The sequence below is a fragment of the Streptomyces sp. NPDC048566 genome (assembly GCF_043199735.1).
In the GTDB taxonomy this organism is placed as follows: Bacteria; Actinomycetota; Actinomycetes; order Streptomycetales; family Streptomycetaceae; genus Streptomyces.
The window spans coordinates 439,842-495,130 of the sequence record NZ_JBICWL010000002.1 but is presented as its reverse complement, the minus strand read 5'-3'; the positions used below and the strand labels follow the sequence as shown (position 1 = coordinate 495,130).

The window sequence follows — 55,289 nt, the reverse complement described above, 5'->3', positions numbered from 1 at the left end:
GGCCTTGTCGGACAGGCCGACCAGGTCCAGCAGTTCGAGCGCCTTGGCGGACCGCTGCCGGCCCGAGACGCCGAGGATCTCCAGCGGAAGCTCGACGTTGTCCTGCACCGTCCGCGAGGAGAGCAGGTTGAAGTGCTGGAAGACCATGCCGATCCGGCTGCGGGCCCGGCGCAGTTCGCGGCCCGCGCGGGGGCCGCGTCCGGCGAGGGCGGTGAGGTCGCGGCCGGCGACGGTGACCGTGCCGGCGGTGGGGCGCTCCAGGAGGTTGACGCAGCGGATGAGGGAGGACTTGCCGGCGCCGGACTGGCCGATGACGCCGAACACCTCGCCTTCGCGGACATGCAGATCGACGCCGTCGAGGGCGGTCACTTCACGGCCGCGGGAGCGGTAGACCTTGGTCAGGCCCGTTGTCGTGATCACTGGGTGTTTCCGTCACTGTCGAGTGCGGGCGTGCGGGTACGCCGGGGCACGGGTGCATGCGGGAGGGAACGCGGCACGGTTCCCGCGCCGGCGGACCGCCGGGGGGGGGAGGGTGTGTGCGTGGGGCAGCGCGGTCGCGTAGCGGGTACGGACACAGGGGGCTGCGATCCCGCTTCGGGGCGCGGGATCAGATGGTGGTGCGGGGGCCCTCTAGAAGGCGCACATTCGACACATACAGCGAGCACCGGGCGTCATGGTCGCCTCGGTCGCCAGGATGCGGCTGCTCGTCGTGGTCATGAAAGGAAGTAAAGCAGACGTGGGGAGGGGTCCCGTCCGCCGTGTCCGCTATGCGGACACTGTGGGGTGCCGTCGGGTCGGGGCGCGGCGCCCGGCACCGGCCGCGTCCGGCCGGTGCGGACGGGGCGGAGAGGGCGGCGGCCCGGGTGCCGGCGTCCGCGTGCGGGCCCGGTGCGGTGTGGTCAACGCCACGCCCGCCCCCGCCCGGCCGGCCGGGCGGGGGCGGGCACGCCGGGCCGTTTGGACCGTAATAGGGTCGCGGCATGCTTGATGCCCTGACGGTCGCGACGGCCGTCGCCGCGCTCGCGCTCGCCGCCTGGTGCGGCTGGGCCGCCTACCGCGACCAGCCGACGAAGGACTGGCACTTCATCGGTATGGCCGTGGTGTCCCTGCTGGCCGCGGTCCAACTGGTGGTCGGCGTGGTCCAACTGGCGCGCGGCGAGAAGCCGGACCAGGGCACGACGATCTTCGTGGCGTATCTGCTCGGCGCCTTCGCGTGCGTGCCCGCCGTGGGATTCATGTCGCTGGCGGAGCGCACCCGGTGGGGTTCGGTGACGGTGGCGGCGGGCGGCGTCGTCCTGGCCGTGCTCGAAGTACGGCTCCACGACATCTGGGGAGGCTGAGATGACGGCCACGGAGGAGAACGCGAGCATGCCTCACGACGAGCGGAACGGATCGGACGGGCCTGCCCCCGCGGCGCCGCAGGAGCCGGCCTCCGGCGGACGCACCCGGCTCATCCGCGGGCCGGGCATGCTGCTGGTCTGGCTGTACGGCGTGATGGTGGTGGGCGCTCTCTCGCGCTCGGCCGTGCAGATCTCCACGGAGTTCGGCAAGGCGCCGCTCGCCTACTCGCTCTCCGCGGTCGCCGGCGTCGTCTACGGCTTCATCACGTACTCGCTCGTGCGCGGCGGGGAGAAGGCGCGCCGGGCGGCGCTGGTGTGCTGCGCCGCCGAACTCGCCGGGGTGCTGGTGGTGGGGACCTGGACCCTGGTGGAGCCGTCCGCCTTCCCCGACGCCACCGTGTGGTCCGACTACGGTATGGGCTACCTCTTCATCCCGGTCCTGCTGCCGCTGTCGGCGATGTACTGGCTGCGCAGGGCGCGCGCCACGGCCGGCTGAGGCGGCCCACCGCCGGGTCCGGGTCGGGCCGCGGGGGTGCGGCTCCCACCCGGGGGCGGGAGCCGTCCGGTGTCCTCAGGCGCTGGTGGCGTACGCCGCGCTGTCGGCTCCCTTGGCGAGGGTCACCAGCGTCAGCCGGTCGTCGACCTGCTCCCGGGAGACGGGCGCGTAGCCGTGCCGGCGGTACAGGCGCAGGTTGTGCTCGCTGCGGTGGCCGGTGAACAGCTGGAAGGACGTGGCGGCACCGTCGGCGGCCAGGCGGGCCTCGATCGCGGCGAGCAGCCGTCCGCCGAGGCCGTGCCGGCGCAGGCGCGGGTGCACGATGAGCTTGCCGATCCGCGCCGTCCCGGCGGCGTCGACGCTGCCGCGCACGGAGGCCACCACCTCCTCGCCGAGCCGGGCCACCAGGACCGTGCCGTCCGCGAGTTCGGCCTTCAGGGAGTCGAGCGACTGGGTGAGCGGCTCCATGCCGTAGTCGCCGTACAGCTCGGCCTCGGACTGATAGCAGAGGTACTGCAGCTTCAGGATCTGTTCCGCGTCCTGCTCGGTCGCCGCCGAGATGGTCACGCTCATGCCCATGTGTGCATGCCTCCCGCTCACCTGTTCATCCGGTTGTCCCCCACTCCTATCCCCGTCCTCTCCGGGCCGCAACCTCCGCGGCGAGCAATCGCCGCAGACATCCCAGGCATCGGGAACGTTCCGGGCCGAGACTGCCCTGTGAGATACCCAACTCGCCCGCGATCTCCCGGTACGTGAGGTCTTCCGGGGCGAGCAGCGCGGCCATCAGCCCCCGGCAGCGGCGCGGAAGCCGGCGCACGGCCTCGTGCAGCCGACGGCGCCGCTCGGCGCTCATCGCCTGCTGCTCGGGGCCGGGGCACCGCTCGTCCGCGGGCTCGACCGCGTACGGCTGCTCGATGTGCGCGGCGCGACGGCTGCGGCGGGCCTCGGAACGCACCGTGCGGCGCAGCCAGCCCGGCGGGTCGGCGGGCGGACCGGTGGTGTCCAGGCGCTCCAGGAGGCGCAGCCAGACGGCCTGTTCGAGGTCGCTCTGCTCGGTGCCGGAGGCGTGGGCCTCGGCCGAAGCCTCGGCGGCGAGCAGCGGCCGGAGCGCGGAAACCATCTCGTGGATCATGTGCGGCACGACGCGGCCGCCCCGGCGCGAGGTTGCCGGGACGGCCGGTTGTCACCCCATCCGGGGTGCGGGGCGCGCCGGTTGACGGTCCGGGCGGCGGTTCAGCGGGCGAGGAAGTCGGCGCGGGCGAGCAGGGCGGTGTCGGCGTTGTCGGAGAAGACGCCGTCGATGCCGGTGGCGAAGTAGGTCCGGAAGGCGCCGAAGGCGTCCCCGTAGCCCGTGGGGTCGGTGCCCTTGCGGAAGTCCGCCGGCAGGAAGGGGTTCTCGTTGCGCAGGGTGTACGGGTGCAGGATCAGGCCCGCGTGGTGCGCGTCGGCGACGAGCGTGGTCGGCTCGGTCAGCCTGCCGTCCGCGTCCTTGGGGATGATCAGGTCGAGCGTGGGGCCGATGCCCTGGGCGAACGAGGCGATCCAGCGCAGTCCCGCGGGCGTGATCAGGTCGGCCACGGTGCGCGGGTCGCCCGTGGAGACGAAGTCCCACGGGCGGGTGCCCGCACCCGAGAGCAGCACGGCGAGCGGGTTGCCGACCAGCTTGTCCAGCCGCTGGATGCTGCTCGGCTCGAAGGACTGGAGGATGACCGGCGAGTCCTTGCGGTCCTTGCCGTGCTTGCGCAGCAGCCGGGCCACGCGCTCCTCCAGGCCGAGGCCGAGCGCCCGGAAGTAGGTGGGGTGCTTGGTCTCGGGATAGATCCAGACCTGCTTGCCGCGCTTGCGCGTCTGCTCGTCCTGCCAGCGGAGCACCTCCTCGAAGGTGGGGATCTCCCAGCGCCGGTCGTAGAGGGTGTTGTGCGGGCGGTTGGCGGGGATGCGTTCGACGGCCCGCAGGGTCTTCAGCTCCGCGAGCGTGAAGTCCTCGGTGAACCAGCCGGTGGTGGAGACGCCGTCGAGCACCTTGGTGGTCCTGCGGCCGGCGAACTCGGGGTGCGCGGCGACGTCGGTGGTCCCCCCGATCTCCGGCTCGTGGCGGCAGACGAGATGGCCGTCCCGGGTCGGGACGAGGTCGCCGGCCTCGATGACGTCGGCGCCGAGGTCGAGGGCGAGCTGGTAGGAGCCGAAGGTGTGCTCCGGACGGTACCCGCTGGCGCCCCGGTGGCCGATGATCGTCGGCTTCGGCAGGCTCCGGTACCCGCCGCCGTGCCGGTCGCCGGCCCGCGCCGTGCCCGGCAGTCCGAGGACGGCCCCGCCCGCGCCGAGCACCGCGGCCCCGAGCAGCGCCCGCCGCGCCGTCGCCCGCTCCCCGCCCTGCGCCTCCGGGCCGTTCGCCTCCTGCGTTGCCATGCGTGGTCCTCCCGCCGTAGGTGCCCTGCCTGTCGCAGCGGGTCGATCGTAGGTGCCCCCGTGTGACGGGAGGGAGACCTGCGGCGGAACAGTCGGTGCTCCGGCGGGTCGCCGGACGCGGACGCTGACGGTTCGTCGGCTTCGGGACTCCGGGCGGGGGTACCCGGACGGTGGAGGCGAGCGGGCGGCGGACCGTGGCGGGGTCACCCGTTCGCCGGTGCGGCGCGCGATGTCCGTCACATCGTTTCGCCCCGATGTCGGCGGCCCGCGGGCACGCCACCGCAGGTGAACGTGCGTCACCAGTGCGTATCGGCCCGGTGAACCCGATGTGCAATCACCCGGGAACCGCGAGTATCGTCCTCACCTGCACAGACTCCATACCGATCCCTTGACACCGGAGGGCAGCCCGTTGTCCCGCTTCGCGCTCATCAAGGCAGCGCTCGGACCGATCATGCGCCTGATGTTCCGTCCTCGGGTGGAGGGCGTGGAGCACATTCCGGGCGACGGTCCGGTGATCCTGGCCGGCAACCACCTCACGTTCATCGACTCGATGATCCTCCCCCTGGTCTGCGACCGGCAGGTGCTGTTCATCGGCAAGGACGAGTACGTCACCGGCAAGGGCTTCAAGGGCCGGCTCATGGCGTGGTTCTTCACCGGCGTCGGCATGATCCCGGTGGACCGGGACGGCGCCAACGGCGGTGTCGCCGCGCTGATGACCGGCCGCCGCATCCTGGAGGAGGGCAGGGTCTTCGGCATCTACCCCGAGGGCACCCGCTCCCCCGACGGCCGCCTCTACCGCGGCCGTACCGGCATCGCCCGGCTGACCCTGATGACCGGGGCCCCGGTCGTCCCCTTCGCGATGATCGGCACGGACAAGCTCCAGCCGGGCGGCGCGGGCATCCCGCGGCCGGGCAGGGTCACCGTCCGCTTCGGTCCCGCGATGGAGTTCTCCCGCTACGAGGGCATGGACCGCGACCGCTACGTGCTGCGCGCCGTGACCGACTCGGTGATGACCGAGGTCATGCGGCTGTCCGGCCAGGAGTACGTGGACATGTACGCCACCAAGGCGAAGGCGGCCTAGCCGGGCGACCGGCCCGCCCGCACGCCGCGGACACGGGGTGGGCCCGACCGGTGGGAGCCGGCCGGGCCCACCCCGTTACCGTGTCGCCGGCGTGCGGGGGACGCGGTCCCGGAGCGACCGCGGACCGGCCGGCCGCCGCGCCGGGTGCGCCCTCCGCGCATCCGCCGCCGGGCAGCGCCGGGCGGGCCGGCCGTCCCGTCACGTCTCCAGCCGCTGTCCGCGCAGCAGGAACCAGGCCGCCACCGCGGTGGCGAGCAGGACGACGGCTCCCGCGCCGGACGCGAGCGCCAGCCCGTCCACGAAGGACTGGCGGGCCGCGCCGAGCATCGCCTCGGCGGTCGGGGCGGGCAGGTTCCCCGCCGCCTCGACCGCCCCGCCCAGGGATTCGCGCGCCGCCGCGGGGGTGCCCGCCGGGCCGGTGAAGCCGGCGTAGACGCCGGTCACGACGGAGCCGAGGAGCGCGATGCCGAGGGCCGCGCCGAGTTCGTACGCCGTCTCGGAGACGGCGGACGCGGCGCCCGCCTGGTCCTTGGGGACCGCGGACAGGATGACGTCGGCGGTCACCGTGAAGGAGAAGCCGGCGCCGACACCGACGACGAGCAGCGCGGCGCCGAGCACCGGGTACCCCGTCGTGGTGCCGAGCAGGGTGAGCGTGCCGAGCGCGAGGCCCACCGCGGCGAGACCGCCGGAGACCACGGCGCGGACGGAGAACCGGCGGGCGTACCGGCCGGCCACCAGACCGGCGGCCACGGCGCCCGCGGCGGCGGGGATCTCCGCCAGCCCGGCCTCGAACGGTCCCCGCCCCTGCACGAGTTGCAGGTACTGGGAGAGGAAGAACACCAGGCCGGACAGGCCGAGGACGGTGAACAGGTCGGCGAGCACGGCGCCGGAGAAGCCCCGGTTGCGGAAGAGGCGGACGTCCAGCAGCGGTGCGGGAAGCGTCAGCTGGCGCCGGACGAACCAGACGAGCGCGGACACGCCGAGCAGACCGGTGGCGAGGCCCGTGCCGCTCGGGCCGTGCGCGGCGGCCTCCTTGACCGCGTACACCACACCGATCACGCCGACCAGGGACAGCGTCACGCTGAGCAGGTCCCAGGGCCCGTGCCCGGCACTCCTCGACTCGGGCAGCAGCCGCACGCCGACGAGCACCAGGACCACCATCACCGGCAGGTTGATGAGGAAGACCGATCCCCACCAGAAGTGTTCGAGCAGGAAGCCGCCGACCACGGGGCCGACGGCGGTGCCGGCGGAGGCCGTCGCGCCCCAGATGCCGATGGCGAGGCTGCGCTCGCGCGGGTCGTGGAAGATGTTGCGGATCAGGGCGAGCGTCGCGGGCATCAGCGTCGCGCCCGCGACGCCGAGCAGCGCCCGGGCCACGATCATCATCTCCGGTGTCGTGGCGTAGGCGTTGAGCACGGATATCAGGCCGAACGCCGTGGCCCCGAGGAGCAGCAGCTTCTTGCGGCCGATGCGGTCGCCGAGGCTGCCCATGGAGACGAGCAGACCGGCGATGACGAAGGAGTAGACGTCCCCGATCCACAGCAGCTGCGTGCCCGAGGGCTTCAGGTCCTCACTGATGTACGGGGTCGCGAGGCCGAGGACGGTCGCGTCGACGGCCACCAGCAGCACGGCGAGGACGAGGACGCAGAGCGCGAGCCAGCGGCCCGGGCGCTTCTCCGTCTCCGCCGCGACGGCCGGCCGCAGGGTGCTGGTCATGGTTCCTCTCTCCGGAGCGCGCCGCCGAGCAGCAGCTCGACGATCATGTGGTGGAAGTCGTTGGCGGCGATGCGGCCCTCCGCGACGGCCCAGGAGGCGGAGGCCATCAGGCCGTACAGGGCCTCGGTGAGCCAGGGCGGGCTGAGGTCGATGCGGAACTCGCCGCTCTGCTGGCCGCGCCGGAACAGCGCGGCCATCCGGGCGTCCAGCCGGGCCCAGCCCTCGTGCTGCCCCTCGCCCTCGAACAGCTGGTTCTCGGTGTAGAGGAACGCGAGCAGGCCGGCGGCCGGCTCCAGTTCCCGCACCAGGCGGCGCACCGCGTCCCGGGCGGTGCCCTCGTCCAGCCGGGCCGCGTCCAGCGCCGCCTCGCACTCCTCGATGCCGAGCGCCTCCAGCGCTCTGACGAGCGCGTCACGCCCCGCGAACTGACGGTGCAGCGTGGCCCTGCTGATCCCGGCGGCCTTGGCGACCTCGTCCATGGTCGCGGTGGATTTGCGGGTCAGCAGGGCGGCCGCGCTGCGCAGCACCTGGTCACGATCGACAGCCATGAGACAACGGTACACCATATGAGACATTGATGTCTCATATGGTTCCGAGATGTATCAGAAGTGGCGGCTCCGGGACTCCTCGTGGCCGCACGGGAACACACCGGTACCCCGGGCGGGGCCCGCCCGGGGTACCGGTGTCCCGCGCCGGGCAGGGTGGGCCGCGGGGAGCGCGCCTCGGCCCGGCCGGCAGCCGGGGAGGCCGACACACCTCCGCCGGCCGGGGCCGTCCGCCCCGCCGGCCGGACACGCGCTCGGGGGCCCGGGGACGGCAGGGCCGCGCCCGGGTCGGGGTCGCTCCCGGGGCCGCCCTGGGTCCGCCGCCGGCCGGCCCGGTTCCGGCGGCCCGGGGGTCAGTGCCAGGGGAGCTGTCCGCGGCGCTCCCAGTAGGCAGCGGGCTCCTCCGCGACGGTGCCGAGCCGGTCGAGCTGCCCCTCGTCGAGGTCGACGACGGCGGCGTGCAGGTTCGAGGCGAGCTGGTTCACGGTGGCGGCGCCCGAGAGCACCACGCCCGCCCAGGGCTGCCGCAGGGCCAGCGCGAGGGCCACCGCGTCGCAGCCCAGGCCCGTCTCCGCGGCGACGGTCCGCAGCGCCTCGGGGGCGTGCGGCTCCGCGAGCCGGCCGTTCGCCATGCCCTCCTTGACGATCACCGTCAGGCCCGCGTCGTGGGCCTCGGCCAGCGCGGGCGCCGCCGAGGTCTCCAGGACGTTGTAGGTGGACTGGACGGTGCGGAAGAGCGGTTCGCCGTCGACGGTCACGGCGAGCGCGGCGCGGATCGCGTCGCCCTGGGCAGGTCCGCTGGTGGAGAAGCCGACGGACAGCCCCTCGGAGGCCGCCTCGGCGAGCGCGGCGTGCAGTTCCTTGTCGGTGAGGGCCGGGCTGTCCGGGGTCACCGAGTGGATCTGGTAGAGGTCGAGACGGTCGCCGAGCAGGCCGGCGGTCTCGGCGCGCTGGCGCCGGTAGGTGGCGAGTCCGTGGTCCTTGACCTCGTGGGCCTCGGCGTCGGTGCGCCACTGCGCGGTGTACGTGTAGCCCCACTTGCTGCCGACGACGACGTCGTCGGCGTCGGGCCGGCCGCGCAGCCAGTCGGCGAGGAACTCCTCGGACCTCCCGTAGGAGCGGGCGACGTCGATGTAGCGCACGCCCTGGGCGTACGCGGCGTCGAGGAGTTCGCGGGTGCGCTCGCGCAGGTCCTCGACGCTGCGGCCGGCCGGGAGGTCCTCCTCCCGGCCGAGGTTGATGTAGCCGGGCCGGCCGACGGCGGCGAGCCCCAGACCGATGCGGGCGGTGGGCGTCGTGGCTGCGGCGAGGCGTGCGAAGGGCATCGCGGCTCCGTTTCGGTCGGCTCCTCTGGGCTCCCGACCAACGTAACCCGCCGGACCCGCCGCCGTACGGCACCCGCCCCCGGGCACGCGACCGGCCGCCGTACGGCCTGCCCTCCCCTACGGCGGCCGGTCCGCGCCTCTCAGCCGGCGGCGGGCCGCCGCCCGCGCCCGGCGCCGGCCCAGTCCCGCTGGGTTGCCAGGTCCGCCTTGACCTCGGCGAGCTGGACGGCGACCGCGGCGGGCGCCGTGCCGCCGCGGCCGTCGCGGGAGGCGAGGGCGCCGGGCACGTCGAGGACGGAGCGCACCCGCGGCGTCAGGTGCGGGGAGATCGCGGCGAACTGCTCGTCCGTCAGCTCGTCGAGCTCCTTGCCCTCCGCCTCGGCGACCTTCACGCACGCGCCGGCGACCTCGTGCGCCACACGGAACGGCACGCCCTCGCGGACCAGCCACTCGGCGATGTCGGTGGCGAGCGAGAAGCCGGCCGGTGCCAGCTCCTCCATGCGCTCGCGGTGCACGGTCAGCGTGGCCATCATGCCGGTGAAGGCGGGCAGCAGGACCTCCAGCTGGTCGCAGGAGTCGAAGACCGGCTCCTTGTCCTCCTGGAGGTCGCGGTTGTAGGCGAGGGGCAGCGCCTTGAGCGTCGCCATCAGCCCCGTCAGGTTGCCGATCAGGCGCCCCGACTTGCCGCGCGCCAGCTCCGCGATGTCCGGGTTCTTCTTCTGCGGCATGATCGAGGAGCCGGTGGAGAACGCGTCGTGCAGGGTGACGAAGGAGAACTCCTTCGTGTTCCAGAGGATGACCTCCTCGGCGATCCGCGAGAGGTTCACCCCGATCATCGCGGTGACGAAGGCGAACTCCGCGGCGAAGTCGCGGGAGGCCGTGCCGTCGATGGAGTTGGCGGAGCTGCCGCGCTCGAAGCCCAGGTCCTCGGCCACGGCCTGCGGGTCGAGGCCGAGCGAGGAGCCGGCCAGGGCGCCCGATCCGTAGGGCGAGACGGCGGTCCGCTCGTCCCACTGGCGCAGCCGCTCCGCGTCCCGGGAGAGCGACTGGACGTGCGCGAGGACGTGGTGGGCGAAGAGCACCGGCTGGGCGTGCTGGAGGTGGGTCCGGCCGGGCATCGCCACGTCCCCGTGCGCTTCGGCGAGGCCGACGAGCGCTTCCTGGAGGTCGGCGACGAGCCCGCCGATGATCCGGGCGTGGTCGCGCAGGTACATCCGGAACAGCGTGGCGACCTGGTCGTTGCGCGAACGGCCCGCCCGCAGCTTTCCGCCGAGGTCGGCGCCGAGGCGCTCCAGCAGGCCGCGCTCCAGGGCGGTGTGCACGTCCTCGTCGGCGACGGTGCCGACGAAGGAGCCGTCGGCGACGTCCGCCTCCAGCCGGTCGAGGCCCGCGGTCATCCGGGTCAGCTCGTCCTCGGTGAGCAGGCCCGCCCGGTGCAGCACGCGCGCGTGGGCACGCGATCCGGCGATGTCGTACGGCGCGAGGCGCCAGTCGAAGTGGACCGAGGCGGACAGCTTGGCCAGGGCCTCGGCGGGACCGTCGGCGAACCGTCCGCCCCAGAGCCGGACGTCACCGCTGTTGCTGCTCACTTGCGTTGCTCCTCGAAAGGTGTGGATGTGCCACCGCCTCCCCACGCGTGCGTGGGGAGGCGGTGGCCAGGCTAGTGCTCGGGAGACCGGGCGGCGGACACGACACGGCCCGCGCCAAGTCTCCTACCGGTTACGCCAGATCCCGCTTGGCGGCGATCTTCGACGACAGGCTGTAGATGTCGATGAAGCCCTTGGCCGCGGCCTGGTCGAACGTGTCGCCCGTGTCGTACGTCGCGAGTTCGAAGTCGTAGAGGGAGGTGTCGGAGCGCCGGCCGGTGACGACGGCGCGCCCGCCGTGCAGGGTCATCCGGATGTCGCCGTTGACGTGCTGGTTGGCCTCCGCGATGAAGCCGTCCAGGGCGCGCTTGAGCGGGGAGAACCACTGGCCGTCGTAGACCAGTTCGCCCCAGCGCTGCTCGACCTGCCGCTTGTACCGGGCCAGTTCGCGCTCGACGGTGACGTTCTCCAGCTCCTGGTGGGCGGTGATCAGCGCGATCGCACCCGGAGCCTCGTACACCTCGCGGGACTTGATGCCCACGAGCCGGTCCTCGACCATGTCGATCCGGCCGATGCCCTGGGCGCCGGCGCGCTCGTTGAGCTGCTGGATGGCCTGGAGGACGGTGACGGGCTTGCCGTCGACGGCGACCGGCACGCCTTCCCTGAAGCTGATGACGACCTCGTCGGCCTCGCGCTGCTCGGCCGGGTTGGAGGTGTACTCGTAGATGTCCTCGATCGGGGCGTTCCAGATGTCCTCCAGGAAGCCCGTCTCGACCGCGCGCCCGAAGACGTTCTGGTCGATGGAGTACGGGGACTTCTTGGTGGTGGCGATCGGGAGCTGCTTGTCCTCGCAGAAGGCGATCGCCTTGTCCCGGGTCATCGCGTAGTCCCGGACCGGGGCGATGCACCGGAGGTCGGGGGCGAGGGCGACGATGCCGGCCTCGAACCGCACCTGGTCGTTGCCCTTGCCGGTGCAGCCGTGGGCGACGGTGGTGGCGCCGTGCTTCTGGGCGGCGGCGACGAGGTGCTTGACGATGGTCGGCCGGGAGAGGGCCGAGACCAGCGGGTAGCGGTCCATGTAGAGGGCGTTGGCCTTGATCGCCGGGAGGCAGTACTCGTCGGCGAACTCGTCCTTGGCGTCCGCGACCTCGGCCTCGACGGCGCCGCACGCGAGGGCGCGCTTGCGGATGACGTCCAGGTCCTCGCCGCCCTGGCCGACATCGACCGCGACGGCGATGACCTCGGCGCCCGTCTCCTCGGCGATCCAGCCGATGGCGACGGAGGTGTCCAGACCGCCTGAGTAGGCGAGTACGACGCGCTCGGTCACGGGATTCTCCTCAACAGTGCATTCGCTGACATGCATGAGTATGCAGCACTCTGCATGATTCGTCAACGTGGCGCTCCGCCGCCCTTCCGCGACATGCGAACTCCTGAGACAGGCGAACGGTTTTCCGCGATGCTCCCGGACCATGGGAAAGACTCACGAACGCATCGACGGCCGCCTCCGCACGTTCATCGAGGCCCAGCCCGTCTTCTTCACCGCCACCGCGCCGCTGTCCGGCGACGGCACGGTCAACCTCTCCCCCAAGGGCCTCTCCGGCTCGTTCGCCGTGCTCGACGAGCGGACCGTCGCCTACCTGGACTTCGCCGGGAGCAACGCCGAGACCATCGCGCATCTGCGGGAGAACGGCCGGATCACCCTGATGTGGTGCGCCTTCCAGGGGCCGCCCGGCATCGTGCGGGTGCACGGCCGGGGCGAGCCCGTCTTCCGCGACGACCCCCGGTTCGCCGGGCTCCTCGGCCGCTTCCCCGGCATCGACCCCACCGCGCACGGTCTGCGCGCCGTGGTCGTCGTCACCGCCGAGCTGATACGCGACTCCTGCGGCTACGCCGTGCCCTTCATGGCCTACGAGGAGGACCGCGACCTGCACGCCCAGCGCTTCGCCCGTGAGGACGACGCCTCCCTCGACGCGTATTTCACCAGGAAGGAGCACATCGCGACGAGCCTGGACGGCCTGCCCGGACTGCCGCTGCCCCTGCCCCCCAGTACGGTCTGAGCCATGCGCCCCGCAGCCGTCGCCCTCGCGTCCGCGTCCCTGCTCGCCCTGGCCCCGGGCGGGCCGCCGGCGCGGGAACTGCCCGAGGCGATGGCCGACACCGGCGGGGGCGGCCAGCTGATCACCGCGCAGGCGCCGCACGCGAGCGCCACGTCCGGCACCCTCACCTGGTGGGACCGGCGCGGCGGGCGCTGGGTGCGGGCGGGTTCGGCACCCGCCCGGTTCGGGGCGAGGGGACTCGTCGAGGGCGGCGCGCGCCGCCAGGGCACGGACACGACGCCCACCGGCCTGTACGACCTGCCCTACGCGTTCGGCACCGGCGCCGCGCCCGCCGGGACCGCGATGCCCTACCGGCCCGTGCACCAGGACTCCTGGTGGTGCCAGGACAACGACTCCCGGTCCTACAACCGCTGGACCGAACCGCGTCCCGCCGACTGCCGGGCCGCCGAGTCCGAGCACCTGATCACCTACCGGACGCAGTACGCGCACGCCTTCGTGATCGGCTTCAACTACGCGCGGCCGGTGCGGGGGCGCGGTGCCGGGATCTTCCTGCACGTCGACGGGAAAGGGCCGACGGCCGGCTGCGTGTCCGTGCCGGCGGAGGCGATGCGCCGCCTGCTTACCTGGGCCGACCCGGCCCGCGCGCCGCACATCGCCATCGGGACCGAGGACGGGGCGACGGCGCTGACCCGGTACTGATCCCCCGCCGCCGCGTCAGACGGTCGGGACGCGGACGGTGAAGGTGGTCGAGCCGGGACGGCTGTCCAGGGCCACCGTGCCGCCGTGCGCCTCCACCACGGCGGCCACGATCGACAGCCCGAGCCCGGCGCCGCCGCCCGCGCCGTCCGTACGCCGGCGGTCGGCGCGGGTGAAGCGCTCGAAGACGCCGGGCAGCACGTCCTCGGCGACCCCGGGGCCGTCGTCGTGCACCGTCAGCACGGCCGCCGGGCCGACGGCCTCCAGACAGACCGTCACCCGGGTGCCGTCGGGCGTGTGGGCCCGGGCGTTGGCCAGCAGGTTCGCCAGAACCTGCTGGAGCCGGTGGGCGTCGCCCGACACCGTCACCGGCTCCTCCGGCAGCTCCAGCACCCACCGGTGGCCGGGGCCGACCGCGCGGGCGTCGGCGACCGCGTCCAGCACCAGGTGGGTGAGGTCGACGGGCAGCCGCTCCAGCGGCCGGCCGGCGTCCAGCCGGGCCAGCAGGAGCAGTTCGTCCACCATCTCGCCCATCCGCGCCGACTCGGCCGCGATCCGCTCCAGGGCCCGGTGCACGGCGGCGGGCACCGGCCCGGGATGCAGCAGCGCCAGCTCGGCGTGGCCGCGCACGGTGGCGACCGGGGTGCGCAGTTCGTGGCTGGCGTCGGCAGCGAAGGAGCGCAGCCGCTCCTCGCTCGCGTGCCGCTTGGTCAGCGCGTCCCCGACGTGGCCGAGCATCCGGTCGAAGGCCGCGTCCACCCGGCCCACCTCGCTGCGCGGGTCGGACGCCGGTTCCCGTTCCGGCAGGGCCACCTCGCCGCTGGCCAGCGGGAGTTCGCTGACCCGGGTGGCCGTCGCGGCGACCCGGTTCAGCGGACGCAGCGACCAGCGCACCCACAGGGCGCCGGCCACGCCGGTGACGACGAGGGCCACCCCGAAGACCAGGGCGGCGACCAGGACCAGCCGGTGGACGGCGGCCTCCACCGGTTCGGTGGGCAGGCCGGTGATCAGGACGTCGCCGTCCCGGCCGCGCACCGCCAGCACGCGGTAGTCGCCGAGCGACGACAGCTCGACGGTGTGCCCCGCGCCGTCCGCGGGAACGGCGAGCAGGGACGCCTCGTCGGACGCGGTCAGCTCCACGCTGCGCACCGCCGGGGTGCTGTCCGCCGTCACCACCGCCGCGTTGGTGACGTCCCCACCGGCCGCCCGCGCGCCGAAGGTGCCCGTGCTCTGCCGGCGGCTGTCGCCGTTCTCGTCGCCGTCGTGGTCGGAGGGCCGGGCCGAGCCGTGCTCCAGACTCGCCGCGAAGCGCGGCCCCGCGTCCTGGAGCTGCTGGTCGAGGCGGCCGGTCAGAAAGCCGTTCAGCTCGTAGACGGCCGCCACCCCGACGGCCGCGCAGCTCACGGCGAGCAGCACCACGAGCCCGGCGGTGAGGCGGGCGCGCATGCTCCGCGGGCGCGGCAGGGCGCGCAGCGCCGCCGCGGCCCGGCCTCCCGCCCTCGCGGCGGTCGTCCGCCACGAGCGGCTCATCGGCCGCCCGCCGGCTTGATCACGTATCCGGCTCCGCGCACCGTGTGGATCATGGGCTCGCGGCCCGCGTCGACCTTCTTGCGCAGATAGGAGATGTACAGCTCCACCACATGGGCCCGGCCGCCGAAGTCGTAGGACCAGACGCGGTCGAGGATCTGCGCCTTGCTGAGCACCCGGCGCGGGTTGCGCATCAGGAAGCGCAGCAGCTCGAACTCGGTCGGCGACAGCTCCACCAGGTCGCCGCCGCGGGTCACCTCGCGGGCCTCCTCGTCCATCGCGAGGTCCCCGACCACCAGGCGCGGTCCCTCGTCGGCCCGGCGGGCCATCCCGGCGCGGCGCAGCAGTCCGCGCAGCCGGGCGACGACCTCCTCCAGGCTGAACGGCTTGGTGACGTAGTCGTCGCCGCCCGCCGTGATGCCGGTGATGCGGTCCTCCACCGCGTCGCGCGCGGTGAGGAACAGGACGCACACGTCCGGCAGGACGGTCCGCAGGTCGCGCAGCACCGCGAAGCCGTCGGTGTCCGGCAGCATGACGTCGAGCACCACGGCGTCGGGGAGCAGGGCACGCGCCTCGGCCGCGGCGGAGGCGCCGTCGCCGGCGGTGCCGACCCGCCAGCCCTCGTAGCGCAGCACGCCGGAGAGGACCTCGGCCAGGTCCGGGTCGTCGTCGACGACCAGAACCCGGACCGGGGTGCCGTCGGGGCGGGTCAGCGAGGGCGGCCTGCCGGCGCCGCGCACGGGGGCCGCGGCGGGGTCCTCGGCCGCCTCGGCGGTGGCCGGGCGGGCCTCGTCGCCGGGACCGGGAAGGGAAGTGTTCATGTCGCCCCCCAGCATCGCTCCTGCCGCCCGCTCCCGCCGCGCTCCACCACCTCTGAGTTTCCTCTGAGTCGCCCGCGGCCGGCTCCCCCGCGCCCCGTCCCCGCGAGCCCCACCGCTCTCAGTTCCCTGTGAGTCCGTGGCGAACGGGCTTGTTCAGAGCCTTCTCAGAGGTTCCGGACGCATCGTTGCCCTCCGGACCACCGGACGAAGGACGGACTATGGCCACGGTGTACGAACGGGCGGCGGACCCGCGCCCGACGCGAGGGCACGGGCGCCGCCGCCGGCGCTCGCCGGCGGCTGCGCTGCTCACCCTGCTCTGGGCCGGGGCGGCAGCCGTCCTCGCCCTGTGGTGGACCGACACCGGGTCGGTGGTGGGCCGGGCGGGCTGGCTGACGGACGCCGGGCGGATCACCGGGCTGCTGTGCGGATACGCCTGCGCGGTCCTGGTGGCGCTGATGGCCCGGGTGCCGCTGCTGGAGCGGCGCGTCGGCTCCGACCGGGTGTCCCGCTGGCACGCCATGGCCGGCCGGTACACGATCTGCCTGCTCGTCGCGCACGTCACCCTGATCCTCCTGGGCTACGCCGCCCAGGACGGGGCGGGCCTGGTGCACGAGGCGGTCAGCGTGGTGACCGACTACCCGGACATGCTGAAGGCGACGGCCGGAACGGTGATCCTCTTCGCCGTCGGGATCACCTCGGCGCGGGCCGCCCGCCGCCGGATCAGCCACGAGTTCTGGTACTACGTGCACCTCCTCACCTACGCGGCGGTGTTCCTCGCCTTCTTCCACCAGATCTCCCTCGGCTCGGACTTCGTGGGCAACCCGGTGGCCCGCGGGGCCTGGTACGCGCTCTACCTCGGCACGGCCGCGCTGGTCCTGTGGTTCCGCGTGCTGGTCCCGGTCCGGCTCAACCTGCGCCACCGGCTGCGGGTGGAGTCCGTGCAGCAGGAGGCGCCCGGCGTCTTCTCCGTGGTCGTGCGCGGGGAGGACCTGGCGGAGCTGGAGGCGCGGGCCGGCCAGTTCTTCCGCTGGCGCTTCCTGGCCGACGGCCTGCGCTGGACCTCGACCCCGTACTCGCTGTCGGCCCCGCCCCGCGGCGACCGCATGCGGATCACCGTGAAGGCGCTCGGCGGCCACAGCGCGGCGGTCGCGCTGCTGCGGCCCGGTACCCGGGTGTGGGCGGAGGGCCCCTACGGCGCGCTGACCGCCGACCGCGGCACCGCCCCGAAGTCCCTGCTGATCGCCGGCGGCGTCGGCATCACCCCGTTGCGCGCGCTGTTCGAGGAACTGCCCGGCCGGCTCACCCTGCTCTACCGGGCGCGCACCGCCGGGGACCTGGCCCTGGGGGCGGAGCTGGAGGCCATCGCGCGGTGGCGCGGAGCACGCGTGCTGTACGCGGTCAACAACGCCGACGGCACCCGGCCGCGGCTGGACGCCGCCTCCCTGCGCGGGGCGGTGCCGGACGTCGCCGAGCACGACGTCTACCTGTGCGGGCCGCCCGAGCTGTCCCGGGACCTGTACCGCGAACTGCGCGCCGCGGGCGTCCCCGACCGCCGTATCCACCACGAGTCGTTCGAGCTGTGAGGCCCCCGTGCACGCACTGAAGAAGAACCGCCCGCTGCGCCGGATCACCCTGGCGGCGGCCACCACGGTCACCGGTGTCGTCCTGCTGCTCTCGCTGAAGCCGCACACCCCGCCCACCGTGGACCGGGCGTCCTCGACGGTGAGCGGGACGCCGTCCCCGGGCAGCTCCTCGCCGGGCGGGTCCGGGGACTCCTCGGGCTCGTCCGGGAGCACCAAGGCGTCGGGCACCTTCACCGGGGACAGCGTGCAGACCCGCTGGGGCCCGGTCCAGGTCCGGATCACCCTGGAGAGCGGCCGGATCACCGACGTGACCGCCGTCGTGTACCCCTCGGAGAACCCCCGCGACCAGGAGATCAACAGCTACGCGATCCCCCAGCTCAGGCGGGAGGCGCTGGCCGCGCAGAGCGCGCAGATCGACTCCGTCTCCGGAGCCACGTACACCAGCGACGGCTACCGGCAGTCGCTCCAGTCGGCACTCGATTCCGCAGGTGGCTGAACACGCGGCCGCCGGGGACCGTATCTCTGGGCCAGGGGGCCGCTCCCCTCGCCCCGTCCCCACGGACGAACACGGAGGAACCGTGTCCACGATCGCCGGTGGCCGCGCCGCGCGGCGCCAGACCATGCGCCGCATCCGCCCACGCCGCTCGCCCGCCGTCCCGCTGCTGATCGCCGTCTGGGCGGGCGCCGCCGGGGTCCTGTGGCTGTGGTGGGTGAACACGCCGGCCGTCACCGGCGGCGACGGCCGCATCCTCAACGCGGGCCGGATCACCGGACTGCTCGCCGGGTACCTGATGGCGCTCGTCGTCCTCCAGATGGCCCGTGTGCCCGCGCTGGAGCGCCGGGTGGGATCCGACCGGGTGGCGCGCTGGCACGCGATGACCGGGCGCTACACGATCAGCCTGGTCCTCGCGCACCTCTTCCTGACCATGTGGGGCTACGCCCTGCAGTCCGGCGCCGGACTCGGCGGGATCGTGCGCCAGACGATCGACTCGGTGGACCAGCTGCCCGACATGGGCAAGGCCGCGATCGGCACCGGCCTGCTGGTGCTCATCGCCGTGGTCTCCATCGGCCCGGTGCGCCGGTTCATCCCCTACGACACCTGGTACCACGTCCACCTGCTGACGTACGCCGCGGTCTTCCTGACGTTCTGGCACCAGCTCTCCACCGGCAACGACTTCGCGGTCGAACCCGTCGCCCGCACCGTCTGGTACGGGCTGTACGGGTCGGTGACCGCCCTGCTGCTCTGGTACCGCGTGCTGTCCCCCATCCGGCTCAACCTGAAGCACCGGATGCGCGTCGAGGCGGTCGTGGAGGAGACGCCCGGCATCGTGTCGGTGCTGATCAGCGGGCGCAAACTGCACCGGATGGGCGCCGAGGCCGGGCACTTCTTCCGCTGGCGGTTCCTGGCACCGGGCATGCGGTTCAGCTCCCACCCGTACTCGCTCTCCGCCGCCCCCCGCCCCACCATGCTGCGCATCACCGTCAAGGCGATCGGCGACCACAGCGCCGGGCTGCGCGACCTGGAGCCGGGCACCCGGGTGTGGGCCGAGGGCCCCTACGGCGCGCTGACCGCCCAGCGGCGCAGCCGCGGCAAGGTCCTGCTGGTGGCGGGCGGCGTCGGCATCACGCCGATGCGGGCCCTGTTCGAGACGCTCCCCGGGGCGTCCGGCGACATCACGCTCCTCTACCGCGCCAACAGCACCCAGGACCTGGCCCTGTGGGACGAGCTGGCCTCGATCGCCGAGGAGCGCGGGGCCCGGCTGATGTACGCGGTCAACAGTCCCGACGGCGAACGCCCGGACATCTCGGCGGACAGCCTGACCCGCAAACTGCCCGACATCGAGCGCCACGACGTCTTCCTGTGCGGGCCACCCGGCTTCGCGCGGCAGGTGTACGACGCACTGCGCGGCGCGGGAGTCCCCGCCCGGCGCATCCATCACGAGTCGTTCGAGATGTGAGCGACGGGAGTCAGGAGCGATGAAGAAGAGTCACCCCATCCGGCGCGCCGTGCTCGCCACCGCCGCCACCGTCTCCGGGATCGTGCTGCTGCTGTCGCTCAAACCGGCGGGCGACCCGGCCGCCGCGTCCGCTCAGGGCGCCGTCTCGCCGCAGCGGACGGCGGCCGGACAGGAGTCGCCGCAGGGCGGCGCCCGGCAGACCGGCACCCGCACCGTCACCGGCGACGCGGTGAGGACCGAGTACGGGCCGGTGCAGGTCCGGGTGTCGCTGAGCGGCGGCAGGATCGTCGGCGCCGAGGCGGTCCAGGCCCCGCGGGGCGGGACCAGCGACACGAAGACGGCGCTCGCGGTACCGCGGCTGAACAAGGCGGCGGTCGCCGCGCAGAGCGCCGACATCGACTCCGTCTCGGGAGCCACCTACACCTCGGCCGGCTACCGGAAGTCGCTCCAGTCGGCGCTGGACGAGGCGAAGGCGCCCGGCGGGGCGGGCTCCCCCGCGGCCTCCGCGCCGGCCGCGGCCTCCGCCTCGCCGAAGGAACCGGCCGGCACGGCGCCCGCCCCCCGCGTCGTGACCGGCAGCGTCGCCCGGACCCAGTACGGTCCGGTCCAGGTCCGCGTGGTGCTGGACGGGACCAGGATCACCAAGGCGGAGGCGGTGCAGGCGCCGAGCGGCGGGCGCAGCAGCCAGATCACCGGTGACGCCGTGCCGCGGCTGAACCGGGAGGCCGTGGCGGCGGGCGGCGCGGACATCGACTCCGTCTCCGGTGCGACGTACACCTCCGAGGGGTACCGCACCTCCCTCCAGTCGGCGCTGGACAAGGCCGGTGGCTGAGCCCGCGCAGGAGGCGCCGCCGGCCGTGCGGCACGCCGAGGAGGTCATGGGCACGGTGTTCTCCTTCGACGTGCGCGGCGGCGATCCGGCGGCGGTCCGGGCGGCGCTGGCCGAGGCGGTCGCCCAACTGCACCGCGCCGACGAGCTGTTCAGCACCTACCGGGACGACAGCCAGATCTCCCGGCTGGTGCGCGGGGAGGTCACGGTCGAGAGTTGCGCTCCGGAGGTCGCGGAGGTGCTCGGCCTCGGCGCCGAGGCGGAGCGGATCAGCGACGGCTGGTTCAGCACCCGGTACGAGGGCGTGCTGGACCCGACGGGGATCGTCAAGGGCTGGGCCACCGAGCGCGCCGCCCGGCGGCTCGGCGAGGCCGGGGCGATCGGGGTGAGCGTGAACGGGGGCGGCGACGTCCAGCTCCGCGGTGTCCCGGGACCGCACCGCCCCTGGCGGGTCGGGGTGTCGGACCCGCTGCGCCCCGGTTCGCTCGCCGCGGTCGTCTCCGCCGCCGGGGCCGACGAGCTGGCCGTGGCGACCTCGGGCACCGCCGAGCGCGGCGCCCACATCGTCGACCCGCGCACCGGCCGGTCGGCGGTCACCGACCTGGTGGCCGTGACGGTCGTCGGCCCCCGGCTGACCTGGGTGGACGCGTGGGCCACCGCGGCCTTCGCGATGGGGTCGCGGGCGGGGCTGGACTGGCTGGAGTCCCTGCCGGACGTGGAGGGCCTGCTCATCACGGCAGGCGACGAGGTGCGGTGCACCGGCGGGTTGGCGCACCGCCTGGGCTGAGGGGTGCCCGCCCCGGCCGGGGCGGGCACGGACCGCCGCGCGCGGGGCCGCGAGGAGCCCCGGGCGCCCGGCGGCCCGCCGGGCGCCCGCGCGGCGGGCGGTCTCAGTGGGCGTTCTGGGCGAGCCTCAGCAGGTGGTCGGCGAGCGCCTGGCCGCCCGTCGGACCCCGGCTGATCAGCAGCAGGGTGTCGTCCCCGGCGATCGTGCCGAGGATGTCGTGCAACTCCGCCTGGTCGATCGCCGAGGCGAGGAACTGCGCGGCCCCGGGCGGGGTGCGCAGGACGACCAGGTTCGCCGACGCCTCGGCGGAGATGAGCAGTTCCGCCGAGAGGCGCCGCATCCGCTCCTCCTTCGCCGACTCGCCCAGCGGCGCCCGGGGAGTGCGGAAGCCGCCCTCGCTCGGTACCGCGTAGATGAGGTCGCCGTCGTTGTTGCGGATCTTCACCGCGTTCAGCTCGTCGAGGTCGCGGGAGAGCGTCGCCTGGGTGACGGTCAGCCCGTCGTCGGCGAGGAGCTTCGCCAACTGGCTCTGCGAGCGCACCGGTTGCCGGTTGAGGATGTCCACGATCCGGCGGTGGCGTGCGGTGCGGGTCTGCGGCACGGCAGGCCCTGCGGGCTCGTGGTCCTGCGCCTGGCTCATCGTCGTCGTCCCATTTCCCGGGATCATCCGTCCCCGTTGGCTGCGTCGAGGATGCCGGGGAGCGCCCCGAGGAACGCGTCCACGTCGTCATCGCCGAGGTTCAGCGGGGGCATGAGCCGTACGACATCGGGGGCGGGCGCGTTCACCAGGAAACCGGCGTCCTGAGCCGCCTGCTGCACCTGGGGCGCGAGCGGCTCGGTGAGCACGATACCCAGGAGCAGCCCGGCACCCCGGACATGGTCCACGAGAGGGTGGCGGACCCCGCCCGCGGCGCCCTCGATCCCGTCGCGGAGTTTCTCGCCCGCGCGCTTGACGTTCTCCAGCAGGCCCTCGGCGGCGATCGTGTCCAGAACGGCGAGTCCGGCGGCGCACACGACGGGGTTGCCGCCGAAGGTGGTGCCGTGGTGGCCGGGCTTCAGCAGGGTGGCGGCGCGGCCGAAGGCGACGGTGGCGCCGAGCGGCAGCCCGCCGCCGAGGCCCTTGGCGAGCGTGACGACGTCGGGCAGCACGCCCTCGTGGGCCTGGTAGGCGAACCAGTGCCCGGTACGGCCGATCCCGGTCTGCACCTCGTCCAGGACGAGCAGGGCGCCGTTGGCCGCCGTGATGGCGCGGGCCGCCTTCAGGTAGCCGGGCGGCGGCACGACCACGCCGTTCTCGCCCTGGAGGGGTTCGATGATCACCAGGGCGGTGTCCGGGGTGACCGCCTCGGCGAGGGCCTGGGCGTCGCCGTACGGGACATGGCTGACGTCGCCGGGCAGCGGCAGGAAGGGCTCCCGCTTGCCGGGCTGGCCGGTGAGGGCGAGGGCGCCCATCGTGCGGCCGTGGAAGCCGCCGGTGGTGGCGACCATGTGGGTCCGGCCGGTCAGCCGGCCGATCTTGAAGGCGCCCTCGTTGGCCTCGGCGCCCGAGTTGCAGAAGTACACCCTGCCGTCGCGGCCGAAGAGCTGGAGCAGCCGTTCGGCGAGGGCGACGGGCGGTTCGGCGACGAACAGGTTCGAGACGTGGCCGAGGGCGCCGATCTGCCGGCTGACCGCCTCGACGACGGCGGGGTGGGCGTGGCCGAGGGCGTTGACGGCGATACCGCCGACGAAGTCGAGGTAGCGCGTGCCGTCGGCGTCCCAGAGCCGGGTGCCGGCTCCGCGCACGAGCGGCAGGCGCGGGGTGCCGTAGTTGTCCATCAGCGAGCCCTGCCACCGTTCGGTGAGCTCTGCGTTCGTGGCGCTGCCGGTCATACGGCGTCCCCCGCTTCCTCGTCGTCCGGCACGACCATCGTGCCGATCCCCTCGTCGGTGAAGATCTCCAGCAGGATCGAGTGCTGGACCCGGCCGTCGATGACCCGGGCGGTGGTCACGCCGCCTCGTACGGCGTGCAGACAGCCCTCCATCTTCGGCACCATGCCGCTCGCCAGCTCGGGGAGGAGTTTCTCCAGCTGGGAGGCGGTGAGGCGGCTGATCACCTCGTCGCTGTTCGGCCAGTCCTCGTAGAGGCCCTCGACGTCCGTGAGGACCATGAGGGTCTCGGCGCCCAGTGCAGCAGCGAGTGCCGCAGCCGCCGTATCAGCATTGACGTTGTAGACATGTCCGTCGTCCTGGCTCCTGGCGATCGAGGAGACGACCGGGATGCGGCCGTCGGCGAGCAGCGCCTCGACGGCGCCCGTGTCGATCGCGGTGATCTCGCCGACCCGCCCGATGTCGACCGGCTGTCCGTCGATCGTGGGCCGGTGCCGGGTGGCGGTGATGGTGTGCGCGTCCTCGCCGGTGAGGCCGACCGCGAGCGCTCCGTGCTCGTTGAGGAGGCCGACCAGCTCGCGCTGGACCTGCCCGGCGAGCACCATGCGCACGACGTCCATGGCTTCCTCGGTGGTGACGCGGAGGCCGGCCTTGAACTCGCTGACGATGCCGTGCCGGTCGAGCGCGGCGCTGATCTGCGGTCCGCCGCCGTGCACGACGACGGGCTTGAGGCCCGCGTGGTGCAGGAAGACGATGTCCTGCGCGAAGGCCGCCTTGAGGTCGCCGTCGACCATGGCGTTGCCGCCGAACTTCACGACGACGGTCTTGCCGCGGTGCCGGGTCAGCCAGGGCAGCGCCTCGATGAGGATCTGCGCCTTGGGCAGGGCGGTGTGCTTGCGGGTCACATGGCTCATGAGGAGTACGCGCTGTTCTCGTGGACGTAGTCGGCGGTGAGGTCGTTGGTCCAGACGGTGGCCGTGGCGTCGCCGGCGGCGAGGTCGGCGACGATGTGGACCTCGCGGTAGCGCATGTCGACGCGTTCGCGGTCCTCGCCGGCGGCGCCGTTCTTGCACACCCACACGCCGTTGACGGCGACACCCAGCCGGTCGGGTTCGAAGACCGCCGCGGTGGTGCCGATCGCGGACAGCACGCGGCCCCAGTTCGGGTCCTCGCCGTGGACGGCGCACTTGAGGAGGTTGCTGCGGGCGATGGAGCGGCCCACCTCGACGGCGTCGTCCTCGGTCGCGGCGCCCACCACCTCGATCCTGATGTCCTTGGTCGCACCCTCGGCGTCGCGGACGAGCTGCTGCGCCAGATCCGCGCAGACCTCGCGCACGGCCTCGGCGAACTCCGCGTACGCCGGGGCGACTCCGGAGGCGCCGGAGGCCAGCAGCAGTGCGGTGTCGTTGGTGGACATGCAGCCGTCGGAGTCGACGCGGTCGAAGGTCGTCCGGGTGGCCTCGCGCAGCGCCCGGTCGAGCACGTCGGCGGGCACGTCGGCGTCGGTGGTGAGCACGGCGAGCAGGGTGGCGAGCCCCGGGGCGAGCATGCCGGCGCCCTTGGCCATGCCGCCGACGGTCCAGCCGGCCCGGGTGGCGACCGAGGTCTTGTGCACGGTGTCCGTGGTCGTGATGGCGATGGCCGCCTTCTCGCCGCCGTGCGGGCCGAGCGCGGCGACGGCCCGGTCGACGCCGGGCAGCAGCCGGTCCATCGGCAGCGGGACGCCGATCAGGCCGGTCGAGCAGACGGCGACGGCGCCCGCGCCGGTGTCGGCGAGTGCTCCGGCGACCTTCTCGGCGGTGGCGTGGGTGTCCTGGAAGCCCCGGGGGCCGGTGCAGGCGTTGGCGCCGCCGGAGTTGAGGACGACCGCCGTCAGCTCCCCGGACTTCAGGACCTGTTCGGACCAGAGCACGGGGGCGGCCTTGACGCGGTTGGAGGTGAAGACGCCCGCGGCGGCGCGGCGGGGCCCGGTGTTGACCACGAGGGCCAGGTCCAGTCCGCCGTGTTCCTTGATTCCGGCGGCGACGCCCGCCGCCGTGAATCCCTGTGCTGCCGTGACGCTCACGGTGCGACTCCGATCGTGGACAGCCCCAGCTCCTCGGGGAGGCCGAGCGCGAGGTTCATGCTCTGGACGGCACCGCCTGCGGTGCCCTTGGTGAGGTTGTCGATGGCGCTGACCGCGATGATGCGGTGCGCGTCGGCGTCGTACGCGACCTGCACGTGAACGGCGTTGGAACCGTGGACGGACGCGGTGGCGGGCCACTGCCCCTCGGGGAGCAGGTGGACGAACGGCTCGTCGGCGAGGGCCTTGTCGTAGGCGGCCCGCACCGCGTCGGCCGTGACGCCGGGCCGCGCGCTCGCGGTGCACGTCGCGAGGATGCCGCGGGACATCGGCGCGAGCGTCGGGGTGAAGGAGACGGTGACGCGCTCGCCGGCCACCGCGCTGAGGTTCTGGATCATCTCGGGGGTGTGCCGGTGGACGCCGCCGACGCCGTAGGGCGTCATCGACCCCATGACCTCGCTGCCGAGCAGGTGCGTCTTCGGCGCCTTGCCGGCTCCGGAGGTGCCGGAGGCGGCGACGATCACGGCCTCGTTCCCGGCCAGGCCGCCCGCGTAGGCGGGGAAGAGGGCCAGGGAGACGGCCGTCGGGTAGCAACCGGGTACCGCGATGCGCTTGGACCCCTCCAGCGCGGCGCGGGCACCCGGCAGTTCGGGGAGGCCGTAGGGCCAGGTCCCGGCGTGCGCGGAGCCGTAGAACCGCTCCCAGGCGGCCGGGTCCGCGAGCCGGAAGTCGGCTCCCATGTCGAGGACGAGGACCTCGGGCCCGAGCCTCTCGGCGACGGCCGCGGACTGCCCGTGCGGCAGCGCGAGGAAGACCACGTCGTGGCCGGCGAGGGTCTCGGGGGTGGTCTCGGCGAGCACGCGGTCGGCGAGCGGCGGCAGGTGGGGCTGGAGCGCTCCGAGCCGCCGGCCCGCGTTGGAGTCGCCGGTCAGGGCACCGATCTCGATCTCGGGGTGGGTCAGGAGCAGACGCAGCAGTTCCCCGCCCGCGTATCCGCTCGCTCCCGCCACCGCCGCACGTACCGTCATGGAACCCTCCTCCTTGATGGCATGACTATACGTTTCGCTGCACGTTTATGCAATCTCATGCCGATCAAAGACCGGAATACGACGACCGCCCCCCGGCCGTCAACGGCAGGGGGGCGGTCGTCGTCCGGAGCTCGACCGCCGCACGAGGGCGGCGGCGCCCGGACCGGGGCTCGGGGGGGGCGTCAGGAGCGCCGGGCGGCCTGCTCGGCGTTCTTCTCCTTGATCCGGGCCGCCTCCTTGCGCACCTCGGCCTGGGTGGCGCGCTCGCGGCGCAGCCAGTCGGGGTCCTCGTCCCGCAGCGCGTCGATCTGCTCGGTGGTCAGCGCCTCGGTGACACCGCCGCGGGCGAGTCCGGCGATGGAGACACCGAGCCGGGCGGCGACGACGGGGCGGGGGTGCGGACCGTTGCGGCGCAGCTCCTGGAGCCAGGCGGGCGGGTCGGCCTGCAGCGCGTTCAGCTCCGCACGGGAGACGGCACCCTCCCGGAACTCGGCGGGGGTGGCGTCGAGGTACACACCCAGCTTCTTCGCAGCCGTGGCGGGCTTCATCGTCTGGGTGGTCTGGTGCGAACTCATGTCTCCAGGGTATCGAGCGCGCGGAGGGCCGCCGACCATCGCGGGTGGGTCGGCCGGGGCCGCGCCGGGTAACCTGACGGGGTGACCGGCTCCGACGCATCCCCGTCCTTCAGGCTCGCCTACGTTCCGGGGGTGACGCCCTCGAAGTGGGTGCGGATCTGGCACGAGCGCTTCCCCGACGTGCCGCTGTCCCTCGTGCCGGCCGCTCCCGGCGAGATCCTCGGCCTGCTGCGCGGCGGCGGGGCCGACGCGGGCTTCGTCCGCCTCCCGGTCGACGGGGACGACCTCAGCGCGATCCCCCTCTACACCGAGACGACGGTGGTCGTCGTGCCCAAGGACCACATCGTCGCGGCCGTCGAGCAGATCTCCCCCGGCGATCTCGACGACGACATCGTGCTGCACCCGCTGGACGACCCGCTGGGCTGGGAGGCTCCGCCGGGCCGGCCCGCGCTGGAGCGGCCCGCCACCACGGCGGACGCGATCGAGCTCGTCGCCGCGGGGATCGGCGTCGTGGTCGTCCCGCAGTCCCTCGCCCGGCTCCACCACCGCAAGGACCTCACCTACCGGACGGTGACGGACACCCCCGAGTCGCGCGTCGCGCTGGCCTGGCCGGAGGACCGCACCACCGACCGGGTCGACGACTTCATCGGCATCGTGCGCGGCCGGACCGTCAACAGCACCCGAGGGCGCGCCCGGACCCCGGACGACGCAGGCCGGTCGTCCACGCCGTCGCGGGACTCCGCCTCCCGTAAGCGGGACGCCGCCGGGGGCACCCGGGGGGCGTCGGCCGCCGGCCGGAACCCGCGCGGCGGCTCCGGCACCGCGAAGGGGCGGCCCAAGGGCGGCGCGAAGGGCGGCGCGAAGCGCGGCAGGCCGCACCGCCGCGGCTGACCCTGCGCCCTCGGCCCCGCCGCGGCCGGGCACGCGCCCTGCCCCCGCTCCGGCCGACGCTTGACCTGGAGCGCGCTCCAGGTCCTACGGTCGTGTCATGACCAGCGGAGAGCCCCTCGCGGGAGCCCCTCGCGGGAGCCCCGGACGGCACGCTCACGATCGCCCGGGTCGTCGCGCGCACCGGCCTCTCGCACGACACCCTGCGCTCCTGCGAGAAGGCCGGCCTGATCGAACGGGTAGGCCGCACCACCGGGAACCAGCGGCTTGAGCCGTGGCCGACCTGGCCTGGCTGGAGTTCCTGATCCGGCTGCGCGGGACGGGCATGCCGATCGCGAGATGCAGCGGTTCGCGCTCCTGCGCGCACGGGGCGACGGCTCGGTCGCCGACCGGCTCGCGATGCTCCGCGCACAGCGCGGGTCTGGCCGCGCGGATGCGGGCGCTGCGCCGGCACGCGGCGGCGCCGGACGAGAAGATCCACCACGACGAACGGCTCCTCGACGGGCCGGGATCGGACGGCCTGACATGAGCGGCACCACGGGGAACCGGCGCTCCACCACCCGCGAGGAGCGCTTCGAGCACGGCCTGCGCGTCCTGGACCGCGTGGACGGCGAGGCCGGCCGGCGGGTCGTCGACGCGCTCGGCGACGTCAACCCGGAGCTGGGACACCAGATCGTCGCCTGGGCCTTCGGCGACATCTACGACCGGCCCGGACTCGCCGCACGGGACCGCCAGTTGGTGACCCTCGGCATGCTCACCGCGCTCGGCGGCTGCGAGACGCAGCTGGAGGTGCACGTCAACGCGTCGCTGAACGTGGGCCTGTCCCCGGACGAGATCGTCGAGGCCCTGCTCCACGCGGCGGTCTACTGCGGCATCCCCAGGGCGATGAACGCGAGCCTGGTCGCGAAGAAGGTGTTCGCCGAACGAGGTCTGCTCCCGGCCGGCCGGGGCCCCGCGGCCGAAGCCCGTACCGCCGGCGGCTGAGCGGCCGGGCGCGGGCACAATGGGAGCCGTCGAGCAGCACCGCGCAGGCGTCGGCGACGAACGTGACGACGCGGCCGGTGCGACCGGAGAACGGAACGGGATGGGCGAGCACTGGCCGGTGCCGGACACACTGGCCTACCTGGCCGGCGAGTGGCGGGTGAGGCGGACGGTCCTGGACCTCGCGAGCGAGGCGGCGGGACGGTTCACCGGCACCACGCGGTTCGGCCCGCTGGACGGGGACGGCCCTCCGGCGCCGGACGCCGGGGCCCGGGCCGCCGGCGACGGCGGCCCCGACGGCCCGGGTGCCGGGCCGCCGCGCACCGGCGCGGGACTGCTGCACCACGAGTCCGGCACGTTCGTGTGGCAGGGCGTCGCCCGGCCCGCCGAGCGGACCCTGCGGTTCCTGCCGGGCGGGGCGCCGGGCGCGGCACTCGTCCGGTTCTCCGACGGCAGGCCGTTCCACGACCTGGACCTCGCGACCGGGCGGTACGTCGCGGACCACCCCTGCTCGGCGGACCTGTACCGCGGGGAGTTCACCGTCCGCGACGCGGACCACTGGCGGACCGTCTGGCGCGTCCGGGGTCCGGCGAAGGACCTGGTGCTCACCACCGACTACACCCGCGAGAGTTCCGGGCCGCGGCCGGAGGACGCCGGGACGGCGCCGCCCGGACCGGGGACGCCGCTCAGGCGCGGGTCGCGCGGGTGAAGGAGGCGTCGAGGCGCAGGCTCCAGCGGCCCGCCCGGCCCGTCACCGAGATCGCCGAGAGCGGCCTGACGTCGATGTTCCAGAACGTCGACGGGGGCGCTCTCAGCGCGTAGACGAGCGCGGCGCGCACCACCGCCGGCTCCGCGACGGCGACGATGCCGCCGCCGTCGTCGATCGGCCGGGTGTCGAGCCAGGAGCCGACCCGGCCGATGAAGGCCAGCAGGGACTCGCCGCCGTGCGCCGTGGAGCGCGGCTCGGCCAGCCAGGCGTCCACCGCGTCGGGTTCCCGGGCCATCGCCTCGCCGAGGGTGAAACCGCGCCAGCGGCCCATGTCGCAGTCGCGCAGGGCGAGCTGGACCAGGGGTGCGTAGCCGAGCGCGTCCCCGGTCGCCCTGCTGCGGGGGGCCGGCGAGCAGTAGCGCAGTTCCGCGGCGGCCAGCGGGAGCAGGTCGTTGGCGGCGCGCAGCACTTCCTCCCATCCGGCCTGGTCCAGCGGCCGGTCGTCCTCGAAGCGCTCCGCCGGCAGCGAGGAGCAGCGCGCGGCGGCGACGAACGTGACGCGACGATGCATGGCCAGATGGTGGAACGCGGTACTCCGCAGGTCAAGAGGGGTCGCACAGGGTGTCCGAAACGTCACCGCCTCGTTTCCCCGGGCGGGTGGGAGCGCTGTCCGGGCTCCCCGAGAACGCTCTCGTCACGGGGTGTGCGCCGGGCCGGCGCCCGTGATCCGGGCGCTCGCGGAGCGCACCGAGATGGTTCAGATCCGGACTTCCTCGCAGGCCGTCCGCAGACGGCGCACGCCTTCGGCGATCTGCTCCGTCCCAGCCACCGCGGCGAAACTGAGCCGGAGGTGCGGGGCCGGGGATTCGGCGCTGAAGTAGGGGCGTCCGGGCGCCACGGCCACACCCGCTCGCAGCGCCGCTCCCACCAGGGCGGACTCGTCGGTGCCGTCGGGCAGCCGGACCCACAGGTGGTATCCGCCGGACGGGACGTGCGGCAGGGCGAGTTCGGGCAGCCGGGCGCGCAGCGCCGCGGTCATGGCGTCGCGGCGCGCCGTCAGCTCGGTGGAGACGGTCCGCAGGTGGCGTGGCCACGCGGAGGAGCCGACGAGTTCGAGGGCGGCCTCCTGGAGCGGGCGCGGCACGAAGAACGTGTCGACGACCTGGATGGCGCGCAGGCGCTCCAGGACCGGCCCGCGCGCGGCCAGCGCGCTCACCCGGAAGCTCGGCGAGGTCGCCTTGGTCAGCGACCCGACGTGCACGACGACGCCGTCCGGGTCCTCGGCGGCCAGCGGGCGGGGCAGCGGTCCCGCGTCCGCGTGCACGAGCCGGCGCACGAAGTCGTCCTCGACGACGAAGGCCCCGGCGTCCCGCGCGATGGAGAGCACCTCGCCGCGGCGCCCGGCGGCCAGGACGGCGCCGGTGGGGTTCTGGAACAGGGGCTGGCAGACGAAGACCCGCGCCCCGGTGGCCCGGAACGCGTCGGCGAGCAGGTCCGGCCGCACGCCGTCGGGGTCCACGGGTACCGGGACGGGGCGCAGGCCGGCCGCGCGGGCGATCGCCAGCATGCCGGGGTAGGTGGGCGACTCGACCAGGACCGGAGCGCCGGGCGGCGCGAGCGCGCGCAGCGCGGTGGTCAGGGCGGACTGGCCGCCCGCGGTGACGAGCACCTCCGCCGCGCCGACCGCTCCGCCGATGCCCCGCGCGAACCACTCGCGCAGCTCGGGCAGGCCCTCCATCGGAGGGCGGGACCAGGCACCGGGGCGGCGGCCGGCCCGGGCGAGCGCCGCGCCCATCGCCCGTTCCGGCTGGAGCGAGGGGTGCAGGTAGCCGCCGTTGAACTCGACGACCCCGGGGGGCGGCGCGGCGAGCGAGGCGAGCACGCCGGAGGCGTCGACGGTGCGCGGCACGACCTCGGCGGCGGCGTCCGCGCTGAGGGACACCTCCTGCCAGGAGGTGTCCCCGGCGGGCGGGACGGCGGTCCGGGGCCCGGCGCGGTAGGCGCCGGCTCCGGGCCGGGTGACCACCAGGCCCTCGGCGGCCAGCCGGGCGAGCGCGCGGGACACGGTCACCGGGCTCACGCGGAACCGCTCCACGAGCGCCCGGCTCGACGGCAGCTTTCCGCCGGGAGAGTAGCGGTCCAGCTCCCTTCGCAGCTGTTCGGTCAGATCTCCCACACTGCTACGCTCATGCATGAGAGCACAGAGTAGCGCTATCACCTCCCGGGCAATAGCGGTCGGCGCCGGCGGCACCCCGGTGCCGGAGACCGGCGCGGCGGCCCCGCCGGCCCGGCGCACCGCGGCCCGGCGGTCACGCCCCTGCGGAAGCGGTCCTCGCGGTCCCGTGACCGCCGCCGGGCCCGGGACCCCGGCCGCCGCCGTCCCCTCCGCACCGAGCGGCCGTCCGGGCCCCGGCACTCCCGCGTCCGCGGCCGGTGGCGGCGGTGCGGGCCCCTCCCGGACGGACCGGCGCGCCGGCACGCTCCAGGCGGCCCTCGGCGTCACCGCCTTCTCCCTGACCTTCCCCGCGACCGCCTGGGGCCTGGAGGGGTTCGGCCCCTGGTCCCTGGTGACCGTGCGCTGCGTCCTCGCGGCCCTCGTCGCGGGCGGCTGCCTCCTCGCCCTGCGGGTTCCGCTGCCGGCCCGCCGCCATCTGGCGGGGCTCGCCGTGGTGGCCGCCGGCGTCGTCCTCGGCTTCCCTCTGCTGACGACGCTCGCGCTGCGGACCTCGACCACCGCGCACGCGGCCGTGGTCGTCGGGCTGCTGCCGCTGACGACGGCGCTCCTGTCGGCGCTGCGCACCGGTACGCGCCCCTCCCGGACGTTCTGGCTCGCGGCCGGCTCGGGCGCCGCCGCCGTCATCGCCTTCACCGTGCAGCAGAGCGGCGGCGCGCTGACCGGCGCGGACGCCTACCTCTTCGCCGCGCTGCTGATCTGCGCGGCCGGCTACACGGAGGGCGGCAGGCTCGCCCGGGTGATGCCGGGCTGGCAGGTCATCGGCTGGGCCCTGGTGCTCTGCCTGCCGCTCAGCGCGCCGGGCGCGCTGGTGGCGACGGCGCAGGAGCCCGTGCACCTGACCGCGCACAGCGTGGCCGGTGTGCTGTGGGTCGCGGTGGGTTCGCAGTTCCTCGGCCTGGTCCTCTGGTACCGGGGCATGGCCGCGATCGGCGTCCCCAAGGCCAGCCAGCTGCAGCTGGCCCAGCCGCTGCTCACGCTGGTGTGGTCGGTGGCGCTGCTGGGCGAGCGGCTGACACCGGCCGCCCCGGTCACCGCGGCGGCCGTCCTGGTGTGCATCGCGCTCACCCAGCGGGCGCGCGGCTGACCGGCCGGCCCCCGGGGCGGGGCGCCGCGGGACCGTAGTGGTCGGCCACCACCCGGGCCAGCGCGCCGATCCGGTCCTCGGCGGCCTCCGTCGCGGCGAAGAAGACGTGGCCCCCCACCTCGGGGTGCGCGGCGGCCAGAGCGAGGTGCCGGGACAGCTCGGCGGGGTCCTGCCAGGGTGCCGCCTGGCCGGGGGCGCCCGCCTTGTACAGCGCCTCGCCCACGTACAGCGCGACCCCGGTGCCCCGGGCCGCATCCGCCCACCAGGGCAGCAGCCGCGCGTAGTCGGCGGGCGCGAAGCCGATGTTCCAGTACAGCTGGGGGCAGATGTAGTCGATCCAGCGCTCGCGCACCCATTTCCTGGTGTCGGCGTACAGGTCGTCGTAGGTCTGGACCCCGGCCCGGGTGGCCGAGCCGGCGGGGTCGGTGGCGTCGTTGCGCCAGACCCCGAAGGGGCTGACGCCGAAGCGGGCGCCGGGACGGGTCGCGCGGATGTCCGCCGCCGTCTCCAGCACCAGCCGGTCGACGTTGTGGCGCCGCCAGGCCGCCCGGTCCGGGAAGCCGGCGCCGTGCTCGGCGTAGGCCGCCGCGTCGTCGAAGTCCTCCCCGGCCACCGGGTAAGGGTAGAAGTAGTCGTCCCAGTGCACTCCGTCGACCGGGTAGCGGGCTACGGCGTCGAGCATCGCGGCGCGCACGAATGCCCGCACCTGCGGCAGTCCCGGGTTGTAGTACAGCTTCCCGCCGTAGGGGACGGTCCAGTCGGGGTGCCGCCGGGCCGGATGGGCGGCGGCGAGCCGTTCCGGGTCGGGATGCCCCGCGACGCGGTAGGGGTTGAACCAGGCGTGGAGTTCGAGCCCCCGCGCGTGGGCCTCGCGGACGGCGGTGTCGAGCGGGTCCCAGCCGGGATCGCGCCCCTGGACCCCGGTCAGGCTCTGCGCCCACGGCTCGTACGGCGAGGGCCACAGCGCGTCCGCGAAGGCGCGGACCTGGAAGAACACGGTGTTCAGCCGCAGCCGCACCGCCGTGTCGAGGTGACCGATCAGCTCGGCGCGCTGGTCGGCGGCGCTCAGTCCGGTGCGCGATGGCCAGTCCCGGTGCGCGGCGGTGGCGAGCCACAGCCCGCGGAGGGCGCCCGGCGCCCTCGGCCGGCCGGGCGGGCCCGGGGCGGCGGCGGTGTCGCCCGCTCCCGTACCCGCCAGCGCGGCCAGTGCCGCCGTGACGAACGCCCGGCGTCGCAGCCGCCCCATCGGCACCTCCTGTGCGGTGGACCCGGCCGGTCGCGGGTCGTCCCGCAGCCCAGCATGCCCGACCCCCGCGATCGATCATCGATACTTGGCGGTAACGTGCACGTTCGGAGCAGGCGCCGAACACCGGAGGTCCTGCCGGGCCGTACGGATCAGCGAAGGGGACGATGTGACCGACATCGAACGCGTCGGAGTGGTGGGCTGCGGGCAGATGGGAGCGGGCATTGCCGAGGTGTGCGCCCGCGCCGGTCTGGACGTCAAGGTCGCCGAGACCACCGGCGAGGCGCTGGAGATCGGCCGCACCCGGCTGTTCAACTCGCTGTCCAAGGCCGCCGGGCGCGGCAAGATCTCCGACGAGGAGCTGGAGGCCACCCAGAACCGCCTCGCCTTCACCACGGACCTCGGCGAGTTCGCCGACCGCGACCTGGTGATCGAGGCCGTGGTCGAGAACGAGCAGGTGAAGACCGAGATCTTCCAGGTCCTCGACCAGGTGGTGACCCGGCCGGACGCGATCCTCGCCTCGAACACCTCGTCGATCCCGCTGGTCAAGCTGGCCGTCGCCACCTCGCGCCCCGACCAGGTCATCGGCATCCACTTCTTCAACCCGGCCCCGGTCCAGCAGCTCGTGGAGCTGATTCCGGCGCTGACCACCTCCGAGGGCACCATCGGCCGGGCCCAGCTGTTCGCCGAGAAGGCGCTCGGCAAGCACACGATCCGCGCCCAGGACCGCTCCGGCTTCGTGGTGAACGCGCTGCTGATCCCCTACCTGCTCTCCGCGATCCGGATGTTCGAGTCGGGCATCGCCAGCCGCGAGGACATCGACAACGGCATGGAGATGGGCTGCGCCCACCCGATGGGCCCGCTCAAGCTGTCCGACCTGATCGGGCTCGACACGGTGGCCTCGGTCGCGTTCAGCATGTACGAGGAGTACAAGGAGCCGCTGTACGCCGCTCCCCCGCTGCTCCAGCGCATGGTGGACGCCGGCCGCCTCGGCCGGAAGGCGGGCTCGGGGTTCTACACCTACGGGCAGTGACGCCCGGCCGCCCGCGGCGGCCGACGCGCGGGGCGCGGGCCCGGCACCTCCAGGGGGGGTGCCGGGCCCGCGCCGTTCACACGGCGTGTGCGCGCCGGGCCCGCATATGCCGCGCGCACACGCTCCCCTCCCGCCCACCAGGCGAGTTGACTTTCCGTGCACGGCAAGGGACTTCCGACCACGGAAAGGAGCGGACCCGTGACCGCCGACTCCGAGCATCCTGCCGCACCGAGGGAACTCGCGGAGTTACGCCGGTCCCTGGAGGTGGGGCTCACCCGCGTCGAGGGAGGACTGGCGCTGCTCACCCAGCGCGACGACCAGACGGCCAAGGATCTCGACGACCTCAGCACCCGGATCGTCGCGCTCGAACACACCCGCTGGCCTCTGCCCGCCCTCTCCGCCGTCGCCGCCGTCGGCGCGGTGGCCGTGGCGGTCTGGCAGGCCCTGGGCCGCTGACCGGGCGGCGCGGCGGAGCGGCACCGTCACGACAGCGGGTCCTGTCCGAGCCGCAGATGGTGCAGGAGCAGCAGCGCGGCGGCCATGTTGGCGGCCGGGACCTCGCCGCGGGCGACCATGTCGGGGACGAGCTTGAGGGGCACCCACTCCCGCCGGTCGGACTCGAAGTCGTCCACGGGGTGCCCGATGTACTCCGCCGCGTCGGTCCAGTAGATGTGGTGCCGGGCGTCGGTGAGCCCGTTGGAGGGCTCGACGCTCATCAGATGCCGCAAGGGCGCCGGCCGCCAGCCCGTCTCCTCCTCCAACTCCCGTGCGGCGGCCGCGACGACGTCCTCACCGTCCTCCACGACGCCCGCCGGCAGCTCCCACCCCCAGCTGTCGGTGATGAAACGGTGCCGCCACAGCAGCAGCACCTCGTCGGCCCGGTTGACCACGGTGGCCACGGCGACAGGCCGCAGCCGTATCAGGAAGTGGTCGAGATGCCGCCCGTCCGGCAGCGCCACATCGGCGAGATTGACGCTGAACCAGCGGTTTTCGTACACAGTTTGTTCGTTCTGTTTCGTCCACTGCACGGTTCTGCCACCTTCCGCTAGGTAAGTGGCAATATCGCAGCAGGAAGCGGGCCGCAGCAGGCTCACGGCGGTCGGTCGGGGGGCGCGCCGACGGTGCACGGGGCGCGCGCGAGGAACCCCCCGCGCACGGCGGGGCCGGCCCACCGGCGCTCCGCGGCGCCGCGCCCTACAGCGGTACGCGCAGCGCGCCGTCGATGAGTTCCGCGGCCTCGGCGGTCCCCGCGCAGCCGCTGCGCACCAGGTGCTCACGCACCGCGCGCAACCGGTCCCGCAGCCGCTGGGACTCCATCCCGCGCGCCTGCTCGGCCATCCGCACCGCCGTCTCCACGGCCTTGTCCGCGTTCCCCTGGCGCAGTTCGATCTGGCTGAGCATGGCGAGCCGGTGCACCCGGCCCCGGTCGTGCGCCGGATTGTCCACCGCCGCCGCCGCGTTCTCGGCCGCCGCCACCAGGTCGCCGAGGCTGAGCAGCGCCTCCGCCACCTGTACGTTGACCAGCCCCGGCTGGACATAGCCGGTCTCGTCCGGCTCGTAGCCGCGCCGGATGCGCTCGGCGGCCTGCTCGGCACGCCGGATGCAGGACAGCGCGCTGCTGCCGTCGCCCAGGTGCGCGTACGCCTTGGCCTGCATCGCGTACAGGTCGGCGGCGAGGGCGGGGGTGATGTGCCGCCCCGCGGCGCGCAGCGCGGCCTCGGCGAAGGCGACCGCCTGCCGGTACTCGCGCATGAACAGCGACTGGTTGACGAGCAGCGCTATCACGTACGCGCCCAGCCCCCTGTCCCCGCTGGCCTTCGCCAGGCGCAGCGCCTGGTGGAAGTAGCGCTGCGCGAGCCCGTGCGCGTCGGAGTCGTAGGCGCAGATGCCCGCGACGGCGACCAGCCCGCCGGTCGCGCGGTGGAGTTGACGGCCCGTGGCGTCTGTGTAGCTGCCGCGCAGCAGCGGCGCGGTCTCGGCGTTGAGGAAGCCGACGATGCGGGTGCGGGTCGCGATGCCGCCGGCCTTGCGGTACATCTGCTCGTAGTGCGCCCGGGCCGCCCGGAGCATCTCGATGTCGGCCATGCTCACCCGGTGGCGTCCGCCGCGCGAGACGTCCACGTCCTCCGGCGGGTTCTCCCACTCCCAGACCGGCATGACCGCGGGCGTGCCGGTCACCGCCTGCGCCCCGAGGACGTGCGGGCGCTGCTGCTCGTCGGAGCGCCACAGCGCGGTGGCGCGCTCGACGAACCCGGAGAGCGAGGTGGCGTGCGGCGCCGCCGGTGCGCCGGGCAGACCGAGTCCGATGTCGTCCAGCGTGACGGGCCGGTGCAGCCGTCCCGCGAGGACCTGGCAGATCAGGTCGGGCACCTGCCCGCGTGGCCGCTGCCCCTTCAACCACCGTGCCACCGCGGTGTGTTCGTAGCGCAGGGCGAGGCCGCGGGCCCGTCCCGCCTGGTTGACGTGGGCGGCGAGTCCCGCGTGCGAGATGCCCGCCTCGTCGAGCATCGCGTCGAGCAGGGTGTTGGGCTGCATGGAAGGCCCCCCGGGTGCCTCGTGGCCGACGGCGCCGATCGTCCTCTTCCGCGTCCGCCGGCGCCAGTCGGCGGAGCGGGTCGCTTTCACACGGGGTGTGAAGCAAGCACCCGTGTCCGGGGCGTGCGCGCGCTGTCGCGGAGCGTCGCGGGCCGGTTGACTGAGCTGTCTCGCAAGAGGCCGGCCGGGCCGCCGGCTCCCCCTCGTACAGTGCGGCGGCCCGCTGCGCGCCGTCCGCCCGGCCCCCTGCCCGACACTCTGTGGCCGGGCGGACGGCCGCCGCCGCCCGGACAGGCATCGGGGCCCGCCCGGACGCATCACGGACGCCTCCGGACGGCCGGGGCCGGGCTCCGGGACGGGTGCCGCGCCGTCACCGCGGAGCGTGCCGGGCGCGGTCGTGGCACCGCCCCAGGGGAGGCGGCCGGCGGTCGTTGCGCAGCACCAGCAGGGCCACGTCGTCCCCGGGACGGCCGTCGCTGTGCCGCAGCAGCCCCGCGAGGACGGCCCGCAGCACGGCCTCCGGTACGACGGGACGGTCGCGGACGGCGTCCGTGAGCGCGGGCAGCAGCGGGAAGAACCGTCCGCGGGCGTCACGCGCGTCCTCCACCCCGTCCGTGTGCAGGAACAGCCCGTCGCCGGGCAGCAGGGGTCCGCAGGGCTCGGCCCGCAGGACGGCCGGGAGCGGGAACGGGCCCAGCGGCGGCAGGGGTTCGGCCCGCGCCAACGGCGCGACCCGGCCCGTGCCGAGCAGATACGGCCAGGGGTGGCCGCAGTTGAGGGCGCGCACCTCGCCGTCGGGGCGGATCTCCAGCAGCAGGACGGTCACGAAGTCCTCGGCGACCGGATCGTCGGTCTCAGGGCCGCGGGCGCCGGACGAGGGGTGTTCGCGACGGGCCCGCTCCCTCAGGTGGCGTGCCAGGGCCCGGTCCAGCCGGCGCAGGACTCCGCCCAGTTCGGGTTCGTCGTGCGCGGCCTCGCGGAAGCTGCCGAGAACGGCGGCGACGGTGCCGATGGCGCCCAGACCGTGCCCGCGGACGTCGCCCATGACGACCCGCACGCCGTGCTCGGTGGCGATCACCTCGTACAGATCGCCGCCGACCGCCGCGGCGCGGTCGGCGGACATCTGGGCCGCCGCGACGCCCAGGCCGTCGACCCGTGGCGGCAACGGCCGCAGCAGGACGCGCTGCGCCGCCCCCGCAACCTCCCGGACCTGCCGCAGTTCGCGCAGCAGCACCGCCCGGACGTGCACCACCAGCCCGGTGCCGACGGCGAAGAAGACGGCACTGGTGGCCATCCGGGCCTCCAGGCCGTCCTGTTCCGCGAGGGGACAGGCCATCCGGTACGACACGGCGAGCGCGCCCCAGGCCGCGGGCAGTCCGAGACTCAGCGCCCGGCGCGGCGGCGACCGGTCGTCGCGGCGACGGGCGCCGGGTCCGGACCGGCGCAGCCGCCGGATGAGCTGCGCGCGGGGTCCTTCGGCCCGCAGCATCCGGGCGAGGCCCGCTCCGAGCCGGCCTCCCCGGTGCCGGGTGCCGGCGACCGCCCCGAGCGGCTCCCGCGCGGGTGCCCGGAGCGTCGTCCCGCGAGGGGTCCCAGCCTTGGTACGGATCATGCCGATCGGCCCCCCAGTAGGCCCTGACAGCGCAGACGGCCTCGGCGAGACCGGTCCGATTCTGACGACCGATCACCCGACCGGGCCAGGCCGTCCGGTCATGTCACCCGAACGAGTGAGACGCCTTCGGACACCCGAACCGGCGCGACCTCGCAGGCAGGGGCCCCGTCCCCCCTCGGAGCGAGGAGGGACGAGGCCCCTGGGAAGGAGACCACCGGCCTGAGCCGGCGCAGGCGGTCAGGCCCCGCGCAGGACGGCCCCCGTGCGCTCGGCGGCGAGCGCAACCGCCGCGTCGCGCGCCGCGGACGCCTCGTCCACGGTCAGCGTGCGGTCAGCGGCACGGAAGCGCAGCGCGTACGCGAGGGACTTCCGGTCCCCGCCGAGCTGCTCGCTCTCGTACTCGTCGAACAGCCGGACGGACTCCAGCAGTTCGCCCGCGCCGGCACGCAGCGCCGCCTCGACGTCGGCGTGCGGGACGGTCCGGTCGACGACGAGCGCGACGTCCTGGGTCGCGACCGGGAACGCGGAGATCTTCGGCCCCCTGGGGTGGCCGGAACTCGCCTCCTCCACGGCGTCCAGGTCCAGCTCCATCGCGCAGGTGCGCGCGGGCAGGCCCAGCGACTTCAGCACCCGCGGGTGCAGCTCACCGGCGTACCCGACGACCCGCTCCGCGCCGTCCAGGACGACGGCGAGTTCGGCGCAGCGGCCGGGGTGCCAGGGCCCGTACCGGCCGGTGCGGACGAGGAGTTCGGTCCCCGCCTCGCGGGCCACCACGCGGGCGGCCTCGACGGCGTCGGCCCAGTCCGCGGGACGGCCCTTGCCCCACCAGCCGGCCTGCTCGCGGGCGCCCGCGAGGACGACGGCGGCGTGCCGGGGCTGGACGGGCAGCGCGGCGGTCAGGGACGCGAGCTCCTCGTCGGTGGGACGGCGGTCGACGGGCAGCCGCCCGGCGACGCGCGCCTCCGCCCGCGGGTGGAAGACCAGCCCGGTCTCGAAGAGCGCCAGGTCGTGGCTGCCGCGCCCGTCGTTGCGGCGCAGGGTCTGCAGCAGACCGGGCAGCAGCGTGGTGCGGAGCGCGGGCTCCTCGTCGGAGAGCGGGTTGACGAGCGTGACGACCTTGCGGTTCGGGTCGTCGGCCGCCAGTCCGAACCGGTCCAGGACCTGCTCGCCCATGAACGGGTAGTTCGGCGCCTCGACGTATCCGGCGCCTGCCAGGGCGCGGCCGACACGGCGGTGCAGGCGCTGCCGCTGGGTGAGACCGAGGCCGGCCGGGGGCTTGGGCAGCGTGGAGGGCAGGTTCTCGAAGCCCTCCAGGCGGATGACCTCTTCGGCCAGGTCGTTCGGGTCGGTGAGGTCCGGCCGCCAGGACGGCACGGTGACGATCAGCTCGTCCTGGCCGTAGACGTCGCAGCCGACCTGCTGGAGGCGGCGGACGACGGTCTCGCGGCCGTAGGCGACACCGGCCACCTTGTCCGGGTGGTCCGCGGCGAGGGTGATGGTGTGCGGCGCGGACGGGGCGATCACCTCGGTGACGCCGGCGTCGGCGGTGCCGCCCGCGAGCAGGACGAGCAGGTCGACGGTCCGCTGGGCCGCGGCGGAGGCGGCCTGCGGGTCGACGCCGCGCTCGAAGCGCCGGGACGCCTCGGAGGCCAGCTTGTGCCGGCGGGCGGTGCGCGCGATGGAGACGGGGTCGAAGTGGGCCGCCTCGACGACGACCTCGGTGGTGGTGCCCTCGCTGTCGTCGATCTCGGTGTCGGCCCCGCCCATGACGCCCGCAAGGCCGATGGGCCCACGGTCGTCGGTGATCACCAGGTCCTCGGCGTTCAGCGTGCGCCGGACGCCGTCGAGGGTGGTGAGCTTCTCGCCCTGCTCGGCCCGGCGCACGCCGATGGCGCCCTGGAGGCGGTTGCGGTCGTAGGCGTGCAGGGGCTGGCCGAGCTCCAGCATCACGTAGTTGGTGATGTCGACGGCGAGCGAGATCGGGCGCATGCCGGCCTTCTGGAGCCGGCGGCTCAGCCAGATCGGGGAGCGCGCGTCGGGGTCGAGGCCGGTCACCGTGCGGGCGGTGAAGCGGTCGCAGCCGAGCGGATCGGAGACCCGCACCGGGTGGCCGAAGGCGTTCGGGGCGGGCACGTCGAGCAGCGCCGGGTCGCGCAGCGGCAGACCGTAGGCGGTCGCCGTCTCGCGGGCGACGCCGCGCATCGACAGCGCGTAGCCGCGGTCGGGGGTGACGGCGATGTCGAGGACCTCGTCGACGAGCTGGAGCAGCTCGATCGCGTCGGTGCCCGGCTCGGTCTCCGGGGACAGCACGATGATGCCGCCGGAGCCGTCGTCGCCCATGCCCAGTTCGTCGCCGGAGCAGATCATGCCGTGCGAGGTCTTGCCGTACGTCTTGCGCGCGGCGATCGCGAAGTCGCCGGGCAGCACGGCGCCGGGCAGCACGACGACGACCTTGTCGCCGACGGCGAAGTTCCGGGCGCCGCAGACGATCTCCTGCGGCTCACCGGTGCCGTTGGCCGTACCGACGTCGACGGTGCAGAAGCGGATGGGCTTCTTGAAGCCCTCCAGCTCCTCGATGGTGAGCACCTGGCCGACGACCAGCGGGCCCTTGAGGCCGGCGCCGAGCGCCTCGACGGTCTCGACCTCCAGTCCGGCCGAAATGAGCTTGGCCTGGACGTCGCGCCCGGTCTCCGTCGCCGGAAGGTCGACGTACTCCCGCAGCCAAGAAAGCGGGACCCGCATCAGATCTCCATCCCGAACGGCCGGGTGAACCGGACGTCACCCTCGACCATGTCTCGCATGTCTTCGACGTTGTGGCGGAACATCAGCATCCGCTCGATACCGAACCCGAACGCGAACCCGCTGTACCTCTCCGGGTCCACGCCGCAGGCGACGAGCACCCGCGGGTTGACCATGCCGCAGCCGCCGAGCTCGATCCAGCCCTCGGAGGAGCAGGTCCGGCAGGGGCGGTCGGGGTTGCCGACGGATTCGCCCCGGCACACGTAGCAGAGCATGTCCATCTCGGCGGACGGCTCGGTGAAGGGGAAGTAGTTCGGACGCAGCCGGGTCTTCATGTCCGGGCCGAAGAGCGACTGGACCATGTGGTCGAGGGTGCCCTTGAGGTCGGCCATGGTCAGGCCCTCGTCGACGGCGAGCAGCTCGATCTGGTGGAAGACCGGGGTGTGCGTGGCGTCGAGCTCGTCCGTGCGGTAGACGCGGCCGGGGCACACGACGTAGACGGGCGGCTCCCGGTCGAGCAGGGCACGGGCCTGTACCGGCGAGGTGTGGGTCCGCAGCACGACCCCGGACCCGCCGTCGCCGTCCGCGTCCGCCGGGCCCTGGACGAAGAAGGTGTCCTGCATCTGCCGGGCGGGGTGGTCGGGGCCGAAGTTCAGGGCGTCGAAGTTGAACCACTCCGCCTCGACCTCGGGGCCCTCGGCGACCTCGTAGCCCATCGAGACGAAGACGTCCGCGACGCGCTCCATCATGGTGGTCAGCGGGTGCCGGGCCCCGGCCGGCACGCGGTCGTACGGCAGCGTGACGTCCACCGCCTCCTCGACCAGCACGCGCGCGTCGCGCTCGGCCTCCAGCTCGGCCTGGCGGGCGGCGAGGGCCTTGTTCACGGCGCCCCGCGCCTGGCCGACGAGCTTGCCGGCCGCGGCCTTGGCCTGCGGGGGCAGTGCGCCGATCTCGCGGTTGGCGAGGGCCAGCGGCGAGGTGCCGCCGGTGTGGGCGACCTTGGCCTCCTGGAGCGCGTCGAGGTCGCCGGCGGCGGCGAAGGCGGTGAGCGCCTCGTCCCGCATGCGCTCGATCTCTTCCGGTTTCAAGGCCTCGACCTCTACAGGGTCGTACGACTTATTAGGTGCCGACATCTCTTCCCGTGCTTCCGGTTGGCTGGCTGAGGGTCCCCGTCACCGACTCGGAGACGAATCGTCCGCAGATGAGAGGACGCAAAGGTGCCAAAGGCCGAGTCTAACGGGGGTGGGTGCCCGCCCAGGACCGGGCGTCCTCGCGGTGCTCCCGTGCGGAGGGGGCCCGTGGGGTCCGGCGCGGCGTCAGAGGAGGTACGCCGGGGTGCCCACGGGCAGGGTAAATCGGAACTCGGCGCCCCCGCCGGGGGCGCGTCCGACGGTGATGGTGCCGCCGTGGGCTTCGACGATGCCCTTGACGATGTAGAGCCCGAGGCCCGTGCCACCGCGTTTGCTGCCCCGCCAGAAGCGGGTGAAGACGCGGTTCATGGACTCCTCCGGGATTCCCCCGCCCTCGTCGCTCACGGTGACCGACGTGACGGGACTCGGCACTCCCTCGTCGTCCGCCCGCTCGCGCGGGGAGACGGAGGGTGCCACCTCGATGATGACGGTTCCCTCGCCGTGGCGCACGGCATTTTCGATCAGGTTGCCGAGTACCTGGTCGACCTTGTCGGGGTCGGCCCACAGATCCGGCAGGGGCCGCTCGACGCGCAGCAGGAAGCGGTCGGCGGGCTGGCCGGAGGCGACGTACGCCTTGATGTGGCGGCCCACGGCGGCAGCCATGTCGACGGGCTGGCGGCGCACCTCCAGGCGCCCGGAGTCGATGCGGGAGATGTCCAGCAGTTCGGCGATGAGCCGGGTGACGCGGTCGGCGTCGGCGTCGACGGTCTCCAGCATCAGCTTCTTCTGGTCGTCCGTGAAGCGCTCCCACTTGGCGAGCAGCGTCGCGGTGAAGCCCTTGACCGAGGTGAGCGGCGAGCGCAGTTCGTGCGCGACGGTGGCGATCAGCTCGGCGTGGCTGCGTTCGGTGCGGCGGCGGGCCTCGGTGTCGCGCAGGCAGACGACGACGCGGCGGACGGGTCCGGTGGGCCGGGTGCGCACGTAGCGGGCGGCGACCAGGACCTCGTGGCCGCCGGGCAGCAGGAGGTTGCGCTCGGGCTGGCCGTTGCGGATGGCGAGACCGCCGTAGGGGTCGGTGAGCTGCCACCACCGGCGGCCCTCCAGGTCCTCCAGGGGCAGCACGCTCTCCAGGCGGCGGCCGAGCGCCCGGGCGGCGGGGACCGCGGTGATCCGCGCCGCCGCGGCGTTGAAGCAGACCACCCGGCCGTCCTCGTCGGCGACGACCAGTCCGTCGGGCAGGTCGTCGGGGTCGACGGCGGGTCCGGCTGCGGGGTCGGCGGCGTCGTCCCGCCGGGACGCGGGGGTGCCGCGCACGTCGCGTGCTCGCAGCGCGCCGTGCGCACCGCCCGTGCCGACGCTCATCCCCGTACCCCACCTCTCGTCCGGCGCAGAGGGCCCCCGAGCCCGTCACCCTACTAGCTGTCGGTGACGGAGCGGCACCCTGTGGAGGCGCGCTGTGCACGGGCCGACGCGTAGAGACATACGGCCGCGGCGGTGGCGAGGTTCAGACTCTCGGCCTTTCCGTGGATCGGAACGCGCACCACCGCGTCGGCGAGCGCCCGGGTCTGCTCGGGGAGCCCCCACGCCTCGTTGCCGAAGATCCAGGCGGTGGGGCCGCCCATGGTCCCCTGGTCGAGCTCGTCGTCCAGGTCGTCCTCGCCCGCCCCGTCGGCGGCGACGATCCGCGCCCCCGCGTCGCGGAGGGCCGCGACCGCGCTCTCGACCGGCACCCCGACCGCGACGGGCAGGTGGAACAGGGAGCCGACGGAGGCGCGGACGGCCTTGGGGTTGTAGAGGTCGACGGAGGCGTCGGTGAGGACGACCGCGTCGGCGCCCGCGGCGTCGGCGCAGCGCAGGACGGTGCCGGCGTTGCCGGGGTCGCGGACGTGGGCGAGCACGGCGACGAGGCGGGGCCGGGCCGCGACGATCTCGTCGAAGGGGGTGTCCAGGAAGCGGCAGACCCCGACGAGCCCCTGGGGGGTGACGGTGGTGGAGATGTCGGCGACGACCTCGTCCCCGGCGAGGTGCACGCGGGCGCCGGCGGCGCGGGCGTCGCCGACGATGTCGGCGTGGCGTTCCGCCGCCTCGACGGTGGCGAACAGCTCGACGAGCGGGGAGGCGCCGTCGGCACGGTGCGCGGCGGCCTCCCGTACGGCCTGCGGCCCCTCGGCGAGGAAGAGCCGCTCCTTGCCCCTGGCGTTGCGCCGGGCGAGCCGGCGGGCGGCGGCGACGCGCGGCGAGCGCGGGGAGATCAGCTCGGGGGCGGCGGGGGGCATGGCGTCACCTTCACGTTGCAGGGGGGATTGCTGGCGCAGGGAACACGACGGACCCGCAGGCACGAGCCTGCGGGTCCGGGTGACATCCGGCGGGGGCCGGCGTCGGTGTCAGGCGGCCTTCGGCGCGTTGACGTCCGACGGCAGGGCCTTCTGCGCGACCTCGACGAGCGCGGCGAACGCGTTGGCGTCGTTGACGGCCAGCTCCGCGAGGATCTTGCGGTCCACCTCGATGTTGGCGGCCTTCAGACCCTGGATGAGGCGGTTGTACGTCATGCCGTTCTGGCGGGCCGCAGCGTTGATGCGCTGGATCCACAGCTGACGGAAGTCGCCCTTGCGCTTCTTGCGGTCGTTGTAGTTGTAGACCAGCGAGTGGGTGACCTGCTCCTTGGCCTTGCGGTACAGGCGCGAACGCTGACCGCGGTAGCCGGAGGCCGCCTCGAGGATCGCCCGGCGCTTCTTGTGGGCGTTGACTGCCCGCTTGACGCGTGCCACTTGTTAACTCCTTGTAGCGGGGCCGTGGGGGGACTCACACGGCCCGGAATAGATGGGGTCCCGGTCCTGACGTGCGGCGCCTGGGCGCCGGTACGTCACTTGCCGAGAAGCTTCTTGATCTTCTTGGCGTCGCCCGGGGCCATCTCGGCGTTGCCGGTGAGGCGACGCGTCAGGCGCGACGACTTGTGCTCGAGCAGGTGGCGCTTGCCGGCGCGCTCGCGGAGCACCTTGCCGGAGCCGGTGACCTTGAAGCGCTTGCTGGCACCGCTGTGCGACTTGTTCTTCGGCATAGCGCCGTTCTCTCCTCGTCAGTGGCGTTCCGGTGCCCGGTCGAAGGACCGGGCACGGTGGAACGTCATGGGTATCGATTGACATCCTGGGGCGTGAGCCCCGGGATCAGGCCTCGGCCGGAGCCTCGGCGGACTCGGCGGACTCAGCCTCGGTGGACTCGGCCTCGACGGGCTCGCCCTCGGCGGCGTTCTGCGAGCGGCCGGGGTTGGCCTTCGCGTCCGCCTTGCGCGCCGCCTGGGCCTCACGGGCCTCGGCCATCGCCTCGGTCTTCTTCTTGTGCGGACCGAGAACCATGATCATGTTTCGGCCGTCCTGCTTCGGGTTCGACTCGATGAACCCGAGGTCCTCGACGTCCGACGCGAGACGCTGCAGCAGTCGGTAGCCGAGTTCCGGCCGGGACTGCTCGCGACCACGGAACATGATCGTGATCTTGACCTTGTCGCCCTGCTTGAGGAACCGGACGACGTGACCCTTCTTCGTGTCATAGTCGTGCGGGTCGATCTTCGGCCGGAGCTTCATCTCCTTGATGACCGTGTGCGCCTGGTTCTTGCGCGCCTCACGGGCCTTCATGGCCGACTCGTACTTGAACTTGCCGTAGTCCATGAGCTTGCAGACGGGCGGGCGGGCGTTCGCCGCCACCTCGACCAGGTCGAGGTCGTACTCCTGAGCGAGCTCAAGGGCCTTGGCAAGCGGAACAATCCCGACCTGCTCGCCGCTGGGACCGACAAGTCGCACTTCGGGAACGCGAATCCGGTCGTTGATGCGGGGCTCGGCGCTGATGGATCCTCCTCGGTAGCACCACACGGCGGTCTGGCGGACAGCCGCGTATGTCTCTGATGACACGGGGACCAACCGCCGTGGGGCACGAAAAATGCCCCGGACGGGACACAGGCGGGGCTCCAAGGATTACCGGAGCACCGCCGCGGTCCTGCCGCGGGGCGCGCATTCGGGCGACTCCACCGTCCGTACGGAACGGTGGCGGCCACCTGACCGGATGACCCGCCGTCCCGGAGGACGGTCAGGTGGGAGATCGGAGCCTCCACTTGTGGGCCGGGCACACAGGTGTCCGGCCGGTCGTTACACAAGGTTAGCAGCTCCGCCGGGGAGGCGCTAACCGGCGGCCGCGCCGCCCGGACACGCGGGCCGCCCGCCCCGCGCCGGCCGCGGGGCGCTCCCGCGGGCGGGGGCGTGCGCGCCGGGGCCTATCGTGTGGGGCATGAGTGACACCCCTGCCCAGAACCCCGACTTCGACACCATGGCCCGCGACATCGCCGAGGTCCCCGCGGTCGAGGTCATCGTGACGGTCGCCGTCAACCTGATGAGCGCCGCCGCGGTCAAGCTCGGACTCACCGAGGAGGGCGAGGACCACAAGGACCTGGACGAGGCCCGCAAGCTGGTCACGGCACTGGCCGGCCTCCTCGACGCGAGCACCACCGAGATCAGCTCCTTCCACGCGGCCCCGCTGCGCGACGGCCTGAAGTCGCTCCAGCTCGCCTTCCGCGAGGCCTCCCTCGTCCCGGACGAGCCGGGCCAGGGACCGGGCGAGAAGTACACCGGCCCGGTCTACGGCTGATCCCGCGCCGGGGGCCGTCCCGCCCGGTCGGGGCCGCGGCCGGGCGGTCCGCGGCCCGCGCCCCAGGCCGGCTCCTAGCGCCGCTCGAACAGCGGCTTTCCCGGAGGGGCGGCATCGGGGGGCAGCAGGGCCAGGTCGAGGCCGCGGTCCAGGCGGGCCCGCAGCGTCTCGTCGGCCGCCAGCCGCTCGGCGACCGCACGGGCCGCCTCTGCGGGCACGGCGGCCGGGTCGAGCACGAGGGCCAGGGTGCCGTCGGCGCTGCCGGGCCCGAGGTGGGCCCGGACGACCAGCGGCTCGGCGGCGACCGCGGCCCGCACCGCCTCCACGACGGCCGGATCGGCCAGCGGTTCGGCGGTCGTGCGCCCCTCGGCGAGCGCCAGCAGCGCGGAACCGGTCAGCTGGAAGGCGACCGGCCCGGCCAGGTCGAGCACGATCGTGTCGGCCTTCTCGTGGGCCGCGGCCTCCAGGACCTGCCGCAGCGGTACGGCCACCGGGCGGGCCGCGGCGTCCCAGCGGGCCAGCGCCTCGGTCGAGGTGAAGGCGGGCAGCGCGGTGCGGTCCCCCGCCCTGAGCGTGGGGACGGCCATGTCGCTCGTCTTCTCGCGGCGCAGCCCGTTCCCGTCCTCCTCGACCTCGCCGAGGACGGCCACCACCGGCACGAGGAGCCGGGCCTGCGCGAGCGCCTCCAGAACGGGGGGCACGGCGCTGCGGTCCGCCGACCACGCGGCGAGCGCCTCGCTCAGCCGGGGATCGGCGGAGCCGTCGTCGTCGGGGTAGCCGGAGTCGGGAATGTTCTTGTTCGCCACGGTCACCGACCCTATCGGGGGGATGCGGCTGCGGTTGTGCGGGCCCCGAAACCCGCCGGTCACGGCCTTCACGCGATTCTCAGCCGCCGCTGACACGGCTTTAACACGCCTCTCACCGCGGGCACAGCCGCGCCGTCCAGCATCGCGGGATGGACCGTCACAGATCGCGCGGGCGCCGCGCCCGGCCGGCCCGGCGCGGGCCGCTCCGACACACCGCGGTGGCCGTCGTCGCGCTGACCGGTGTCGTGGCAGCGGGCGCCGTGTACGTGCAGGCGCACACCCACGGCCGCAAGGGCCTCGTATCGTCGGCGTCGGCGGCGCCCGCCCTGCCCTCGGCGTCGCCGTCCGCGGACGAGGAGGAAACGGTGGAACCGGTGGCGGAACCGACGGTGGACCGGGAGGCGCTGCTGGCGCGGGCGATGCGGTCGGTGGCGGTGGCGGACGGCGCCCGGGTGTCGGTCGCCGTCCGCGCCGTCCACGCGGACGAGAGCGCCGGCTACGGCGACGGCACCTTCGACACGGCGAGCATCGTCAAGGTGGACATCCTGGCCGCCCTGCTGCTGCGCGCGCAGGACGCGGACCGGCACCTGACCGCGCAGGAGAAGGCGTACGCCACCGCGATGATCGAGGACAGCGACAACGCCTCGGCGTCCGCGCTGTGGGCGGCGATCGGCCGGGCGGACGGACTCGACGCGGCGAACGAGCGCTTCGGCCTGACCGCGACCCGGGGCGGCGACGGCGAGCTGTGGGGGCTGACCCGCACCACGGCCGCCGACCAACTGGCCCTGCTGCGGCAGGTGTTCGGAGCGAACTCGGACTCGGAGCTCGCCCCCGCCTCACGCGACTACCTCCGGGACCTGATGGGGACGATAGCGGCCGGCCAGCGGTGGGGGGTGTCGGCGGCGGCGGACGGCACGGACTGGGCCCTGAAGAACGGGTGGCTGCCTCGCACCGCCACCGGGCTGTGGGACGTCAACAGCATCGGGCGCGTGAGCGTCGACGGCCGCGACTACCTGGTGGCGGTGCTGTCGGACGGCAACGCCACACAGGACGCGGGGGTGTCGCTGGTCGAGGCGGCGTCGAAGGCGGCGCTCACCGCCTTCGACGCCGCGCAGGGGTGAGCCTCGCCGCCTGGACCGGCCCGCCCCACGCCGTCCGGCCCGCGAGTCCGCCCGGACCTACGGGCGGCCGGACGCCGGGGTGCCCCGGCGTCCGCGCCACAGCACCACCGACGCCGCCAGCAGCGCCAGCCCCAGGGCGCCCGCCAGCGGGCCCGCCCAGTCGGCCGGTCCGCCGTCGTCGTGCGGGGTGTCGGGGCCGGGCCCGAAGTACGTGCTGCCGTACGCCGCCGGGGTGAGGCCCCCGGGCTTGAGCCGGCCGCCCCGCGCGATGGCGGCGGCCGGGTCGACGAAGCCGAAGCCGCGCGCGTCGTCCCGGCCGCCCGCGGGCACGTTGCGGGCCGTGTCCTCCAGGAGCTGCTTGATCTGCGCCGGGGTGAGCCCCGGGTGGGCGGCCCGGACGAGCGCGACCGCACCGGAGACGAAGGCGGACGCGGCGCTGGTGCCCCAGCCCTCGTAGTAGCGGTCGTCCGGGTCGGCGATGACGACGTCCACGCCCGGGGCGCTGACGGTGGCGTACCAGCGGCGGGTGGAGAACGAGGCGCGGGTGCCGTAGCGGTCGACGGCGGTGGCGGCGATCACGCCGGGGTACGCGGCCGGATAGGAGATGTGGTCGCCCTTCTCCCCGCCGTTGCCCGCCGAGGCGACGACCGCGACGCCCTTGGCCAGCGCGTACTGGACAGCCGCGTCCTCCGCGGGCTCCGGGTGGGCGGAGCTGGAGTCGTCGCCGAGCGAGAGGTTGATGACGTCCGCGCCGTGGTCGGTGGCCCAGCGGATGCCCTCCGCGAGGGCATTGCCCCGGGTGGTGCGCGCCTTGGAGCGGGCCGGGTCGGCGTCTTCGAGGATGACGCGGACGGGCAGGATGGTGGCCTGCGGGGCGATGCCCAGGACTCCGTCGGCGTTCCCCGCGCCGTGGCCGTGGCCGGCGATGATGCCCGCCATCGCGGTCCCGTGCCGGGCCCAGGCGCGGTCTCCCCGGCTCGCGCCGAAGCCGACCAGGTCCTTGCCGGTGAGCACGCTGCCCGCCAGGTCCGGGTGGCGGGCGTCGACCCCGGTGTCGAGGACGGCGACGGTGATGCCCTTGCCCTTGGTCGTCCGCCAGGCCTGCTGCGTGTGCATCGCGTCGAGGCCCCACTGCTGGGCCCGTATGCCGTCCGCGTGGGCGGCGCCCGCCGGGACGAGGGCGAGGGCCCCGGCGAGCAGGAGGCCCAGGGCGGACCGCCGTCGCGGGCGCCGGGGCCTTCGCGCCCCGGGGTCGGTGCGGTGGAGGCGGTCCGGTGCGTCGCCGGTCCGCGGTGCCGCGGGAAGAGGGCGGGCGGGGCGGGTCATGACGGGTTCTCCGTGGCCGAGGTGACGGTCTTGCGGAAGGCGCGCTCCACCCGGTCGGCGAGACCCCGTGCCTCGTGGCCGAGCCCGGCCTGGGCGGGGGCGGTGGTGGCCCCGGGTTCCATGGCGTCGGCGGCGGGCTGCGGCGCGGCGACCGCCCGCCCGTCGGCGAACCCGGACACGGCGAAGACGACGACGGGGGCGTCCGTGAGGACCGACTCGGTCCAGGAGGCGCGCTGGGCGTCGCCGAAGCCCTCGGCGGGCGTGCCCTTCGCCGGGTAGGTGCGCGGCATCAGGTCGCTGCGCCGGTCCAGGCCCTCCTTGCCGAAGCGGGCCTTCAGGGCGGTCATCGCCGCCGCGTCCGCCGTGGTGAACAGCAGGCCGACGGTGGTGACGTGACTGCGTGTCGCGTCCACGTAGGTGGCGCGCAGCAGGCGCAGGCAACCGACGGGCGCGAGGGCCTTGCGCAGCAGCGGGTCGAAGGCGTGCGCGCAGCCGGTGTCCGGGGCGACGGCGATCCGCGTCCAGGTGCGGTCGGAGCCGCCGGGGCCGGCCCCGTCGCCGCGTACGGTCGGCGGGAAGAGGCGGTCCACGGGCACGCTGTGCCAGAGGTCCCCGGCGGCGGCGAAGGTGTCGCGCGAGCCGGCGGCGTCCGCCTCGCCGCCGGTGAGCCAACTCCCGGTCACGGCGCCGCCGATGAGGCCCAGTCCGAGGACGACGCAGACAGCGGCGGCGACGGCGCGGGAGCGCGTGCGGGGACGGCCCGGGAGCGGGCCGGTCTCGGGCTCGGCGAAGGAGACGAACGGCCGTCCGGCGCTCTCGTTCCTCTCCGGCGCGGCCGGGGCCGGGGCTGACGTGAAGGACTCCACCGGCGTCCACGGCGTCGGGGACGCCTCGGCGCGCGGCGGGCTGTCCGGCCCGGCCGGCTGCGCGGACCGCTCGCCGGGAACGGCGTCGCCGGGCGCCGCGGTGCGGGCGGGTCCGGCCGGGCCGGCGAGCTGGCGGGGCTGCGGGGAGGGGGCGGGGGGCGCGTCGGGGAAGCGTGCGGTGGCCGCGGGCGGCGGGGGCGTCGGCCCGCTCCGTGCGGCCCGCGCCGCTCCGGGCCGGGGGTGCGGGAAGCGGTGGGCGTCCCGGTCCGGGGCCGGCGGCGCCTCGGCGGGGATGCCGGAGCGCGGTGCGCGGTCGGGACCGGCGGTGCTCCGCTCCGCGGCGGGGGGCGGGACGGACGCGGACACGCCGCGCGGCGGCTCGGCGGGGTGCGCCGGAGCGGGGTCCGGGACGCCGGACCGCGACCCGAACGCGCTGCCCGGGCCGGGCGCGGAGGGCTGCGGGCGCATGTCGGCCCGGTGGCCGCTCCCCGGCGCGGGCGGCACGGCGTCCTGGGCCGGAGCGGCCTGCGCCCGCCGGTCGGTGTCCGGAAGGGACGGGGTCGACCACGGCGGGGAGGGCCGGTCCTGGGCCTGCCCGTGGGGCGGGTCGTCGGTCCACGACTCCCCGCCGACCGGCGGGGTGCGGTCGCGTCCCGGCGACGGCGCGGCGGCCGGCGACGCGGGCGCGTCCGGTGCCCACGGCTCGCCTCCCGCCGGTGGCCGCGCCGGGCGCGCGGGCGCCGGACGGGGCGGAGCGGCCGGCGCGGCGGGCGCCGCGGCACGGCCGAGCCGGTCCGGGAACGGAGGCGGGCCGGGCGGCAGCGGTGGAGCCGCCTCGCCCGGCGACGGGACCGCGGCGGGCGGGGACACCGGACGCGGCGGGATCGGGCCGGGCGGGGTGGTGGGACGGGCGGGCGCCGAGGAGGCGGGAGCGTGCGGTGGCCGGACCGGCGGGCCGACGGGCGGGGGCGGGGCGACCGGGGACGCGGCCCCGGTGTCCGCCGGGGCGGGCCCGGAGGTCTCGGTGCGGCGCTGCTCGCCCGGCGGCGGGCCGGAGGGACGCGGCGGCGGGGCGGCGCGGCGCGCTTCGATGCCCATGCACCCCCCGTTCCTCGTACCGGGCCGCCGGTCCGGCGCGCGGTACGGCCGATCCGCTCCTGCGGGGAAGGGCCCGCCACGAGCACGCATACCCGTGCCGGTGGTCCGTCACCCCGGCGGGCCCGCCGGGCCAGGCCGTTCCTCCCTGCGTCCGCGTCACTCTACGGGTTGACGCGCGTCCGGCGGGAACCAGTCCGGCGGCCCGGGGGATCTGCCCGGAACGTCCCCCTACCCTGCGGTAATCGAGTCTGGCAGGCTGCGTCCATGACTGCCCGCGCCGCCGACAGGGCCCGCTACGACCGGGCCACCGCTCACCTCGACGCCCCCGTCGCGATCGTGGACCTGGACGCCTTCGACGCGAACGCGGACGACCTCGTCCGCCGGGCCGGCGGCAAGCCGATCCGCGTCGCGAGCAAGTCCGTGCGCTGCCGCGCCCTGCTCGAACGCGTCCTGGACCGGGACGGTTTCGCCGGGATCATGTCCTTCACGCTCGCGGAATCGCTGTGGCTGGCCAGGTCGGGTTTCGACGACGTGCTGCTCGCCTATCCCTCGGCCGACCGCGCGGGATACGCGGAACTGGCCTCCGACCCCAAGCTCGCCGCGGCGGTGACCGTCATGGTCGACGACCCGGCGCAGCTCCGCCTCATCGACGAGGCCCGCGGCGGCGGCACCGAAGTCGTGCGGGTCTGCCTGGAGTTGGACACCGCGCTGAGGATGCTGGGGGGCCGGGTCAGGGTCGGCGCGCTGCGCTCGCCGCTGCACTCCCCCGCCCAGGTCGCGGACCTCGCGCGGGCGGTGGTGCGCAGGCCCGGGTTCCGGCTGGTGGGGGTCATGGCGTACGAGGGGCACATCGCGGGCGTCGGCGACCGCGTCGCGGGGCGTCCGCTGCGTTCCCGGGCCGTGCGGCTGATGCAGGCCACCGCACGCCGGGAGCTGGTCCGGCGGCGGGCCGAGGTGGTCCGCGCGGTACGCGCGGTGGCGCCGGACCTGGAGTTCGTCAACGGCGGCGGCACCGGCAGCGTGCAGCACACGGCCGCCGAGGACGCGGTCACCGAGATCGCCGCGGGGTCGGGGCTCTACGTGCCCCGGCTGTTCGACAACTACACCTCGTTCAGCGGCCGTCCGGCCGCACTGTTCGCCCAGCCGGTCGTACGGCGGCCGGGGGTGGGGGTGGTGACGGTGCTGGGCGGCGGATACCCGGCGTCCGGTGCGGCGGGCCCCGACCGGCTGCCGGTCCCCCACCTCCCCGAGGGCCTGGCCTACGACCCTCAGGAGGGGCCGGGCGAGGTGCAGACGCCGCTGCTCGGATCGCCCGCGGACGATCTGCTCATCGGCGACAAGGTCTGGTTCCGGCACGCCAAGGCGGGCGAGCTGTGCGAGCGGTTCGACACGCTGCACCTCGTCGAGGGCGACGCGGTGACGGCGGCCGTGCCGACCTACCGCGGCGAGGGGCACACCTTCCTCTGAGGGGGGCCGGGCAGCGGGACCGGGACCCGCGGTGGGGGACGCCGCGCCGGCCCGCCCGATCCGCTGCCGCCGGCGGCGCCGGACCCTGATGGGTGCGCCGCACCCCCGGCGTACCGGGGCGGGTGCCCCGCCGGCCTGCCGGCCGGGCCTGCCCGGGCGGCGGGCCGGGACGGTGCCGCCCGGGCCGCTCCCGGCGCTCGGGGGTGCCGCGGGGTGTCAGTACACCGTGTCGGCGAGGTCCGGCAGCACCGATCCGTCCGGCCTGCGGACGGGTCCGGGGGTGCCGTCGGGCGCGGTGTACGCGGTCGTCGAGCACGGGTAGGGGTCCTGCCGGCGGGGCAGCGGCTCGATGAACATGGGGTTGACCACCCAGCGCCCGTCGGCGTCGTCGTAGGCCCGGCACATCAGTTCGCCCTTGTTGCGGTTGAGGACGAGGTGCGCGCCGGTGGCGTCGCCGACGAAGGTGACGTCGGTGTCGGCGTCGCCGGCCGCGATCACCGGCCGGTGCCGCGCGTCCTGCCGGTGCCAGGCCGCCGCGCCGCGCAGTCCGAAGATCTCCTGGTTGATCCAGCAGCGCTTCCCGTCGATGTACGGGATGACCGCGCCGCGGCTCGCCGGGGCGTCGCCGCAGCCCTGGGTGCGGGTGGTGATCCGGCCGCGCCGGTCGAGGACGGAGCGGATCGCGATGGTGTGCGCGGCGTCGACGCCGACGGCGCGCGACCAGACCTCGGTGACGGGTTCGGAGCCGGCCGACACGATGTAGACGTCGAACCCGGCCCGCCGCAGCGTGCGGACGAGGTCGCGCTGCTGGTCGTAGTAGCGGACGTACCCGGGGACGGTGTGGGTGCCGAGGAGGCGGGTGGAGCCGACCGGGGCCGCGAGGGCCTCGGCGCGGGCGCGGCGGGCGTACGAGGACAGGTCGGCGACGGTGTGTCCGGCGAACAGCTGCGGCACCCAGGCGTACTGCGGGACGGTCCGCCGGTGGTTCCAGTCGCCCGCGAAGGCGGCGGCACCGCTCATCGTGCGGCCGGACTCGCGGATCTCGAAGATCTCGTCCGTGCAGCGGGGGTTCGTGGCGGTCGGCAGGGGTGCGCCGGGCGGGACGTCGGTGCCGCAGGCGGCCGTGAGCGCCGTGTCGGCGGCGTCGGTGAGCCAGGCGCTGGTGTCCTTCCAGCGTGCCGGGCGCAGAATCGCGTCGTGGCGCAGGGCCCAGGAGAGGGTGGCGTCGGTGACGTCGTTCTTGGTGACGGTGTTGTCCCAGTCGAAGGCGGCGACCGGGCGGCGGCCGTGCCCCGGGGCACCCGCGCAGGTGCCGCGGGCGTCGACGACCTGCTGGAGGTGGGCCCGGTTGTCGCCGTACCACGCCGCGGACAGCCGGGGGCAGTTCGCGGGGCCGGCCGGGGGGTGGGCGGCGGGCGGCGGGGGGGGCCCGGGGGGGGGGGCCGCCCCCCCCCCCCCCCCAAAAAAACGGGCTGGCCGGGGGTGTTAGGTTG

At 74.7% G+C, this 55,289-nt stretch carries 55 protein-coding genes (1 of these 55 only partly in view); 21 read left to right on the top strand and 34 right to left on the bottom strand.

The annotated features are described in order from the left end of the window. A protein-coding gene (locus tag ACGFS9_RS06060; RefSeq protein WP_393251105.1) for a methionine ABC transporter ATP-binding protein crosses the window boundary here: on the bottom strand, positions 1-420 show its 5' portion. Its footprint begins 621 nt before the window's first position; the window shows 420 of its 1,041 coding nt (coding positions 1-420); the start codon lies at positions 418-420; its stop codon lies beyond the left edge, outside the window. 560 nt (positions 421-980) lie between these two features. Here ACGFS9_RS06060 and ACGFS9_RS06055 point away from each other — a divergent pair. Both ACGFS9_RS06055 and ACGFS9_RS06050 read left to right on the top strand, forming a co-directional pair. Beyond that, positions 981-1,340, top strand: coding sequence for a hypothetical protein (locus ACGFS9_RS06055; RefSeq protein ID WP_393251104.1), 360 nt, complete (start codon positions 981-983; stop codon positions 1,338-1,340). 127 nt (positions 1,341-1,467) lie between these two features. Next, on the top strand, positions 1,468-1,836 hold the full coding sequence (locus ACGFS9_RS06050) for a hypothetical protein (protein WP_393251283.1): 369 nt from the start codon (positions 1,468-1,470) through the stop codon (positions 1,834-1,836). 75 nt (positions 1,837-1,911) lie between these two features. On the opposite strand, the gene ACGFS9_RS06045 is transcribed toward ACGFS9_RS06050, so the two are convergent. The 3 genes from ACGFS9_RS06045 to ACGFS9_RS06035 all read right to left on the bottom strand — a co-directional run bounded on the left by ACGFS9_RS06045 (position 1,912) and on the right by ACGFS9_RS06035 (position 4,245). Beyond that, positions 1,912-2,415 (bottom strand): GNAT family N-acetyltransferase, encoded by a 504-nt coding sequence (locus tag ACGFS9_RS06045; protein ID WP_393251103.1) that lies wholly within the window; start codon positions 2,413-2,415, stop codon positions 1,912-1,914. Positions 2,416-2,461: 46 nt separating this feature from the next. Then, entirely contained in the window at positions 2,462-2,968 is a 507-nt protein-coding gene (locus tag ACGFS9_RS06040; protein WP_393251102.1) for a sigma-70 family RNA polymerase sigma factor, read from the bottom strand. A 101-nt stretch (positions 2,969-3,069) separates the two neighbouring features. Further along, positions 3,070-4,245, bottom strand: a complete 1,176-nt coding sequence (locus tag ACGFS9_RS06035; protein WP_393251101.1) for a glycerophosphodiester phosphodiesterase — start codon at positions 4,243-4,245, stop codon at positions 3,070-3,072. Positions 4,246-4,654: 409 nt separating this feature from the next. Here ACGFS9_RS06035 and ACGFS9_RS06030 point away from each other — a divergent pair, with 409 nt between their 5' ends. Beyond that, complete coding sequence (locus ACGFS9_RS06030) at positions 4,655-5,326, top strand: lysophospholipid acyltransferase family protein (protein ID WP_393251282.1); 672 nt, start codon at positions 4,655-4,657, stop codon at positions 5,324-5,326. 198 nt (positions 5,327-5,524) lie between these two features. Here the strand turns inward: ACGFS9_RS06030 and ACGFS9_RS06025 are convergent, their stop codons facing one another. The 5 genes from ACGFS9_RS06025 to ACGFS9_RS06005 all read right to left on the bottom strand — a co-directional run bounded on the left by ACGFS9_RS06025 (position 5,525) and on the right by ACGFS9_RS06005 (position 11,825). Continuing rightward, positions 5,525-7,042 (bottom strand): MFS transporter, encoded by a 1,518-nt coding sequence (locus ACGFS9_RS06025; RefSeq protein ID WP_393251100.1) that lies wholly within the window; start codon positions 7,040-7,042, stop codon positions 5,525-5,527. Next, positions 7,039-7,590, bottom strand: coding sequence for a TetR/AcrR family transcriptional regulator (locus tag ACGFS9_RS06020; RefSeq protein ID WP_393251099.1), 552 nt, complete (start codon positions 7,588-7,590; stop codon positions 7,039-7,041). Before ACGFS9_RS06020 ends, ACGFS9_RS06025 begins: the two co-directional genes overlap by 4 nt. A 350-nt stretch (positions 7,591-7,940) precedes the next feature. Beyond that, positions 7,941-8,912, bottom strand: a complete 972-nt coding sequence (locus ACGFS9_RS06015) for an aldo/keto reductase (RefSeq protein WP_393251098.1) — start codon at positions 8,910-8,912, stop codon at positions 7,941-7,943. Positions 8,913-9,052: 140 nt separating this feature from the next. Further along, positions 9,053-10,501, bottom strand: coding sequence for an argininosuccinate lyase (gene argH, locus ACGFS9_RS06010; RefSeq protein WP_393251097.1), 1,449 nt, complete (start codon positions 10,499-10,501; stop codon positions 9,053-9,055). A gap of 130 nt (positions 10,502-10,631) precedes the next feature. Next, entirely contained in the window at positions 10,632-11,825 is a 1,194-nt protein-coding gene (locus ACGFS9_RS06005; protein WP_393251096.1) for an argininosuccinate synthase, read from the bottom strand. 142 nt (positions 11,826-11,967) lie between these two features. Between ACGFS9_RS06005 and ACGFS9_RS06000 the strand changes: the two genes are divergently transcribed. Continuing rightward, on the top strand, positions 11,968-12,555 hold the full coding sequence (locus ACGFS9_RS06000; RefSeq protein WP_393251095.1) for a pyridoxamine 5'-phosphate oxidase family protein: 588 nt from the start codon (positions 11,968-11,970) through the stop codon (positions 12,553-12,555). A 3-nt stretch (positions 12,556-12,558) separates the two neighbouring features. Continuing rightward, positions 12,559-13,254: a L,D-transpeptidase gene (locus ACGFS9_RS05995; protein WP_393251094.1), complete on the top strand. Its 696-nt coding sequence runs from the start codon at positions 12,559-12,561 to the stop codon at positions 13,252-13,254. A 15-nt stretch (positions 13,255-13,269) separates the two neighbouring features. Here ACGFS9_RS05995 and ACGFS9_RS05990 read toward each other — a convergent pair whose 3' ends face one another. Next, positions 13,270-14,697: a sensor histidine kinase gene (locus ACGFS9_RS05990; protein ID WP_393251093.1), complete on the bottom strand. Its 1,428-nt coding sequence runs from the start codon at positions 14,695-14,697 to the stop codon at positions 13,270-13,272. 80 nt (positions 14,698-14,777) lie between these two features. Beyond that, complete coding sequence (locus ACGFS9_RS05985; RefSeq protein ID WP_393251092.1) at positions 14,778-15,599, bottom strand: response regulator transcription factor; 822 nt, start codon at positions 15,597-15,599, stop codon at positions 14,778-14,780. Between the two features lie 218 nt (positions 15,600-15,817). Between ACGFS9_RS05985 and ACGFS9_RS05980 the strand changes: the two genes are divergently transcribed. From ACGFS9_RS05980 to ACGFS9_RS05960, 5 genes are all read left to right on the top strand, one after another. Next, positions 15,818-17,182, top strand: coding sequence for a ferric reductase-like transmembrane domain-containing protein (locus ACGFS9_RS05980; protein ID WP_393251091.1), 1,365 nt, complete (start codon positions 15,818-15,820; stop codon positions 17,180-17,182). A gap of 7 nt (positions 17,183-17,189) precedes the next feature. Then, on the top strand, positions 17,190-17,678 hold the full coding sequence (locus ACGFS9_RS05975) for an FMN-binding protein (protein ID WP_393251090.1): 489 nt from the start codon (positions 17,190-17,192) through the stop codon (positions 17,676-17,678). Between the two features lie 124 nt (positions 17,679-17,802). Continuing rightward, a complete protein-coding gene (locus ACGFS9_RS05970) occupies positions 17,803-19,140 on the top strand; it encodes a ferric reductase-like transmembrane domain-containing protein (protein ID WP_393251281.1) in 1,338 nt (445 codons plus the stop codon). A gap of 19 nt (positions 19,141-19,159) precedes the next feature. Next, positions 19,160-19,972, top strand: coding sequence for an FMN-binding protein (locus tag ACGFS9_RS05965; protein ID WP_393251089.1), 813 nt, complete (start codon positions 19,160-19,162; stop codon positions 19,970-19,972). Then, complete coding sequence (locus ACGFS9_RS05960) at positions 19,965-20,756, top strand: FAD:protein FMN transferase (RefSeq protein ID WP_393251088.1); 792 nt, start codon at positions 19,965-19,967, stop codon at positions 20,754-20,756. Before ACGFS9_RS05965 ends, ACGFS9_RS05960 begins: the two co-directional genes overlap by 8 nt. A 103-nt stretch (positions 20,757-20,859) precedes the next feature. Here the strand turns inward: ACGFS9_RS05960 and ACGFS9_RS05955 are convergent, their stop codons facing one another. From ACGFS9_RS05955 to ACGFS9_RS05930, 6 genes are all read right to left on the bottom strand, one after another. Then, the gene (locus ACGFS9_RS05955; protein ID WP_393251087.1) at positions 20,860-21,396 is read right to left on the bottom strand and encodes an arginine repressor; all 537 of its coding nucleotides are present in this window, start codon (positions 21,394-21,396) and stop codon (positions 20,860-20,862) included. Positions 21,397-21,419: 23 nt separating this feature from the next. Continuing rightward, positions 21,420-22,628, bottom strand: a complete 1,209-nt coding sequence (locus ACGFS9_RS05950) for an acetylornithine transaminase (RefSeq protein ID WP_393251086.1) — start codon at positions 22,626-22,628, stop codon at positions 21,420-21,422. Next, on the bottom strand, positions 22,625-23,539 hold the full coding sequence (gene argB / locus ACGFS9_RS05945; protein ID WP_393251085.1) for an acetylglutamate kinase: 915 nt from the start codon (positions 23,537-23,539) through the stop codon (positions 22,625-22,627). Before argB ends, ACGFS9_RS05950 begins: the two co-directional genes overlap by 4 nt. Further along, a complete protein-coding gene (argJ, locus tag ACGFS9_RS05940) occupies positions 23,536-24,690 on the bottom strand; it encodes a bifunctional glutamate N-acetyltransferase/amino-acid acetyltransferase ArgJ (protein WP_393251084.1) in 1,155 nt (384 codons plus the stop codon). Before argJ ends, argB begins: the two co-directional genes overlap by 4 nt. After that, positions 24,687-25,715: an N-acetyl-gamma-glutamyl-phosphate reductase gene (gene argC / locus ACGFS9_RS05935; RefSeq protein ID WP_393251083.1), complete on the bottom strand. Its 1,029-nt coding sequence runs from the start codon at positions 25,713-25,715 to the stop codon at positions 24,687-24,689. The genes argJ and argC overlap by 4 nt, the downstream gene beginning before the upstream one ends. Positions 25,716-25,897: 182 nt before the next feature. Continuing rightward, positions 25,898-26,290, bottom strand: a complete 393-nt coding sequence (locus tag ACGFS9_RS05930; protein WP_393251082.1) for a DUF5997 family protein — start codon at positions 26,288-26,290, stop codon at positions 25,898-25,900. A gap of 81 nt (positions 26,291-26,371) precedes the next feature. Between ACGFS9_RS05930 and ACGFS9_RS05925 the strand changes: the two genes are divergently transcribed. From ACGFS9_RS05925 to ACGFS9_RS05905, 5 genes are all read left to right on the top strand, one after another. After that, positions 26,372-27,181 carry a LysR substrate-binding domain-containing protein gene (locus tag ACGFS9_RS05925; RefSeq protein WP_393251081.1) on the top strand — a complete coding sequence of 270 codons (810 nt, stop codon included), beginning with the start codon at positions 26,372-26,374 and terminating at the stop codon, positions 27,179-27,181. Positions 27,182-27,339: 158 nt separating this feature from the next. Then, positions 27,340-27,483, top strand: coding sequence for a MerR family DNA-binding transcriptional regulator (locus tag ACGFS9_RS05920; RefSeq protein ID WP_393251280.1), 144 nt, complete (start codon positions 27,340-27,342; stop codon positions 27,481-27,483). Then, positions 27,453-27,707 (top strand): hypothetical protein, encoded by a 255-nt coding sequence (locus tag ACGFS9_RS05915; protein ID WP_393251080.1) that lies wholly within the window; start codon positions 27,453-27,455, stop codon positions 27,705-27,707. The genes ACGFS9_RS05920 and ACGFS9_RS05915 overlap by 31 nt, the downstream gene beginning before the upstream one ends. Next, entirely contained in the window at positions 27,704-28,162 is a 459-nt protein-coding gene (locus ACGFS9_RS05910) for a carboxymuconolactone decarboxylase family protein (RefSeq protein ID WP_393251079.1), read from the top strand. Before ACGFS9_RS05915 ends, ACGFS9_RS05910 begins: the two co-directional genes overlap by 4 nt. Positions 28,163-28,262: 100 nt before the next feature. Then, positions 28,263-28,868 (top strand): DUF6314 family protein, encoded by a 606-nt coding sequence (locus ACGFS9_RS05905; RefSeq protein ID WP_393251078.1) that lies wholly within the window; start codon positions 28,263-28,265, stop codon positions 28,866-28,868. On the opposite strand, the gene ACGFS9_RS05900 is transcribed toward ACGFS9_RS05905, so the two are convergent. After that, the gene (locus ACGFS9_RS05900) at positions 28,846-29,439 is read right to left on the bottom strand and encodes a histidine phosphatase family protein (RefSeq protein ID WP_393251077.1); all 594 of its coding nucleotides are present in this window, start codon (positions 29,437-29,439) and stop codon (positions 28,846-28,848) included. The genes ACGFS9_RS05905 and ACGFS9_RS05900 overlap by 23 nt on opposite strands. 186 nt (positions 29,440-29,625) lie before the next feature. Beyond that, entirely contained in the window at positions 29,626-31,062 is a 1,437-nt protein-coding gene (locus ACGFS9_RS05895) for a PLP-dependent aminotransferase family protein (RefSeq protein ID WP_393251076.1), read from the bottom strand. Between the two features lie 148 nt (positions 31,063-31,210). Here ACGFS9_RS05895 and ACGFS9_RS05890 point away from each other — a divergent pair, with 148 nt between their 5' ends. Continuing rightward, a complete protein-coding gene (locus ACGFS9_RS05890; RefSeq protein ID WP_393251075.1) occupies positions 31,211-32,188 on the top strand; it encodes a DMT family transporter in 978 nt (325 codons plus the stop codon). On the opposite strand, the gene ACGFS9_RS05885 is transcribed toward ACGFS9_RS05890, so the two are convergent. Then, positions 32,166-33,434: a glycoside hydrolase family 10 protein gene (locus tag ACGFS9_RS05885; RefSeq protein WP_393251074.1), complete on the bottom strand. Its 1,269-nt coding sequence runs from the start codon at positions 33,432-33,434 to the stop codon at positions 32,166-32,168. The genes ACGFS9_RS05890 and ACGFS9_RS05885 overlap by 23 nt on opposite strands. Positions 33,435-33,600: 166 nt before the next feature. Here ACGFS9_RS05885 and ACGFS9_RS05880 point away from each other — a divergent pair, with 166 nt between their 5' ends. Both ACGFS9_RS05880 and ACGFS9_RS05875 read left to right on the top strand, forming a co-directional pair. Continuing rightward, positions 33,601-34,464 carry a 3-hydroxybutyryl-CoA dehydrogenase gene (locus tag ACGFS9_RS05880; protein WP_393251073.1) on the top strand — a complete coding sequence of 288 codons (864 nt, stop codon included), beginning with the start codon at positions 33,601-33,603 and terminating at the stop codon, positions 34,462-34,464. 198 nt (positions 34,465-34,662) lie between these two features. Continuing rightward, a complete protein-coding gene (locus ACGFS9_RS05875; protein WP_393251072.1) occupies positions 34,663-34,920 on the top strand; it encodes a hypothetical protein in 258 nt (85 codons plus the stop codon). Between the two features lie 26 nt (positions 34,921-34,946). Here the strand turns inward: ACGFS9_RS05875 and ACGFS9_RS05870 are convergent, their stop codons facing one another. From ACGFS9_RS05870 to infC, 10 genes are all read right to left on the bottom strand, one after another. Then, positions 34,947-35,492: an NUDIX domain-containing protein gene (locus ACGFS9_RS05870; protein WP_393251071.1), complete on the bottom strand. Its 546-nt coding sequence runs from the start codon at positions 35,490-35,492 to the stop codon at positions 34,947-34,949. Between the two features lie 166 nt (positions 35,493-35,658). Beyond that, positions 35,659-36,999 carry a transcriptional regulator gene (locus ACGFS9_RS05865; RefSeq protein WP_393251070.1) on the bottom strand — a complete coding sequence of 447 codons (1,341 nt, stop codon included), beginning with the start codon at positions 36,997-36,999 and terminating at the stop codon, positions 35,659-35,661. Positions 37,000-37,369: 370 nt separating this feature from the next. Continuing rightward, positions 37,370-38,488 carry a PP2C family protein-serine/threonine phosphatase gene (locus ACGFS9_RS05860; RefSeq protein ID WP_393251279.1) on the bottom strand — a complete coding sequence of 373 codons (1,119 nt, stop codon included), beginning with the start codon at positions 38,486-38,488 and terminating at the stop codon, positions 37,370-37,372. A 360-nt stretch (positions 38,489-38,848) separates the two neighbouring features. Continuing rightward, positions 38,849-41,353 (bottom strand): phenylalanine--tRNA ligase subunit beta, encoded by a 2,505-nt coding sequence (gene pheT / locus ACGFS9_RS05855; RefSeq protein ID WP_393251069.1) that lies wholly within the window; start codon positions 41,351-41,353, stop codon positions 38,849-38,851. Beyond that, positions 41,353-42,483, bottom strand: a complete 1,131-nt coding sequence (pheS, locus tag ACGFS9_RS05850; RefSeq protein ID WP_393251068.1) for a phenylalanine--tRNA ligase subunit alpha — start codon at positions 42,481-42,483, stop codon at positions 41,353-41,355. Before pheS ends, pheT begins: the two co-directional genes overlap by 1 nt. A gap of 183 nt (positions 42,484-42,666) precedes the next feature. After that, positions 42,667-43,842 carry an ATP-binding protein gene (locus ACGFS9_RS05845; protein WP_393251067.1) on the bottom strand — a complete coding sequence of 392 codons (1,176 nt, stop codon included), beginning with the start codon at positions 43,840-43,842 and terminating at the stop codon, positions 42,667-42,669. Positions 43,843-43,895: 53 nt separating this feature from the next. Further along, on the bottom strand, positions 43,896-44,756 hold the full coding sequence (locus ACGFS9_RS05840) for a TrmH family RNA methyltransferase (RefSeq protein WP_393251066.1): 861 nt from the start codon (positions 44,754-44,756) through the stop codon (positions 43,896-43,898). Between the two features lie 108 nt (positions 44,757-44,864). Beyond that, positions 44,865-45,248, bottom strand: coding sequence for a 50S ribosomal protein L20 (gene rplT / locus ACGFS9_RS05835; protein WP_003970214.1), 384 nt, complete (start codon positions 45,246-45,248; stop codon positions 44,865-44,867). A gap of 95 nt (positions 45,249-45,343) precedes the next feature. Continuing rightward, entirely contained in the window at positions 45,344-45,538 is a 195-nt protein-coding gene (gene rpmI, locus ACGFS9_RS05830) for a 50S ribosomal protein L35 (RefSeq protein WP_007829094.1), read from the bottom strand. 106 nt (positions 45,539-45,644) lie between these two features. Then, the gene (gene infC, locus ACGFS9_RS05825) at positions 45,645-46,343 is read right to left on the bottom strand and encodes a translation initiation factor IF-3 (RefSeq protein ID WP_393251278.1); all 699 of its coding nucleotides are present in this window, start codon (positions 46,341-46,343) and stop codon (positions 45,645-45,647) included. Between the two features lie 412 nt (positions 46,344-46,755). Between infC and ACGFS9_RS05820 the strand changes: the two genes are divergently transcribed. Further along, entirely contained in the window at positions 46,756-47,112 is a 357-nt protein-coding gene (locus tag ACGFS9_RS05820; protein WP_393251065.1) for a DUF1844 domain-containing protein, read from the top strand. Positions 47,113-47,186: 74 nt separating this feature from the next. Here the strand turns inward: ACGFS9_RS05820 and ACGFS9_RS05815 are convergent, their stop codons facing one another. Next, the gene (locus ACGFS9_RS05815; RefSeq protein ID WP_393251064.1) at positions 47,187-47,918 is read right to left on the bottom strand and encodes an SseB family protein; all 732 of its coding nucleotides are present in this window, start codon (positions 47,916-47,918) and stop codon (positions 47,187-47,189) included. Between the two features lie 149 nt (positions 47,919-48,067). On the opposite strand from ACGFS9_RS05815, the gene ACGFS9_RS05810 reads away from it, so the two are divergent. Beyond that, positions 48,068-49,039: a serine hydrolase gene (locus ACGFS9_RS05810; RefSeq protein ID WP_393251063.1), complete on the top strand. Its 972-nt coding sequence runs from the start codon at positions 48,068-48,070 to the stop codon at positions 49,037-49,039. 57 nt (positions 49,040-49,096) lie between these two features. Here the strand turns inward: ACGFS9_RS05810 and mycP are convergent, their stop codons facing one another. Next, the gene (gene mycP, locus ACGFS9_RS05805) at positions 49,097-50,365 is read right to left on the bottom strand and encodes a type VII secretion-associated serine protease mycosin (RefSeq protein ID WP_393251062.1); all 1,269 of its coding nucleotides are present in this window, start codon (positions 50,363-50,365) and stop codon (positions 49,097-49,099) included. Continuing rightward, positions 50,362-51,699: a hypothetical protein gene (locus ACGFS9_RS05800; RefSeq protein WP_393251061.1), complete on the bottom strand. Its 1,338-nt coding sequence runs from the start codon at positions 51,697-51,699 to the stop codon at positions 50,362-50,364. The genes mycP and ACGFS9_RS05800 overlap by 4 nt, the downstream gene beginning before the upstream one ends. An 894-nt stretch (positions 51,700-52,593) precedes the next feature. Here ACGFS9_RS05800 and ACGFS9_RS05795 point away from each other — a divergent pair. After that, positions 52,594-53,796: an amino acid deaminase/aldolase gene (locus ACGFS9_RS05795; protein WP_393251060.1), complete on the top strand. Its 1,203-nt coding sequence runs from the start codon at positions 52,594-52,596 to the stop codon at positions 53,794-53,796. A gap of 216 nt (positions 53,797-54,012) precedes the next feature. Here the strand turns inward: ACGFS9_RS05795 and ACGFS9_RS05790 are convergent, their stop codons facing one another. Continuing rightward, entirely contained in the window at positions 54,013-55,170 is a 1,158-nt protein-coding gene (locus tag ACGFS9_RS05790; protein WP_393251277.1) for a haloacid dehalogenase-like hydrolase, read from the bottom strand. Between the last annotated feature and the right edge of the window lie 119 nt (positions 55,171-55,289).

Bases quoted from the DNA above. Each gene is read 5' to 3' on its own strand.
- ACGFS9_RS06055 (WP_393251104.1), top strand. From the start codon at position 981: ATGCTTGATGCCCTGACGGTCGCGACGGCCGTCGCCGCGCTCGCGCTC.
- ACGFS9_RS06050 (WP_393251283.1), top strand. From the start codon at position 1,468: ATGCTGCTGGTCTGGCTGTACGGCGTGATGGTGGTGGGCGCTCTCTCG.
- ACGFS9_RS06045 (WP_393251103.1), bottom strand. From the start codon at position 2,415: ATGGGCATGAGCGTGACCATCTCGGCGGCGACCGAGCAGGACGCGGAA.
- ACGFS9_RS06040 (WP_393251102.1), bottom strand. From the start codon at position 2,968: ATGATCCACGAGATGGTTTCCGCGCTCCGGCCGCTGCTCGCCGCCGAG.
- ACGFS9_RS06035 (WP_393251101.1), bottom strand. From the start codon at position 4,245: ATGGCAACGCAGGAGGCGAACGGCCCGGAGGCGCAGGGCGGGGAGCGG.
- ACGFS9_RS06025 (WP_393251100.1), bottom strand. From the start codon at position 7,042: ATGACCAGCACCCTGCGGCCGGCCGTCGCGGCGGAGACGGAGAAGCGC.
- ACGFS9_RS06020 (WP_393251099.1), bottom strand. From the start codon at position 7,590: ATGGCTGTCGATCGTGACCAGGTGCTGCGCAGCGCGGCCGCCCTGCTG.
- ACGFS9_RS06015 (WP_393251098.1), bottom strand. From the start codon at position 8,912: ATGCCCTTCGCACGCCTCGCCGCAGCCACGACGCCCACCGCCCGCATC.
- ACGFS9_RS06000 (WP_393251095.1), top strand. From the start codon at position 11,968: ATGGGAAAGACTCACGAACGCATCGACGGCCGCCTCCGCACGTTCATC.
- ACGFS9_RS05995 (WP_393251094.1), top strand. From the start codon at position 12,559: ATGCGCCCCGCAGCCGTCGCCCTCGCGTCCGCGTCCCTGCTCGCCCTG.
- ACGFS9_RS05990 (WP_393251093.1), bottom strand. From the start codon at position 14,697: ATGCGCGCCCGCCTCACCGCCGGGCTCGTGGTGCTGCTCGCCGTGAGC.
- ACGFS9_RS05985 (WP_393251092.1), bottom strand. From the start codon at position 15,599: ATGAACACTTCCCTTCCCGGTCCCGGCGACGAGGCCCGCCCGGCCACC.
- ACGFS9_RS05980 (WP_393251091.1), top strand. From the start codon at position 15,818: ATGGCCACGGTGTACGAACGGGCGGCGGACCCGCGCCCGACGCGAGGG.
- ACGFS9_RS05970 (WP_393251281.1), top strand. From the start codon at position 17,803: ATGCGCCGCATCCGCCCACGCCGCTCGCCCGCCGTCCCGCTGCTGATC.
- ACGFS9_RS05965 (WP_393251089.1), top strand. From the start codon at position 19,160: ATGAAGAAGAGTCACCCCATCCGGCGCGCCGTGCTCGCCACCGCCGCC.
- ACGFS9_RS05955 (WP_393251087.1), bottom strand. From the start codon at position 21,396: ATGAGCCAGGCGCAGGACCACGAGCCCGCAGGGCCTGCCGTGCCGCAG.
- ACGFS9_RS05950 (WP_393251086.1), bottom strand. From the start codon at position 22,628: ATGACCGGCAGCGCCACGAACGCAGAGCTCACCGAACGGTGGCAGGGC.
- argB (WP_393251085.1), bottom strand. From the start codon at position 23,539: ATGAGCCATGTGACCCGCAAGCACACCGCCCTGCCCAAGGCGCAGATC.
- argC (WP_393251083.1), bottom strand. From the start codon at position 25,715: ATGACGGTACGTGCGGCGGTGGCGGGAGCGAGCGGATACGCGGGCGGG.
- ACGFS9_RS05930 (WP_393251082.1), bottom strand. From the start codon at position 26,290: ATGAGTTCGCACCAGACCACCCAGACGATGAAGCCCGCCACGGCTGCG.
- ACGFS9_RS05910 (WP_393251079.1), top strand. From the start codon at position 27,704: ATGAGCGGCACCACGGGGAACCGGCGCTCCACCACCCGCGAGGAGCGC.
- ACGFS9_RS05905 (WP_393251078.1), top strand. From the start codon at position 28,263: ATGGGCGAGCACTGGCCGGTGCCGGACACACTGGCCTACCTGGCCGGC.
- ACGFS9_RS05900 (WP_393251077.1), bottom strand. From the start codon at position 29,439: ATGCATCGTCGCGTCACGTTCGTCGCCGCCGCGCGCTGCTCCTCGCTG.
- ACGFS9_RS05895 (WP_393251076.1), bottom strand. From the start codon at position 31,062: ATGCATGAGCGTAGCAGTGTGGGAGATCTGACCGAACAGCTGCGAAGG.
- ACGFS9_RS05885 (WP_393251074.1), bottom strand. From the start codon at position 33,434: ATGGGGCGGCTGCGACGCCGGGCGTTCGTCACGGCGGCACTGGCCGCG.
- ACGFS9_RS05865 (WP_393251070.1), bottom strand. From the start codon at position 36,999: ATGCAGCCCAACACCCTGCTCGACGCGATGCTCGACGAGGCGGGCATC.
- ACGFS9_RS05860 (WP_393251279.1), bottom strand. From the start codon at position 38,488: ATGCTGCGGGCCGAAGGACCCCGCGCGCAGCTCATCCGGCGGCTGCGC.
- pheT (WP_393251069.1), bottom strand. From the start codon at position 41,353: ATGCGGGTCCCGCTTTCTTGGCTGCGGGAGTACGTCGACCTTCCGGCG.
- pheS (WP_393251068.1), bottom strand. From the start codon at position 42,483: ATGTCGGCACCTAATAAGTCGTACGACCCTGTAGAGGTCGAGGCCTTG.
- ACGFS9_RS05845 (WP_393251067.1), bottom strand. From the start codon at position 43,842: ATGAGCGTCGGCACGGGCGGTGCGCACGGCGCGCTGCGAGCACGCGAC.
- ACGFS9_RS05840 (WP_393251066.1), bottom strand. From the start codon at position 44,756: ATGCCCCCCGCCGCCCCCGAGCTGATCTCCCCGCGCTCGCCGCGCGTC.
- rpmI (WP_007829094.1), bottom strand. From the start codon at position 45,538: ATGCCGAAGAACAAGTCGCACAGCGGTGCCAGCAAGCGCTTCAAGGTC.
- ACGFS9_RS05820 (WP_393251065.1), top strand. From the start codon at position 46,756: ATGAGTGACACCCCTGCCCAGAACCCCGACTTCGACACCATGGCCCGC.
- ACGFS9_RS05810 (WP_393251063.1), top strand. From the start codon at position 48,068: ATGGACCGTCACAGATCGCGCGGGCGCCGCGCCCGGCCGGCCCGGCGC.
- mycP (WP_393251062.1), bottom strand. From the start codon at position 50,365: ATGACCCGCCCCGCCCGCCCTCTTCCCGCGGCACCGCGGACCGGCGAC.
- ACGFS9_RS05800 (WP_393251061.1), bottom strand. From the start codon at position 51,699: ATGCGCCCGCAGCCCTCCGCGCCCGGCCCGGGCAGCGCGTTCGGGTCG.
- ACGFS9_RS05795 (WP_393251060.1), top strand. From the start codon at position 52,594: ATGACTGCCCGCGCCGCCGACAGGGCCCGCTACGACCGGGCCACCGCT.